General features: G+C 53.0%; 55 protein-coding genes (1 of these 55 only partly in view). 17 read left to right on the top strand and 38 right to left on the bottom strand.

The annotated features are described in order from the left end of the window. Window positions 1-141 precede the first annotated feature (141 nt). Genes DWY25_RS08970 through DWY25_RS08960 form a run of 3 tightly spaced genes read left to right on the top strand, consistent with a single transcriptional unit; the run spans window position 142 to window position 2,053 of the window. Window positions 142-951 carry an endonuclease/exonuclease/phosphatase family protein gene (locus DWY25_RS08970; protein WP_181981765.1) on the top strand — a complete coding sequence of 270 codons (810 nt, stop codon included), beginning with the start codon at window positions 142-144 and terminating at the stop codon, window positions 949-951. Continuing rightward, window positions 948-1,490 carry a chromate transporter gene (locus tag DWY25_RS08965; RefSeq protein ID WP_006058746.1) on the top strand — a complete coding sequence of 181 codons (543 nt, stop codon included), beginning with the start codon at window positions 948-950 and terminating at the stop codon, window positions 1,488-1,490. The genes DWY25_RS08970 and DWY25_RS08965 overlap by 4 nt, the downstream gene beginning before the upstream one ends. Further along, window positions 1,487-2,053 carry a chromate transporter gene (locus tag DWY25_RS08960; RefSeq protein WP_117894949.1) on the top strand — a complete coding sequence of 189 codons (567 nt, stop codon included), beginning with the start codon at window positions 1,487-1,489 and terminating at the stop codon, window positions 2,051-2,053. Before DWY25_RS08965 ends, DWY25_RS08960 begins: the two co-directional genes overlap by 4 nt. Window positions 2,054-2,188: 135 nt before the next feature. Here the strand turns inward: DWY25_RS08960 and DWY25_RS08955 are convergent, their stop codons facing one another. From DWY25_RS08955 to DWY25_RS08925, 5 genes are all read right to left on the bottom strand, one after another. Then, entirely contained in the window at window positions 2,189-3,811 is a 1,623-nt protein-coding gene (locus tag DWY25_RS08955) for an NAD(P)H-dependent oxidoreductase (protein ID WP_117894948.1), read from the bottom strand. Continuing rightward, window positions 3,792-4,361 carry a PadR family transcriptional regulator gene (locus DWY25_RS08950; RefSeq protein ID WP_117894947.1) on the bottom strand — a complete coding sequence of 190 codons (570 nt, stop codon included), beginning with the start codon at window positions 4,359-4,361 and terminating at the stop codon, window positions 3,792-3,794. Before DWY25_RS08950 ends, DWY25_RS08955 begins: the two co-directional genes overlap by 20 nt. A gap of 470 nt (window positions 4,362-4,831) precedes the next feature. Next, the gene (gene aspS / locus DWY25_RS08940; protein ID WP_117894945.1) at window positions 4,832-6,574 is read right to left on the bottom strand and encodes an aspartate--tRNA ligase; all 1,743 of its coding nucleotides are present in this window, start codon (window positions 6,572-6,574) and stop codon (window positions 4,832-4,834) included. Continuing rightward, a complete protein-coding gene (hisS, locus tag DWY25_RS08935) occupies window positions 6,571-7,863 on the bottom strand; it encodes a histidine--tRNA ligase (protein WP_117894944.1) in 1,293 nt (430 codons plus the stop codon). Before hisS ends, aspS begins: the two co-directional genes overlap by 4 nt. A 380-nt stretch (window positions 7,864-8,243) precedes the next feature. Further along, a complete protein-coding gene (locus tag DWY25_RS08925; RefSeq protein WP_147336678.1) occupies window positions 8,244-8,594 on the bottom strand; it encodes a hypothetical protein in 351 nt (116 codons plus the stop codon). A 319-nt stretch (window positions 8,595-8,913) separates the two neighbouring features. On the opposite strand from DWY25_RS08925, the gene DWY25_RS08920 reads away from it, so the two are divergent. Continuing rightward, window positions 8,914-9,384, top strand: coding sequence for an LURP-one-related/scramblase family protein (locus DWY25_RS08920; RefSeq protein ID WP_117894941.1), 471 nt, complete (start codon window positions 8,914-8,916; stop codon window positions 9,382-9,384). Between the two features lie 11 nt (window positions 9,385-9,395). Beyond that, window positions 9,396-9,965: a class I SAM-dependent methyltransferase gene (locus DWY25_RS08915; protein WP_117894940.1), complete on the top strand. Its 570-nt coding sequence runs from the start codon at window positions 9,396-9,398 to the stop codon at window positions 9,963-9,965. A 116-nt stretch (window positions 9,966-10,081) separates the two neighbouring features. On the opposite strand, the gene DWY25_RS08910 is transcribed toward DWY25_RS08915, so the two are convergent. The 4 genes from DWY25_RS08910 to DWY25_RS08895 form a co-directional block, all read right to left on the bottom strand. Then, complete coding sequence (locus DWY25_RS08910) at window positions 10,082-12,283, bottom strand: DUF2207 domain-containing protein (RefSeq protein ID WP_181981764.1); 2,202 nt, start codon at window positions 12,281-12,283, stop codon at window positions 10,082-10,084. Further along, a complete protein-coding gene (locus DWY25_RS08905; RefSeq protein ID WP_117894938.1) occupies window positions 12,280-12,972 on the bottom strand; it encodes an MBL fold metallo-hydrolase in 693 nt (230 codons plus the stop codon). Before DWY25_RS08905 ends, DWY25_RS08910 begins: the two co-directional genes overlap by 4 nt. A gap of 82 nt (window positions 12,973-13,054) precedes the next feature. After that, the gene (locus DWY25_RS08900; protein WP_072685028.1) at window positions 13,055-13,567 is read right to left on the bottom strand and encodes a Gx transporter family protein; all 513 of its coding nucleotides are present in this window, start codon (window positions 13,565-13,567) and stop codon (window positions 13,055-13,057) included. A gap of 1 nt (window position 13,568) precedes the next feature. Then, window positions 13,569-13,910: a NusG domain II-containing protein gene (locus DWY25_RS08895; RefSeq protein WP_006058733.1), complete on the bottom strand. Its 342-nt coding sequence runs from the start codon at window positions 13,908-13,910 to the stop codon at window positions 13,569-13,571. 177 nt (window positions 13,911-14,087) lie between these two features. On the opposite strand from DWY25_RS08895, the gene DWY25_RS08890 reads away from it, so the two are divergent. Beyond that, complete coding sequence (locus DWY25_RS08890) at window positions 14,088-14,696, top strand: nitroreductase family protein (RefSeq protein ID WP_117894937.1); 609 nt, start codon at window positions 14,088-14,090, stop codon at window positions 14,694-14,696. Window positions 14,697-14,866: 170 nt separating this feature from the next. On the opposite strand, the gene DWY25_RS08885 is transcribed toward DWY25_RS08890, so the two are convergent. From DWY25_RS08885 to DWY25_RS08825, 12 genes are all read right to left on the bottom strand, one after another. Next, on the bottom strand, window positions 14,867-15,508 hold the full coding sequence (locus DWY25_RS08885) for a GyrI-like domain-containing protein (RefSeq protein ID WP_117894936.1): 642 nt from the start codon (window positions 15,506-15,508) through the stop codon (window positions 14,867-14,869). Window positions 15,509-15,654: 146 nt separating this feature from the next. After that, entirely contained in the window at window positions 15,655-16,113 is a 459-nt protein-coding gene (locus DWY25_RS08880; protein WP_117894935.1) for a VOC family protein, read from the bottom strand. 20 nt (window positions 16,114-16,133) lie between these two features. Continuing rightward, window positions 16,134-16,565, bottom strand: a complete 432-nt coding sequence (locus DWY25_RS08875) for a VOC family protein (protein WP_117894934.1) — start codon at window positions 16,563-16,565, stop codon at window positions 16,134-16,136. Next, on the bottom strand, window positions 16,558-17,520 hold the full coding sequence (locus tag DWY25_RS08870; RefSeq protein WP_117894933.1) for a hypothetical protein: 963 nt from the start codon (window positions 17,518-17,520) through the stop codon (window positions 16,558-16,560). The genes DWY25_RS08875 and DWY25_RS08870 overlap by 8 nt, the downstream gene beginning before the upstream one ends. Before the next feature lie 31 nt (window positions 17,521-17,551). Then, the gene (locus DWY25_RS08865; protein WP_117894932.1) at window positions 17,552-18,355 is read right to left on the bottom strand and encodes a helix-turn-helix domain-containing protein; all 804 of its coding nucleotides are present in this window, start codon (window positions 18,353-18,355) and stop codon (window positions 17,552-17,554) included. Window positions 18,356-18,736: 381 nt separating this feature from the next. Continuing rightward, a complete protein-coding gene (locus DWY25_RS08855; RefSeq protein WP_006058724.1) occupies window positions 18,737-19,576 on the bottom strand; it encodes a PRD domain-containing protein in 840 nt (279 codons plus the stop codon). A gap of 39 nt (window positions 19,577-19,615) precedes the next feature. Continuing rightward, window positions 19,616-21,088, bottom strand: coding sequence for a glycoside hydrolase family 1 protein (locus DWY25_RS08850; protein WP_117894930.1), 1,473 nt, complete (start codon window positions 21,086-21,088; stop codon window positions 19,616-19,618). A 1-nt stretch (window position 21,089) separates the two neighbouring features. Continuing rightward, window positions 21,090-22,943 (bottom strand): beta-glucoside-specific PTS transporter subunit IIABC, encoded by a 1,854-nt coding sequence (locus tag DWY25_RS08845; RefSeq protein ID WP_117894929.1) that lies wholly within the window; start codon window positions 22,941-22,943, stop codon window positions 21,090-21,092. Between the two features lie 221 nt (window positions 22,944-23,164). Further along, window positions 23,165-25,414 (bottom strand): sensor histidine kinase, encoded by a 2,250-nt coding sequence (locus DWY25_RS17950; protein WP_117894928.1) that lies wholly within the window; start codon window positions 25,412-25,414, stop codon window positions 23,165-23,167. 4 nt (window positions 25,415-25,418) lie between these two features. Next, complete coding sequence (locus DWY25_RS08835; protein WP_117894927.1) at window positions 25,419-26,123, bottom strand: response regulator transcription factor; 705 nt, start codon at window positions 26,121-26,123, stop codon at window positions 25,419-25,421. Window positions 26,124-26,199: 76 nt separating this feature from the next. Next, complete coding sequence (locus DWY25_RS08830; protein ID WP_117894926.1) at window positions 26,200-27,078, bottom strand: glycosyltransferase family 2 protein; 879 nt, start codon at window positions 27,076-27,078, stop codon at window positions 26,200-26,202. Window positions 27,079-27,081: 3 nt separating this feature from the next. After that, a complete protein-coding gene (locus DWY25_RS08825; RefSeq protein WP_117894925.1) occupies window positions 27,082-27,840 on the bottom strand; it encodes a TVP38/TMEM64 family protein in 759 nt (252 codons plus the stop codon). Between the two features lie 221 nt (window positions 27,841-28,061). Between DWY25_RS08825 and DWY25_RS08820 the strand changes: the two genes are divergently transcribed. Then, on the top strand, window positions 28,062-28,667 hold the full coding sequence (locus DWY25_RS08820; RefSeq protein ID WP_117894924.1) for a histidine phosphatase family protein: 606 nt from the start codon (window positions 28,062-28,064) through the stop codon (window positions 28,665-28,667). Window positions 28,668-29,152: 485 nt separating this feature from the next. Further along, the gene (locus tag DWY25_RS08815) at window positions 29,153-31,129 is read left to right on the top strand and encodes an SUMF1/EgtB/PvdO family nonheme iron enzyme (RefSeq protein ID WP_117894923.1); all 1,977 of its coding nucleotides are present in this window, start codon (window positions 29,153-29,155) and stop codon (window positions 31,127-31,129) included. Window positions 31,130-31,374: 245 nt separating this feature from the next. On the opposite strand, the gene DWY25_RS08810 is transcribed toward DWY25_RS08815, so the two are convergent. The 3 genes from DWY25_RS08810 to DWY25_RS08800 all read right to left on the bottom strand — a co-directional run bounded on the left by DWY25_RS08810 (window position 31,375) and on the right by DWY25_RS08800 (window position 33,604). Next, entirely contained in the window at window positions 31,375-32,016 is a 642-nt protein-coding gene (locus tag DWY25_RS08810; RefSeq protein WP_006058713.1) for a lactate utilization protein, read from the bottom strand. 63 nt (window positions 32,017-32,079) lie between these two features. Beyond that, window positions 32,080-32,376 (bottom strand): hypothetical protein, encoded by a 297-nt coding sequence (locus tag DWY25_RS08805; protein WP_072685011.1) that lies wholly within the window; start codon window positions 32,374-32,376, stop codon window positions 32,080-32,082. A 94-nt stretch (window positions 32,377-32,470) separates the two neighbouring features. Continuing rightward, a complete protein-coding gene (locus DWY25_RS08800; RefSeq protein ID WP_117894922.1) occupies window positions 32,471-33,604 on the bottom strand; it encodes a M20/M25/M40 family metallo-hydrolase in 1,134 nt (377 codons plus the stop codon). A gap of 88 nt (window positions 33,605-33,692) precedes the next feature. On the opposite strand from DWY25_RS08800, the gene DWY25_RS08795 reads away from it, so the two are divergent. Both DWY25_RS08795 and DWY25_RS08790 read left to right on the top strand, forming a co-directional pair. Further along, window positions 33,693-35,186, top strand: coding sequence for an NAD(P)H-hydrate dehydratase (locus DWY25_RS08795; RefSeq protein WP_117894921.1), 1,494 nt, complete (start codon window positions 33,693-33,695; stop codon window positions 35,184-35,186). Continuing rightward, window positions 35,186-35,647, top strand: a complete 462-nt coding sequence (locus DWY25_RS08790; protein ID WP_187117670.1) for a GNAT family N-acetyltransferase — start codon at window positions 35,186-35,188, stop codon at window positions 35,645-35,647. Before DWY25_RS08795 ends, DWY25_RS08790 begins: the two co-directional genes overlap by 1 nt. 112 nt (window positions 35,648-35,759) lie before the next feature. On the opposite strand, the gene DWY25_RS08785 is transcribed toward DWY25_RS08790, so the two are convergent. Both DWY25_RS08785 and DWY25_RS08780 read right to left on the bottom strand, forming a co-directional pair. Beyond that, window positions 35,760-37,808, bottom strand: a complete 2,049-nt coding sequence (locus DWY25_RS08785; protein WP_117894919.1) for a S9 family peptidase — start codon at window positions 37,806-37,808, stop codon at window positions 35,760-35,762. A 67-nt stretch (window positions 37,809-37,875) separates the two neighbouring features. Next, window positions 37,876-38,775: a mechanosensitive ion channel family protein gene (locus tag DWY25_RS08780; protein WP_181981762.1), complete on the bottom strand. Its 900-nt coding sequence runs from the start codon at window positions 38,773-38,775 to the stop codon at window positions 37,876-37,878. Between the two features lie 163 nt (window positions 38,776-38,938). On the opposite strand from DWY25_RS08780, the gene DWY25_RS08775 reads away from it, so the two are divergent. The 3 genes from DWY25_RS08775 (at window position 38,939) to DWY25_RS08765 (ending at window position 40,570) form a co-directional block, all read left to right on the top strand. Continuing rightward, entirely contained in the window at window positions 38,939-39,259 is a 321-nt protein-coding gene (locus tag DWY25_RS08775; RefSeq protein ID WP_072685006.1) for a thioredoxin family protein, read from the top strand. A 2-nt stretch (window positions 39,260-39,261) separates the two neighbouring features. Continuing rightward, window positions 39,262-40,176, top strand: coding sequence for a thioredoxin-disulfide reductase (trxB, locus tag DWY25_RS08770; protein ID WP_420809872.1), 915 nt, complete (start codon window positions 39,262-39,264; stop codon window positions 40,174-40,176). A gap of 160 nt (window positions 40,177-40,336) precedes the next feature. Then, window positions 40,337-40,570 carry a hypothetical protein gene (locus DWY25_RS08765; protein ID WP_006058703.1) on the top strand — a complete coding sequence of 78 codons (234 nt, stop codon included), beginning with the start codon at window positions 40,337-40,339 and terminating at the stop codon, window positions 40,568-40,570. A 14-nt stretch (window positions 40,571-40,584) separates the two neighbouring features. On the opposite strand, the gene dhaS is transcribed toward DWY25_RS08765, so the two are convergent. Beyond that, window positions 40,585-41,142 (bottom strand): dihydroxyacetone kinase transcriptional activator DhaS, encoded by a 558-nt coding sequence (gene dhaS, locus DWY25_RS08760; protein WP_117894916.1) that lies wholly within the window; start codon window positions 41,140-41,142, stop codon window positions 40,585-40,587. 287 nt (window positions 41,143-41,429) lie between these two features. On the opposite strand from dhaS, the gene DWY25_RS08755 reads away from it, so the two are divergent. Next, window positions 41,430-42,266: an Abi family protein gene (locus tag DWY25_RS08755; RefSeq protein WP_117894915.1), complete on the top strand. Its 837-nt coding sequence runs from the start codon at window positions 41,430-41,432 to the stop codon at window positions 42,264-42,266. A gap of 343 nt (window positions 42,267-42,609) precedes the next feature. On the opposite strand, the gene kduD is transcribed toward DWY25_RS08755, so the two are convergent. The 11 genes from kduD to DWY25_RS08700 all read right to left on the bottom strand — a co-directional run bounded on the left by kduD (window position 42,610) and on the right by DWY25_RS08700 (window position 54,284). Next, on the bottom strand, window positions 42,610-43,377 hold the full coding sequence (kduD, locus tag DWY25_RS08750; protein ID WP_220412930.1) for a 2-dehydro-3-deoxy-D-gluconate 5-dehydrogenase KduD: 768 nt from the start codon (window positions 43,375-43,377) through the stop codon (window positions 42,610-42,612). 81 nt (window positions 43,378-43,458) lie between these two features. After that, on the bottom strand, window positions 43,459-45,066 hold the full coding sequence (locus DWY25_RS08745; RefSeq protein ID WP_117894913.1) for a mannitol dehydrogenase family protein: 1,608 nt from the start codon (window positions 45,064-45,066) through the stop codon (window positions 43,459-43,461). Then, on the bottom strand, window positions 45,057-46,136 hold the full coding sequence (gene uxuA / locus DWY25_RS08740; RefSeq protein ID WP_006058696.1) for a mannonate dehydratase: 1,080 nt from the start codon (window positions 46,134-46,136) through the stop codon (window positions 45,057-45,059). The genes DWY25_RS08745 and uxuA overlap by 10 nt, the downstream gene beginning before the upstream one ends. A gap of 61 nt (window positions 46,137-46,197) precedes the next feature. Beyond that, window positions 46,198-47,262, bottom strand: coding sequence for an iron-containing alcohol dehydrogenase family protein (locus DWY25_RS08735; protein ID WP_117894912.1), 1,065 nt, complete (start codon window positions 47,260-47,262; stop codon window positions 46,198-46,200). A gap of 3 nt (window positions 47,263-47,265) precedes the next feature. After that, window positions 47,266-47,943, bottom strand: a complete 678-nt coding sequence (locus DWY25_RS08730) for an RpiB/LacA/LacB family sugar-phosphate isomerase (protein ID WP_020224012.1) — start codon at window positions 47,941-47,943, stop codon at window positions 47,266-47,268. A gap of 322 nt (window positions 47,944-48,265) precedes the next feature. After that, window positions 48,266-49,150: a class II fructose-bisphosphate aldolase gene (locus tag DWY25_RS08725; RefSeq protein ID WP_117894911.1), complete on the bottom strand. Its 885-nt coding sequence runs from the start codon at window positions 49,148-49,150 to the stop codon at window positions 48,266-48,268. Window positions 49,151-49,230: 80 nt separating this feature from the next. Continuing rightward, window positions 49,231-50,325, bottom strand: coding sequence for a PTS fructose transporter subunit IIC (locus tag DWY25_RS08720; protein ID WP_117894910.1), 1,095 nt, complete (start codon window positions 50,323-50,325; stop codon window positions 49,231-49,233). Window positions 50,326-50,343: 18 nt separating this feature from the next. Further along, a complete protein-coding gene (locus DWY25_RS08715) occupies window positions 50,344-50,655 on the bottom strand; it encodes a PTS fructose transporter subunit IIB (RefSeq protein WP_117894909.1) in 312 nt (103 codons plus the stop codon). Between the two features lie 141 nt (window positions 50,656-50,796). Further along, window positions 50,797-51,249, bottom strand: a complete 453-nt coding sequence (locus DWY25_RS08710) for a PTS sugar transporter subunit IIA (protein WP_006058689.1) — start codon at window positions 51,247-51,249, stop codon at window positions 50,797-50,799. 37 nt (window positions 51,250-51,286) lie between these two features. Further along, window positions 51,287-53,254 (bottom strand): BglG family transcription antiterminator, encoded by a 1,968-nt coding sequence (locus DWY25_RS08705; RefSeq protein WP_117894908.1) that lies wholly within the window; start codon window positions 53,252-53,254, stop codon window positions 51,287-51,289. Between the two features lie 277 nt (window positions 53,255-53,531). Further along, complete coding sequence (locus DWY25_RS08700) at window positions 53,532-54,284, bottom strand: DeoR/GlpR family DNA-binding transcription regulator (RefSeq protein ID WP_006058686.1); 753 nt, start codon at window positions 54,282-54,284, stop codon at window positions 53,532-53,534. A 73-nt stretch (window positions 54,285-54,357) separates the two neighbouring features. Between DWY25_RS08700 and DWY25_RS08695 the strand changes: the two genes are divergently transcribed. The 3 genes from DWY25_RS08695 to DWY25_RS08685 form a co-directional block, all read left to right on the top strand. Further along, a complete protein-coding gene (locus DWY25_RS08695; protein ID WP_117894907.1) occupies window positions 54,358-55,146 on the top strand; it encodes a 5-deoxy-glucuronate isomerase in 789 nt (262 codons plus the stop codon). A 90-nt stretch (window positions 55,147-55,236) separates the two neighbouring features. Then, the gene (locus DWY25_RS08690) at window positions 55,237-56,292 is read left to right on the top strand and encodes a transaldolase family protein (RefSeq protein WP_117894906.1); all 1,056 of its coding nucleotides are present in this window, start codon (window positions 55,237-55,239) and stop codon (window positions 56,290-56,292) included. A gap of 13 nt (window positions 56,293-56,305) precedes the next feature. Then, window positions 56,306-56,507, top strand: partial view of an iron-containing alcohol dehydrogenase gene (locus tag DWY25_RS08685; protein ID WP_117894905.1) — the start only. 950 nt of this gene lie beyond the right edge of the window; 202 of the gene's 1,152 nt are visible here — the first part of the coding sequence; the start codon lies at window positions 56,306-56,308; its stop codon lies beyond the right edge, outside the window.

Genomic DNA, 56,507 nt, shown 5'->3' with positions numbered 1-56,507 from the left:
CCGGGAAATTTTCTTTGTCTATAAATTTTTTTGGTTAGCGCCTGTGAACTTTCTGTGAAACTCTTTCAGAAACAATCTTTCATCCCTTTTGCTTTGTAAATCCCGGTAAACTTGAGTATAATGAAAAACGGCGGTGATGAAATGACCTGTTTAAAGGTAATGACCTTCAATTTAAAAAATGATATGTTTTTTACACGGAAGAATCTGCGCTGGGACACGCGCCGGCAATACGTCCGCAATCTGATCGCTTCCACCTCGCCCGATATCATCGGCGTCCAGGAATTAAGCGACAGTATGCGCGAACAGCTGCAGGCGCTTTTGCCGCAGTATCAGTTCGTCGGCCAGGCCCGCAACCGCCGGCGGCAGTTCATGAACGAACATTCCGATATTTTATTTCTGAAAGATCGTTTTGAATTATTGGAAGAAAAAACGTTCTGGCTTTCCAAACAGCCGGAAGAAGCCGGCAGCCGGACCTGGACGAGCGTCTTTCCGCGGATCTGCACGATGGCGCAGCTGAAAGATCGGGAAACCGAACAGGTCTTCCGTGTCTTCAATACTCATCTGGATCATCTGTTAGCCTATACCCGGACCGTTGAAATCCGCACGATCATCCGGGAAATGCAGCGGCTTCAGCAGGAAAAAGCTTGTCCGTTGATCCTGATGGGCGATCTGAATACGACGATGTCCAGTCCTTCGCTGCAGCTTCTGATAAAACCGGAAAACCGGCTGAACCTCAAACCGGTCTACGATTCCTCTGCGGCGTTCAATACGCTGCACTACGGCAAGGGCCGGCTAAAAGAAGACCGGCTGCCGATCGACTACATTTATGTCAGTGAGGATTTCGACGTGCGCTCAACGCGGATCATTACCACGTGCTTCAACGGATTGTATCCATCCGATCACTATCCGGTCATCTGCCACCTGGTTAAGAAAGGAATTACAGAATCATGAGGGATTATTTAGAATTATTCGCCACCTTCAGCAAGCTGGGGCTGTTCACCTTCGGCGGCGGCTACGCGATGCTTCCGCTTCTGGAATCGGAAATCGTCGAGAAGAAAAAATGGGCGACCTACGATGAAATCACCAATTATTACGCGGTGGGACAGTGTACGCCGGGGATCATCGCGGTCAACGTTTCCACGTTTATCGGCTATTATCAAAAAGGCGTGCTGGGCGCGTTGGTCTCGACTTTCGGCTTCGTCTTCCCGTCGCTGATCATCATCATCGTGATCGCGGCATTCATTCAGAACTTCGCCAGCCTGGCGATTGTCCAGCATGCTTTGGCAGGCTTGCGCGTCGGCGTCTGCGTCCTGGTGCTGACTTCCGTCTACAAGCTGATCAAAAACGGCGTCAAGGACGGCTTCGGTGTTGCGATGTTTATCTTCGCGTTCGTGCTGTCGCTGTTCACCAACATTTCAGTCGTCTTCATCACGCTGGGGGCCGGCTTATTGGGATTCTTAAAATATAAGCTGGGAGGGAAAAAGGCATGAGTTTACTGATTCAGCTATTCCTTGAATTTTTCAAGATCGGTCTGTTTGCCGTCGGCGGCGGTTTGGCCACCATTCCGTTTTTACATCAGCTGGCGGAAAAATACACCTGGTTTACAGTGGAAACGTTAGTCGATATGATCGCGATTTCGGAATCGACGCCGGGCGCGATGGGCGTCAACATGGCGACCTATACCGGCTTTACCACTGCCGGCATTCCCGGTTCGCTGGTTGCGACGCTGGGGCTGGTGCTGCCGAGCATCGCGATTATTATCGTGATCGCGCACTTCTTAAAACAGTTCAGCGACAGTCCGGTCGTCAAGGCGATCTTCACGGGGCTGAAACCCGCGGTCGCCGCGCTGATTCTGTGCGCCGCGCTGAATCTGGTCAACGTTTCCGTCATCAATCTGAGCGCCTTCCAGGCCTCCGGCAGTCTGATGGATTTGTTTCCGTTAAAAAATATTATTCTGTTCGCTGTATTATTATTCTTAACGACGAAAATCAAAAAGCATCCGATCGTCTGGATCGCCCTGTCGGCGGCAGTCGGCGTCCTGCTTCAGTTCTGATTTGCCCGCTCCCCGCTTTGGGGAGTTTTTTATTGGCCGCAGCGACGTCCGGAAGACAAACTTCATATTCATTTTCCCCGCGCAATTTCAGATCCTTTTGCGATGCGCAAAAGCGCTCAATCAAAAACCCGCAGTCTAACCGCGGGCAATTTTAGCCGGATACGCTTTCTCAAACCAGAGCGTAAACAAGCCCAGAAGTAGCGGGCAGAGCGTGTTGATCAGCGCCGCCAGCTCTGGAACCGCACTGCGCAGGATCGCGTATGTTCCTACCGCGCTCGCGGTGTAAAGCAAGCCCCAGGCCAGCGTCAGGATCAGATTGGTCCGCATGAATACGGGATTCTGATACGCCGCCTCGCCATGATATTTTTCCTTGGAATAATGTGCGCTTAACGGTATCGGCGTCAGGCAGGAAAGCAGCCATAACAAACCGAACGCCAGATAAGAAAGCGGAATAAGCCAGCGCAGATCAGCGCCCTGCAGCGCCGCCAGCGCGAAGGCCGCGACCAGCAAACCGGTAAATCCGTCATAGATCGTCAGCGTCCATTTTTTGCCAGCCAGCGCCAGTCCCGCCGCCGTCACAATCGCAGCGCTGGCGCCCAGCGAAGCGGAAAACGGCAGAAGCATCCACAAGCAGCACCAGGGCAGGATCAACAGAAGCATGTTGGTCCTTTTCTTCGCTTTTTCCAAATCTGAGGGAATGAGATTCCCCGGGCCGCTGAAATAGCGGTCCCAGTCCATCAAAAGAGTCAAATCGCCCCGCGTTTTGTAACGGCCTTCCATCATTGCCTGCTCGCCCCGCAGTTCGCCGCGGGCAATCGCCTGCCAGACCTCTAACGGCGTTTCCACGCGCGTCGTATAGGGCTTCGTTCCCAGCGGACAGAGTTCGCAGGTCTTGCCCAGCGTCAGCTGATAGCCGGTCTGCACGTCCGTATAGAAAATCTCAAATACCCGTTCTTTTCCATCAAACGCCGCCGGATTATACAGCGCCGCCATCTGACGGGTAAACTGCTCAGCCTGGCGGACTTTTGTCTTCTGCGGATCGTTTTGTTCCTCCGGTTTCTGGATATTCCAGCTGGCATTCGCCAGACTGATAAACGTTCCTTCCGGCAGCAGCGGCTCGCTTAAGCGCCGCAGCGTGCTGTCGGACAGCGTTTTGGTCCGGGCGTATTCCTGTCCGGCCTGCGTAACCTGAGCCATATACACCGAGGTCTGCCGGCGCAGCTCGGGATGAGCGAACAGCTCGCCTTGAGGACATAATATTTTGAGACTGTCGCCGAAGGCCAGGTCAAACTGCCGGATCAGCGCTTCGTAATTGTTTTCAACCGTCGTAAAGCCGCAAGTGGAGATCAGGATCGATTTCATCCGGGCATTCTGATCACGCCGGGGATGAACCGGGCGTCCGTCCGCATCCCTTTCCATCCAGGGCAGATTCAGCGGCAGACAGCGGTCAAGCAGCGTTTTCACCGGTCCCGGCATGCCGAAATAGTATAAAGGGAAGCTCCACAGGATCAGATCGGCTGACCGCATTTCTTCCAGCACCTCCGCCATCGCATCCGGGATAACGCATGTGCCCGGCGTCGCAGTCCAGCAGCGGAAGCATCCCTGACACGGGCTTAAGTTCAGCTCATTGATCATCCTTGTTTTAACGATCAGCGGACTTTCCAGCTCTTGCCGCAGCCCCTCAAGAAACGCCTGCGTCAGCTGAAACGTATTGCTGGCAGCACCGCGGGGACTGCTGTTAAGCGTCAGAATTTTCATTTTCAATCTCCTTCAGCCGCGCGATGCAGCGATCAATCCAGTCTTGGCACATCTGCGTATAAGCCCGACCGAAATCAGCGGTCATTTCCCAAACCACCGCGTCCGAAGGCGACTGGGTCAGCGCCTGATACTGTTCGATCAAACCGGCGACAGATTCCATCTCTCTCTGCCGGACTTTGTAGACCTGCGCTAGCTGCTCAAGCATTTCCCGGTTTTCACGGGGCGAACGGCGACCGGAAAAGAAGATCCGCAGCAGTACCTCGCTGCGTGTCGGCATCATTTCCGTATTCAGATCGCTCGCTAACCAGCGGTCCAGTTCAGCTTTGCCCTGAGCCGTAATCGCATACACCCGTTTGTCCGGTTTACCCGTCTGGACTTCAATCCGGGAATGAAGCAGCCCTTCCGCTTCCAGCTGGTTCAGCTCACGGTAGATCTGACTGGTCTGCGCCTGCCAGAAAAACGACAGGGAATCGTTGAACGCTTTCGCCAGCTCATAGCCGGTCATTTCGCCATAATTCAATAATCCAAGCAAGCCTTGTTTCAGCGCCATCCTGTAACCCTCTCTCGTTTATATTCCACTTGTAGAATATCATTCTTTACCTGAAATGTAAAGAATGAGAATGCCGATCGATATGCAGGCAGAATTTTTTAAAGCTCGGAAAGGACAGGCAACTCGCGGAATCACCCGGCTTTCAAGTCGATGTCTTTCACCTTTTGAATCCTTTTTATCAGCCGCTCCTGCTCTGGCCGGACTCCCCATCTGCACGCAAAAAAAGCCTTCGTCGGAAGGCTTTCTTTGTGACCTAAAGGGTTGATATGATTCCCGGTTATAAGCCAGGTGGGTACCCTGTCCAGATTTTTAGGATCCCCTGATAAATCAGAGTTTTCGACACCAAACTGAAACGTCCGGATTCCCATATATCAAGTGTTGGAAATATATGTGTTCCCTTTAGGCATTAGTATTATAGCACGCATTTTTTTAATTATGAATGCTTGACATTTGGAAACTTATAGAAAGTTTTATTTTTCGAGCGCGATGTGCAGTTCTTTCAGCTGTTTTTCATCCACGGTGTTCGGCGCCTCGCTCATCAGATCCGACGCGCTGGCTGTTTTCGGGAACGCTACGACATCGCGGATGTTATCCGTGCCGGCCAGAATCATGACCAGACGTTCCAGGCCGATGCCCACCCCGCCGTGCGGCGGCGTGCCGTAACGGAAGGCGTCAATGAAGAAACCGAATTTTTCGCGGGCTTCCTCCATCGACATGCCGATCGCCTCGAAGACCTTCTCCTGGACATGCTGATCATGAATCCGGATCGAACCGCTCAGCAGCTCATAGCCGTTGAGCACCAGGTCATACGCCCGGGAATAACAGTTTTCCGGATCGCTCATCAGCTTGTCGACATCTTCCAGATTCGGGCTGGTAAACGGATGATGCGCGGCGACATAGCGCTGTTCTTCCTCGCTGTATTCAAACATCGGGAAGTTGGTGACCCACAGGAAATTGTAACGGTTCTCGTCGATCAGATTCAGCTGCCGTCCCAGTTTCACACGCAGCGCGCCCAGCGCCGTCTGAGCCACCTTCGCTTTATCCGCGATCATGAAGATCAGATCGTTGTCCTTTAAGCCCAGCGTTTCGATCAGGGCGTTCTTTTCTTCCGGCTTGAGCACCTTGGCGACAGATCCGCTCAATTCGCCCTGGCTCATTTTCAGCCAGGCCAGCGCCTTCGCCCCATAAATTTTGACAAATTCCTGAAGCTTGTCAATATCCTTGCGGGAGAATCGATCCGCGGCCTGAGCGGCGACGATCGCGCCGACCATCCCCTTCGGCTGTTCCAGGACATTTTTAAAGACCGTGAACTCCGTATCCTTAAACACCGCGTTTAAGTTCTGAATTTCCATGTCAAAGCGGGTATCCGGTTTATCCGAACCATACCGCGCCATGCATTCGTTATACGTTAAGCGCGGGAACGCGTCCAGTTCGACGTTTTTCAGATTGCGGAAGATTTCCTTCATCAGGCCTTCGACAACCGTCCAGACCTGTTCCTCGTCGACAAAACTCATTTCGATATCGATCTGCGTGAATTCCGGCTGGCGGTCGGCGCGCAGATCCTCGTCGCGGAAGCAGCGGGCGATCTGGAAATATTTTTCGATTCCTCCGACCATCAGCAGCTGCTTGTAAATCTGCGGCGACTGCGGCAGGGCAAAAAACTTGCCCTTAAAAATCCGCGACGGTACGAGATAATCGCGGGCGCCTTCCGGCGTCGATTTGCACAGGATCGGCGTTTCAACTTCAATAAAACCGTGATCGGACAAATAATTACGCGTTAACATCGTGACCTTGTGACGCAGGATCAGATTGTTCTGGATCGGCGCGCGGCGCAGATCGAGATAACGGTATTTCAGCCGCGTATCTTCCAGCGCGTCGGTTTCTTCGGCAATGATCATCGGGGTGGTTTCCGCCGTGTTGACGATGTTCACGTTTTCAGCGTAGATTTCAATCTCTCCGGTCGCCATCTTCGGATTTTTATCCTGGCGTTCGACAACCTTGCCCTCGACCTGCAGAATATATTCGTTGCGGACGTCCTTGACCTGTTCGGCCAGTTTTTCATCCACAGTAATCTGAACGATGCCGCTGCGGTCGCGCAGGTCGATAAAGACCAGCGCGCCCAGATTGCGCCGGCGGGCAACCCAGCCGACGACCGTAACGTGTTCTCCGGCGTTGGCTAAACGCAGTTCGCCGTTATTGTGAGTCCGTTTCATGCTTCTTCTTCTCCTTCTGCCTGAAAATAAGCGTCCAGCGTCGCAACCAGCTCATCCTGATCAATCGTAATCTGACGCTGTTGTTCAATAAATTTAACATTGACCTGATGATTGGCGGCTTCGCTTTCACCGGCGATGACCGCGACCCGGGCCTTGCGCCGGTCCACCGATTTAAACTGAGCTTTCAGCGACCGGGGCTGGATGTTGAATTCCGTGTGATAGCCCGCGGCGCGGCATTCCGTCGCCAGCGCCAGCGGCAGCGTTCCGACGTTGCCCAGCGCCATGACGTAGACGTCCAGACTGTCCTCTTCGCCCAGCTCGACCTGTTCCGCTTCCGCCAGGATCATTAAGCGTTCCAGCCCCATCGCAAAGCCGACGCCCGACATTTCCGGACCGCCGAAATATTCGACCAGGCCGTCATAGCGGCCGCCCGCGAAAACAGTTGCCTGCGAACCGGATTCCGGATGCGTGGAAACGACCTCAAACACCGTGTGAGTGTAGTAGTCCAGGCCGCGCACCAGCTTGTCGTCAATTTCATAAGGGATTTCCAACGCGTCCAGGGCGGCGAGCACCTGATCGAAATATGCCTTCGACTCCGGCGTCAGATACTGCTGCAGCGACGGCACGTTCTGCATACTTGGATGTTCGTTGTCAACCTTGCAGTCCAGCAGCCGCAGCGGATTTTGTTCATAGCGGCGCTGGCAGTCCGCGCACAGCTCGCTGACGCTGTCCTTGAAGTGCTCGCGCAGCGCGCCCCGGTAGGCTGCCCGGCTTTCATCGTCGCCCAGCGTGTTGATCAACACCTTGACCTGACTTAAGCCCAGCGCTTTGACGATGCTGTAACCCAGCGCGATCACCTCGGCGTCGATCAGCGGACTTTTCATACCGATGTTTTCGATGCCGAACTGGTTGAACTGGCGGTAACGGCCCTTCTGCGGCCGTTCATAACGGAACATTTCGCCCATGTAGTAGAGCTTGGCCGGCATTTCCAGCCGTCCGTACATCTTGTGCTGCACGAAGCTGCGGACAACCCCGGCCGTGCCTTCCGGTCTGAGCGTCAGCGAATCCTCGCCATGCACAGAGAACGTATACATTTCCTTATTGACCATGTCGGAGCTGTCGTTTTCCCGTTTGAAAACCCGCGTGTCCTCGAAGACCGGCGTGCGGATTTCCTCATACCCGTAAACATCGCAGAGGTTGCGGATCAAATCTTCAACTTTCTGCCACTTGCGCGTCGCTTCCGGAAGTAAATCCTGCGTTCCGCGCGGAGTCTGGTAATTCTCCATCATCAATTCCTCCTTTTTCTATTTTCAAGTTCCTTGCCTTGGGATGCGTTCCACAAAAAAAGCGCCCTGTCTAAGGACGCTTTGACTGCGTGGTACCACCTTAGTTCACGGATTGCTCCATGCCCTCTTTCCGATAACGCCGGAAATTCGTCGGCAGCTACTGTTCGTTCCCTGCCGCTTCTTGCAAGTGTCGGTCGCCGGGGGTGATAAAGGAAGCTTTCAGCCATTGTCTTCCCTCTCTGACTTATCCCGTTCCAGGTTCCTCTTGGTCCTTGAATTTATCCCTAGTTTAGCACGATTTCACGCTTTGCACAAGGGTAAAATCCGCTTTCCCGCGGCTTTGTGGAATCGTGTTCTTTTCATTCTAATGCGGCGTTTGGCGGTCAGTCCTGATGTTCTGATTCGCTTTCCTTTCGGCAGGTATCGTTTGTTTCCTTTTGGATATGAGCCGTTTTTTCCTCGCCTTCTTTATTGCTAAAATATGCGATAACACAAGCGCCGATCAAGATACAAAAAATATATGTCGCCAACAGATCAAGCTGAAAAAAATAATGATTCATTAAAACAAGACAACTCAAGCTAAGCAAAGACTCAAAACCGGCAATCCAGCAGCATTCATGGATAACTGCTTCCTCGGAGTATTTAGCACTGAAATACATTTCTTCAACAAAACAAATAACGAACATCGGGACGGAAAACGTCAGCGCGTACAACAGTACGCGGATCGGATCCAAAAGCAGAAACATCTCCCTTTCATTGATGCACAGTTGAAGCAGCCCCGGCAAGAATAAACCCAAAATTAAAGCCATCAAACTCAAAATGTTTTCCGGACTTTTCAAAACCAAATTTTTAATATCCTGATAAATTTCAAACAACACGATCACCCCTTTGTTTCATTGTATCCTATTCCTTATCTAAAACGCAATTGGGAATGCATAAACCTGTTCTCCCTGCCGCTTACTTCTTTCCTTTTTCTTACAATCACTTTCGATCGCTGGCGTTTTATTTTGTCCTTGTGTATCATAAGCTTACGAATTGAAGGAGGATCAGTTCATGCGTTTATTTATTCGCCAGCGGTTCTTTTCCTGGACCGACAGCTTTGATATCACCGATGAAGAAGGGTATGCCGTTTACAGCGTGCGCGCGGATTTGTTAGCGTTGTCGCACGTCCTGCGGGTGTTTGACGTTGAAGAACAGGAAATCGGTTTAATCCGTGAAAAGTTATTCCACTTCCTGCCGACCTTTGAAGTCGAGCTGGACGGCGATTTGGTCGCGGTCATCCGCAAGGAATTCTCCTTTCTGCATCCGAGCTATCGCATCGACTGCGAAGGCTGGAGCGTAGAAGGCGATTTGTTCGGCTGGGATTATCAGATCTTCCGCGACGGCGAGCTGTGCGGAACGATCAGTAAGGAAGTTATCTCGCTGACCGATACCTACGTCATTGATTTCGACGATCCGCGGGATGAGCTCATGATCGTCATGCTTGTCTTGGCAATCGACGCCGCAAATTGCAGCGAGCATTAAGGAATCCGGCTATGAAAATTGTACTGGGCGCAGGAACAACGCAGTTTGACGGCTGGATCAGCACTCAGCAGGATCAGCTGGATTTATTGAAGCCCGAAACGTTTGAAGCCTTTTTCCAAGGTGAACAGGCGGAAGCGATGCTGGCGGAACATTTGTTTGAACATTTGACGCTGGCTGAAGCCATGATCGCGGCGCAGACGCTTAAACAATATCTCAAACCTGGCGGTTGGATCCGTGCGGCGGTGCCGGACCGGAATTTCCGCAACGAGGAATATCAGAAACTGGTTCAGGTTGGGGGACCGGGACCGCAGGATCATCCGGCGGCCACGCATAAAATCGTCTATGATTACAAGCAGTTCTGCGCCGTCTTCGTGCAGGCGGGCTTTGAGGTTTCGCTTTTGGAGTATTGCGACGAGCGCGGCGATTTCCATTATCGCTACGCCAACGACGCCGATGGTCATATCGGCCGGTCTTATCGTTATGACTCACGCAATGATCATCACCGTCTGGGAATGGTTTCAATCATCCTGGACGCCTACAAGCCGATCATCATTCCCCGCGAGTTGCAGCGCCTGGACTAGGCGCAAATTGAGAAGACAAGCCCGGCCTGGCGCAGTCCCTAGTGTAAAGAAATTTAAAAACAACCGGTGAGAATCGTTCGGGAATACTCCCTCTCCAAACCTCGCCGGTCGTTTTTTTATTCTTCCGCCAGACTGTCCTGCAGCCGGCCGATCAGTTCATCGAGCACTCCGATGCGATCCGGCTGGCCGCTGGCATCAACCACCGTCGGCAGCGAAGGCAGAATTCTTTCATAGAATCGTTTTTCCCACAAAGCTCCCAGTCCCAGCGTCTGCGCGTAAGCGTAGCTTTTAAACGCATAGTCCGGATCGCGGTCCAGCCAGTCGTCCAGTTTGGCATCCGGCATTTGTTTTAAGTCCTTGCCCCATTGCACTGCCTGCTGCCTTAACCGCAGCCCTTCCGGATTCAGCGGCGTCAGCGGCCACAAGATCAGCTGCGTGATCAACAGACAGACATAACCGACACCCAACGGAAATTCCCGCGGCACAAAGCAGGCCAGGACGCTCCCCAGCAGAATCAGCCAGGCAAACCCGAGGATCAGCAGCGGCCAGCGGGACTTCTTCCATCCCTGAGCCACCGCCGCGGTCATGCTGCCCAGCGCTATCGTCACCGCGGTTAAACCCAGGCTCAACATAATCACGATGCCTTCTAACGAGGTTTGCCGAAGCAGAACACCGGTGATCATCACAGGCGGCAGTACGCTCAGTCCGATCAGCAGCCAGCGCAGTCCAGTCAGGCCTTTGTGCTGCCACTGGGCCTTTTCCAACCGGGCCTGGCGGCAAGCCTGCTGGACACAGGAAGCAGAATCGCGGCGAATTTCATCCAGCGTCACGGTATTTCCATCGCCCAGCGCCAACAGCGAACGCAGGAATTGTTTTTCCCACTCCGGCTGGTGAATCAGCGAACGCTTGCGCGTCAGCCGGATTGTCCGTCCCTCCCTTTGTATCTCGATATAATCGCGGGCCGCCCAGTTGACAATCACGGAAGCCAGTGTTTTTGCGCTGACCGGCTTACCGGTTAACAAGGCCGCCTGCAGCGGATTGATGCCGCTCGGCAGTTCGCCGACCGTGCGTTGTTTGGAATGGCGGTTCATGAGCCTGAACAGCCCGGATGCCAGCAGCGTTCCGATGCCAAACATCGTCCAGAAGCCGGTTGGGCCGCCGGCCATTCGCCGCTGAGCGCCGTGCGGAATGTCAATTTCAACACTCACCCGGTCATCCCCGCTTAACCCCGCCGTCGAATAGAGATGCAGCAGGCGGCCGTCCTCGCTGACCTCCAGCGTCACCTTGTTCAGATCGTCGTACGTCCGGGAATTATAAAAATCGGTTCTGAATTCCAGCTCTTGCGGCAGCCGGATCACAACGTCCAGCTCGTCGATCTGCGCGTCGTTCATCGCATCGTCGAAATTCAGATGCCATTGGTCCGCATGCGAGGCCAATTCAATCTGGTAATCCAGCGTCAAGTCCGCCGGCTTATCCTGCGGCAAGCGGATGAAGCCATACTCCGAGGCTTCCAGCGAGGGATCGCTGATCATGACGTCTTTCAAAACCGCGTCGGGATAACTCGGCCAGCCTAAAAACAAATCAAGCATCGGATCCAGTTCGGAACTCTGGCTTGTCCATTCCAGTTCCTGATGCACCCTCAGATCCATCTGCGGCAGTACTTCGACCTCCACATGCCAGCGCGAATACCGCGAAGGCCAGCGATAGGACTGCGCCTGAGCGAAGGTTTCTTCGTCGAAATGAACGATCAGATCCAATGTCGGATAATCCAGGACTTCCGTGGAATCAAAAACAAACGTCTGATCCTGCCACTTGCCTGTTCCATAACGGCACTGACCGCCGCTTTGGCCGCAGTCGAGAATCCAGTTGTCGCGGACAAGCCCGGGATCAAATTGGATTTCGGCATGCATCTGCTCGACAGGCAAATCCAGCGGCGAACGCCCTAAATCCAGTAAAAACGTATCCCGCTGTGCATCATCATCCTGAAAACAGCGAAGCGTATAGTTCAGCTGCAGCTGAACGTCTTGATCGCGGTTGAATTTGACCTGATTCCACTGCGGATCCAGCACGGCCTGACTGCTGAGGATAGCGACGTCCCCGGCCTGGGCCTCGGCATCGTCCGGCAGATCCAGAAAAAGCTCATAAGCCTCGTGCTCCGGCAGTCTTAAGCGAAGGGTTTCCGTCACCGTGATCGTCTTATCCGCATGGACGGCCGCTTCCACAATCCGGGATGTGATCGCGGCGGGTTCTTCCGCATGAACGGGCAGAAATGAAAGGCACAAGCCCAGCGCAATCAGAATTCCAAGGCTTTTTCTCATCGCTGCGGATCCTCCAGCACCTGCGGTCCCTTCCGCAGATCGAGAATCCGGCTTCTCAATTCGGCGCAGGCGGGATCCTGAAGCAGACGGTCGATCACGTCGTTTTCTCCAAAGGTGTGCATCGGGGCGATCCAGCCTAACTGACACACTTTCGCCCATCCTAACAGACCACGGTTATAGCCGTCGTTTAACCGCGGGTCGGTCGGGATCATCGCCAAGTCGAAGGTTCTTCCGGCAACCCGCTCCAATTCACGGTCAAAGCGTCGTTTCAGCACTTCGTTTTCCTGCCGGTCCTGATCGTTTTCTTCCTCCCAATGCCAGTCGTTTAAATCGCCCGCGTGCAGGATCCGCCAGCCGTCGACTTCGATCATAAACGCCACACCCTCGTCGTTAGATTTGAGCGTTTCAATGATCATCCCGTTCAGCTCATAGCGCTGATGCGGCTTCACCTTGATGTGATGCTCGTCCTGCGGTCCAAAAATATCGCGGCTCAGCACATACCAGATCTGATCCGTGCCGTGTTCCAGAATCGCTTTATCGTAATGATCGGCGTGATGATGGCTGGCCAGAAACGTAACCGGTTTGTTCGCCGGCAGCGGCAGCCGGGTCTTCCCGAAATAATCCAGCACGAGCACGCGCTCCGGCAGCTCCAGCAGGAAACTGCTGTGTTCAATCCATGTAATTTTCATGCAAGTACCCCCTACTGTTCTCTATTTTACAGGAAATCGAAGAAAAAAAACAGAATCCGCAGGACTCTGTTTCCAAATCTGTCTAACGCACGACTAAATTTTTATCAATCCGCTTTAACGCCTGGGTCGCGACGATCCCGGTAAAGATTCCAGTCGGAATTGAGGTCACCAGAAGCAGCGGTACGATCGTCATCATCGCCGCGGTTTTATACAGCACCATGACGATCACAACCTGCCCGACGCTGTGGCCGATCGCGCACAGCATCGACGTCGAAATCATCGACATCTTCAACCCTTTTTTGATCACGATCAGCACGATCGAGCTGAGGATAACGCCGCCGGCAGAGATCCAGAACGTCGAGCCGAAGATCGTTCCCCGCAGCAGATTGCCGATCACGACGCGCATCGTATTGACGATGATCATTTCCTTGACGCCGAGAATTTCAATCGTGATCAGGGCGATGATGTTGGCCAGCCCCAGACGCATGCCAAACGGCAGCGACACCGTCAGCATCGTTTCCAGCAGGTTGATCGCGATCGCCATCGCCGCCAGCATCGTGACATACACGAAATGCTTTGTCTTACTCAGCTTCATGTCAGTTATCCTTTAAGGTGACAATCACTTCATTCGGGATACAGACGATCGGGAAATAGTCCTTGACGCTGACCCAGCCGATCGAGGAACAGATATGATTCGGACATTCTTCCTCCGTAATCCGCCATTTGCCGTCCTTGACTTCCAGCTTCATCTTTCCGTAAGATCCGTTAAAATAGTAGTCTTCGTCTTTGTTGACGTTAAATGTATGGATCACCTGATTTTTATACGTGACGATCCCATAGGTTTTGACATTCAGCCGGTTATAGACCTGAACGCCGACATAAATGCCCAGCGCTACAAATAAAATAGCGACTATCAGTTTAATTTCTTTTTTGCTCATCGTTTCACATCCTAATTCAGCTTTTCTATTATAACATGGTTGTTTCTGATTGCAAGTGAAGGTTAGCTGAACATCGTTCTGCCGCAGCCTGGAAACTTATGCCGCTTTCCCCGCGTGCATTTTCTTTGACTTTCGCCTATAATCAAGATAGTAAACTTTACCAAGGAGGAATTTCTTATGACGTTGGACAGCGTGTTAACGCAGGCGCAGAAACGCCGCACGATCCGGCACTTTGATAGCACGCCGGTCGATATGAATGATATCCGGACCGCCTTGAACATCGCGGCGACCGCCCCCAGCGGCGCGGACATGCAGCCGTGGCATTTCTGCGTCATTACCCAGGATGCAAAGAAGCGCGAGCTGCGCGAAGCGTGCGAGCAGGTGGAACGGGAATTTTATGAGAGCCGGATCAGCGAGGTCTGGCGGCAGGATCTGGAAAAACTGAACCTGCAGATTGAAAAACCTTTTCTGAGCGAAGCGCCGTGTTTGATCGTGATCTTTAAGCAGATGAAACATGAGGACAGCCCAGGACACTGGGTTCCCAATTATTACGTGAACGAGTCCGTCGGGATCGCAACCGGCTTTCTGATCCAGGCGCTGAACCAGGCTGGCTATGCGATGCTGACGTACACGCCGGCACCGATTCATTTTCTCACAGAGCTTTGCGGCCGTCCGGAAAATGAAATCGCCGAAATGATTCTCGTGGTCGGCCACGCGCGCAAAGACGCGCCGCTGCCGCAGCTGAAAAAGAAGACCATGGAGGAAATCGCCAGTTTTATCGACTGATCAGACAGTTATGACGGAAACCGCCTTGACCTTTCTCTTGCTAGTAAAATCAGGGCTTTAACTTGGAAGTCATGCCTTATCCAATTGAAAATAAGAAAAAAGCTGGAAGTTGCGTTTCCAGCTTCAGAGCATTGCTTTCAAACATTTAGAATCAGATTCAGTCCGGCGGTTTAACGACCGTCTTTTTTGCGGATCGGATGCCGGATCACCGTCTTCTGTTTCGCCGGATCGCATTTCCGCGGATCCGACAAATAGATTTCATGATGCCGGCGGACTTCGTTGAGTTCATTTTCATATCCCTGCGCTTCGATATACGCATCCATCCTCGCGACGCTGGCGGGTTCGTCGTCATAAGCGCCGATATGCATCATCTGCACGCACAGTCCCTCCTCGATCGTCAGAAACGCCGCAGATGAACAGTCGATCTGTTTCTTCCGCTGCGCCTCCTGCACGGCCCAGTCGAAATCTTCCTGCTTGATGAAATCCGGGACCCGGATCACGCTGATCCAGTGAAAACCGCGCTTCTGCGAATAATCCACACCGGCGAGGCCCGGCTGCCACCAGAAGCCTTCCAGCGGCGGCACGACATATTCGTAAAATCCGGCGATCTGTCGTGTCCCCTTATAGCTCATTTTGAGCGTATAAGCAAGCGCGTACAAGACGCTGACAGCCCGTTGATAAGCGCCTCCTTCCTCGTTGGGATCGCCCTGACCGGACACCGCGAGAAAATTCATCGACGGAACCGTGACAATTTCCGGCTTGTTTTTCGGCATATAGAACATTTTCGCTTCTTTTTTAAAATCATAAGCCATGGTATAACACCTTCCTTTTGATCTCATTGTACCGTGTCAAACCTGACATCAGGATGTCAGGTTGAAAACAAATACCGCGGCGAATGATTTCTTCCCTCAGCCGGAAATGGGGAATACCGGTTTCCTGACGCTGCGCCTGGCAGACTTCAGCGAAGGTAGGCGTTCACCGCTTTGACCGGCACATCCATCCTCTCGGCGATCGCTTCAATTGTCATGCCCTGGTCCAGAAACCGCTGGCAAACGGCTTTCAGCGTCTCCCCGACTTCAATGACATGTCCATCCGGATCCCAAAACCGCACGATCCGCTGGCCCCAGCTCTGTTCCTCAGCAGGATTGATGATCCGCACCGAGGTGAGCGCCGCAAGCTTTGCGGCAAAAGCATCAAACTCCGCTTCTTCAAAATAAAGCTCGGCCGCATTGGCTTCATAAGTGATGTCAAGACCGGTGAACTGCTTCCAGCTTTCTTCTGTCTGCAAGGCCAGACCGCCGCTGAGCACGGCATGAACCTCAAGATCCACCAACGTCCGCAGGCCCAGCACTTCCTTATAAAAGGCCTCCGATCGTTTCAGATCCCGGACGACGAGCATCGTATTTTTTAATTTCATCGCTGATCCTTTACTTTCACTCAAAATTTCAACAAGCCCTGCTCGTCATACTGGAAATCGGGTCCCCAGGCTACTTCCCAGACATAACCGTCAGGATCGCTGAAATACGCATGATAGCCGCCCCAGAAGACCGGCTGCGGTTCTTTCAGGATCGTGGCTCCGGCTTCGCGCGCCAGGGCGATCACCTGATCGACTTCCGCTTTCTTTTCGACATTGTACGCCAGCGTCACGCCGGAAAATCCCGGGCTGATTGCCGGCGGATTGTGCGGATTGACGTCCTGCGCCAACTGCGCCAGCGGATAGAGTTCAAATTTCGTTCCCGGTGTATCAAAGAAACAAACAGCGGGATTGTCTTCCTGGCAATCGGTCTTGTAGCCTAAGCCGTCGCGGTAAAAGCGGAGGGACTTTGCCATATCGCGAACGCCCAGGCAGATACAGGTAATTTTATTCATCTGTGTGGTTTCCTTTCTGAACAGCCGGTTCAATCCGGTCAAACGCCATCAGAAACGCGATATTCTCGATCGCCTTCCAGCCTTTCCATTGTGTGCGCGCCACGCGGAAAGCCTCGGGATACAGCCCCGCCCAGTTCCACGGAATTTCCCACACATCACCCTCAGGACAGGTGTCGATCAAATAATCCAGCTCCGCTTCCACCAGGTCTTTCAGCCGGGGATACGCCGCGTCGTTGCGCGAACGAACGAAGTAGGACGGCCGCGGTTTATATTCCTGCCACTGGGCAGGATCGCGTTCCACCCGCTTTTCAATCAGCGTCAGAATCCGTTCCCGGATTTGATCGTGTGTGTACGCCGTCGCCGGCAGGAAATTAAGCTGCGGCAGCCACCCGCAGAAGGCATCCACGCCCATCTCACCGAAATCCTCCTGCGTAAACAACTGCTCCAAGGCTTTTACAACAATCGCTTCCGCCTTCGCTCTCAGCGCCTTGTCGTCGCAATCGTGTGTCAGGATCTGCCGCGCCAGGCCCAGATTCAAACCAAAGCTCTCCGCGTCGTTGAGCATTGGATCATAGCCCATCCACGGGGCATGCGGAAAATCGTCGTTGGATTGGATCGTGAACGGCCAGCCGTCCTGATACGCCGTGCTTTCCTGGCTCAAATACGCGCACGCTCCTTGATATAGCGGATCGTGCGCGTCCAGCTGCAGCGCTTCGGCCAGTGCCAGCGCGGAACCGGTCTGGTAGGGGGAAGACTGTGGATTCATGCAATCCGGCTCCAGCCCCCAGCCAAAACCGCCGTCCGCGTTTTGATAACCGCGTAACACTTCCGCAGCCTGATTCTGGCTGCCGCCTTCAAACATCGCTTGCCAGCGCGCCCATTCCAGCGGCCGGCCATTGCGCAGAACCCAGCGGCGGATTTGCTGAAACTGAGCCTGCGTCATTCTCTTTTTCATCGGAAACACCTCCGGGGCTATTGTACCGGGATCAGCGTTTGACTGTCTTGGAAAAAAACGACAACCGTTGGGAATTATGATATTTTTTAAAGAAATTCAACAGATGCGCCTGATCGTAAAAGCCATAGTCCACAACCGTGTCCTGAACGTTGAAGTCATGATCCTGCAGACAGGCCTGCCAGATCAGCTGATATCGGATCAAAAGCGAAAGACGCTTGCCGCTGACGCCGTAAAAATCCAGAAATTTCCGTTCCATCCAGCGTTTCTCAAGATCGAGCTCCGCCGCCAGATCCGCGATCGCCAGCACGCCCCTGCGCTGAATGATCAGCTCTGCCGCCCGCATGATGAGCGGCGGTATCGGATCCGCGTGCTGACGCGCAAGCAGAAAGGCTTCCCACTTCGGCCACAGCGCTTCCAGACTTTCCGTTTCATCAAATACCTGCTTCAGCCCTTCCGCCCAGCCGGGAAAATAGAAATCCATCTGATCTTTCGTATTCCGCACGGCCTTTAATGAACCGGTGCAGAAGCTGGCAACGGCCCAGAAATAAAAGCGGATGCCGATCAATCGCACACCGGGCCGGGCGCTGTCGTTGACCGAAGTAAACGTGAAATCGTTGATCCCGCAGAAAAAAATCTCACTTTTCCCGGTTTCATCGACGCACAGAATGATATCCATGCACGTATCGGGAATCACGATCTGATCGCATTGATCGGTATATACCCAGAAACAGCGGATCCACGGCTTCAGCGCCGGACACGCTTCAATCTCCCGGTAGCCCGCGCCCTGATTGGCGGTCAGCGGAAAATAAGCTTCCGCCAAAGTTTCGGCTGACATCGGTTTTCCCCCTCTCTGTTCGCTTGACAAACGTTTCGTTGTTGAATATGCCGTTATTATAGCATAGCCGGACCGGGTAGAAAAACAGCGAAACATTGGGAATCTTCCAGCTGATATTCCCTTGTGATGATCTGAGTAGAGCTTTGCATCACGCTAAAACCAGTGAAGATGGAGGGAAGATTTTTATTCCCCTGTCCGGCTGTTTTGTTATCCGGCTGTTTTGTTATCCAGCTGTTTTGTTATCCGGCTGTTTTGTTATCCGTTTGTTTAAATGCCGCAGAAAATCCATTTGCGGCAACGAAAAAAACAGAGATTCCCGGTTGAATCTGTCCTGCCGGAATTCTCTGTTTTCTTTTTATTCGATTCAATTTTAATCCATGCTCATGCCTGACTGCGGGCGATTCGCGCGATGTGCACGACAAGAAACGTCACTTCTTCATTCGGCAGGATCCGTCCGTATTTATCATACAGGTAACTCTTGATTTTCAGCGCCACGCCCAGCTCTTTCGGATAGCGCGTCTTGATCTGCTCAAATAACAGATCGTCGTCGTTCTGAAGCAGCTTGTCGGTAAAGAAGCGGTCGACAAAGAATTTGATATGCGTGATAAACCGTGCCGTATGGATGCTTTGGGAATCGAGCTCACGGTTGAGCGAATAGCGGACCAGATTGATGAGTTCGCCGATCAGCTTGGCGTTGCGCGCGGCGTCGTAATCCGGATCGCTTCCCGCCTGGGCGTTGGCCAGATGAAATGCGATATTCGCCGCTTCCTGTTCCGGCAGTTCCACGCCTAAGCGCTGGCGCACCTGTTCGACCGCGTGCAGCCCGGCCTCAAATTCCTGGGGATAGAAGCTTTTGATTTCCCAGAAGACACGGTTGGTAATCACCATCCCGGTGCGGATCCGTTCCAAGGCAAAGTTGAGATGATCCGCCAGCACAAACACCAGATTTTCCCCCAGCGGCGTTTTTAAGCGCTGCTGAGCGTCGATCACGATTTCCTGCGCCAGCTCCAGAATCGCTACGGGCAGGCTGTTGACCAACTCGACAATCTGCCGGGAACGGGCGTTGTCGACAGGCAGAAACACCTGATTTTCCTGACGCTGGGCAATCACGTTGCCCGGCTTCTGCCCATAACCGATGCCTTTCCCCAGCAGGATCGATTCCTGATGCGCATCGTCTTCGACCAGCACGACGCTGGAATTCAATACTTTTTTGATCCGCATCCCCGCTCCCCTGCCTTTCTGCTTCGTCCCTGCCAGACGTTATTGTTCTTCAAAATCCAGACTGTTGTTCTGAATGACTTTCTGATACCAGTAGAACGAATCTTTTCTGATTCTATTATACGTGCCGTTGCCCTGATCATCAAGATCTACATAAATGTAGCCGTAGCGCTTGGAGATCTGCTTGGTCGATTCGCTGATCAAATCGATGCACGCCCACGACGTATAACCCATCAACTCGACGCCGTCCTCTTCGATTGCGTCCAGCATGCACTTGAAATGCTTGCGCAGATAGTCGATCCGGTAGGGATCATGCACCTTTCCATCCGCGCTCAGCACGTCTTTCGCGCCCAGTCCGTTCTCTACGACGAACAGCGGCTTGCGGTAACGGTCATACAGATCGACTAAGGAAATCCGCAGTCCGATCGGGTCGATCTGCCACCCCCATTCGCTGGTTTCCAGATGCGGATTCTTGACGGCCAGAATCGTGTTGCCCGGGGTGACGTCCAGTCCGGTTTCATCCGCCGCCACGCAGCTGGACATATAATAGCTGAACGAAACGAAGTCGACCGGGTACTGCTTCATCACTTCATCGTCGCCCGGCTGCTTCACGATGTGGATGTTGTGATTCTTATAGTAGGACAGCAGCGTCGACGGATATTCGCCGAACACCTGCGTGTCGCTGTACGCATAAATGCTGCGCATCCGCTTCTGCGTTTCCAGCACGTCCTCCGGCTTGCAGGAATACGGATAGTAGGTCAGCTTCGTGATCATGCAGCCGACCTGGGAATCCGGAATGATCTCGTGGCAGATCTTGGTTGCCAGCGCCGAGGCGACAAACTGATGATGCATCGCCTGGTAACAGACCTCTTCAAAGTTCTTCCCCGGGAAACGGTCTTCGATCAGACCGCCGGTCGTGAACGGATGGCGGATGATGCTGTCGACCTCGTTGAAGGTCAGCCAGTATTTCACCTTGTGCTTGTAGCGTTCGCAGATCGTCCGGACATACTTTTCAAAGAAGCCGATGACTTCACGGGAATACCAGCCGTCGTAATTGAGCACCAGATTCAGCGGCGGTTCATAGTGCGACATCGTAACCAGCGGTTCAATGTTGTATTTCTTGAGTTCGTCGAACACCTCGTCGTAGAACTGCAGGCCGGCCTCGTTGGGTTGTTCGTCATCGCCGTTAGGATAGATGCGGCTCCAGGCGATCGACATGCGGTAGACCTTAAAGCCCATCTCGGCCATCAACGCGATGTCTTCTTTATAATGATGGTAGAAATCGCTGCCATGCCGTTTCGGATAGTTGACCTCGTCCTCCGGATGGGCCAGCGCTTCCTCAATGTCCCGGGTTGTGATCTGGTTGTGACGGTTATAATCCTTGACGTCGGCATCGAAGTGCGCGCGGGCCGCGTCGGAAACCGACCAGCCCTTGCCGCCTTCCCGCCATCCGCCTTCGATCTGATTGGCAGCGGTCGCCCCGCCCCATAAAAAGCCTTCAGGGAATTTTCGCATATCAGTCTTCCTTTCTCTGCGTCTGCAGGATAACGTCGGTGTTTTCGGCATGACCGGTCTTCACGACGCTGACATTCATGTCCTGGGAATTGGTGACGACCACCGGAGTGATCGGATCCAGCCCGGCGTCCTTGATCGCCTGAATATCAAATGTCAGAAGCAGATCGCCGGTTTTAACACTGTCGCCGGCCTTGACTTTCGGCGAAAACGGCTTGCCTTGCAGATTGACGGTATCCAGGCCGACATGGAACAGAATTTCCGTGCCGTTGGCGGTTGTCATGCCTAAGGAATGCTTCGTTTCAAAGACCATCTGGATCGTGCCGTCAGCCGGAGCGCGCAGCTCGCCGACTTCCGGAATGATCGCAACGCCGTCGCCCAGCGCTTTCTTGGAGAACATTTCATCGCCGACCTGATCCAGCGCGACAACCTGACCGACGATCGGGCACAGCACATTCAGAACGTCATGGCTGCCTTCCAGCGGTTTCACCGGTGCCATCGGAGCTGAAGCCGCCGGGGTTTCTTCTTTCCACAGAATCAGCGTAAAGATAAACGAGGAAACCAACGCCAGCGCGAAGCCCGCGATTGCCCAGACGATATTCATTCCATTGGTACTGTCAATGAACATCGACATACTGGCTGCGCCCGGACCGACGACCGCGAACGCCTTGACTGACAGTAAGCCTAAGAACGCGCCGGTGAGGCCGCCGCCCAGCATGACGCTGTAGAGGACTTTCTTATTCTGCAGCGTCACGCCGTAGAGCGCCGGCTCCGTAATACCCATGAAGGCGGAGATTCCCGCAGAGAAGGCGGTTGATTTCAGCGTTTCATCTTTGGCTTTTAACGCGACCGCGAAGCAGGCGCCGGATTCCCCGATGTTGTGCGCCAGCGACGCCGGCAGATACAGCATTTCATAGCCCAGCTCGCCATAAGTCGCCAGAGCGTACGGCAGCAGCGTCTTGTGCATGCCGGTCGCCACCATTAACGGCAGGATCGCCGACAGAACTGTCAACGCCACAAAGCCGAGCTTATCATACAAGAACAGGATCGCCGCGGTGAAGATCTGGCCGACATTGTAGCCTAACGGACCTAAGAACAACAGGGTGACCGGCACGGTGACGGCCAGTGCGATCATCGGAACAAAGAAGATCCGGATCGGCTTCGGCGAAATCTTGTTCATGAGCCGTTCCATGAACGCCAGGAAGCTGACGCATAGAATCGCCGGGAACACCTGCGCATTATAGGCGATGCTCTGCAGCTGAATGCCGAACAGCGTCGTACCTTCGGCGATCATCGTCGTCACCGCTGGCAGCAGCGTCACGCCGACCGCGGCGATTGCGACCAGCCGGTTGCTTTTCAGCTTGTTGGCGGTCGTCACGGCCACCATCATCGGTAAGAAGTAGAACGTTGCGTCAGAAATCGCGGCAAGAATCTTATACAGCGCGTTCGCGTCGTCCATGACATGCAGCGCGACCAACAGAATCAGGATCGATTTCAGCACGCCCGCGCCGGCGATTGCCGGAACTAACGGCTGGAAGATGCCGATCAGAAAGTCCAGCGCCATTTTGCCGAGCTTCTGTTTCTCCGCCGGGGCTGCCGGGGTTGTCTGATTATTGAAATCAATCATTTTCAACAAGGCGTCGTACACCTCAACGACGTCGTTGCCGATGATGATCTGAAACTGATTGCTGCGGACGACGCCCATGACGCCCGGGACCGCTTTCAGTTTGTCCTCGTCGACTTTTTTCTGATCGTTGAGCGTGAAGCGCAGACGGGTCGAGCAGTGCTCAAGCTGAGCGACGTTTTTTTCTGTGCCGACATATTTCAGAATTTCGGCGGCAGTATGCTTATAATCCATAGATTTCTCCTCCATAATCGCCAGATCGCCGGGCTGTTTCCTGTTCGCTTTCCTCCCTCTGGCCCCAAGGCAGGAAAACAAAAAGGCAGGATCCACCATAAAAGCCACGTCCTCCTTGCGGATTCCGTTTGTTTTATGAGATCCTGCCTGCATTACCAGTTACATGTCCCTTTGTCTTTTGCGAGCATATTATAAGCTGGCTGAAAGCGCTTTGTCAATCCCTAAATTTTATTTTCGTCATTTTTTGAAATGTCGATCAGCGGCGCCTGCGGCATGTCCAGCTTCACGGTTTCCGCCGGTTTCGGTTTGAGATCTTCCAGCGCGCGGCGGTTAAAGATCACGATGACCTTAAAGAAATCGCCGTCCGTCTGAATCGTAAAGTGCGCGTGCTGGCTCTCCGCGAAGCCCTTGGCAATCGCCAGGCCCAGCCCAGAGCCTTCCGAGTTGCGCGATTTGTCCCCGCGCACAAAGCGTTCGACTAAATCGTTCGGATCGAAGTCGATCTCCGTCTGGGAAATATTGCGGATCGACAGCACCACTTCCTCGCCCCGCTCGATCAACGTCAGATAGACGCGCGAGCCGCGGAGTGAATATTTCGTCACGTTGGAAACAAGATTTTCCACGATCCGGTACGTCTTCTGCGAATCGAGCGGCAGCACAATCTTATCGTGACTGTACGAGGTTTTGATCGTCAGCCCGGCTTTCTCAATCGCCGGAGCCAGCTCGAACAACGTCTGCGAGATCAGGGAAACAAGATCGACATCCACGACGTTCAGCTTCAGATCACCGCTGTTCGCCTTGCTGACCTCGAACAAATCCTCAATCAGATGCTTCAGACGCATGGAATTGCGTTCCAGCACCGCCAGATATTCCTGCCGCTTGGCTTCGTCCGGCTCCTGCTTCATTAAGTCAATATAGGAGATTAGGGAGGTCAGCGGGGTTTTCAAGTCGTGGGAAACGTTGGAAATCAGTTCCGTTTTCATCTTCTGGCTCTTAGTTTCTTCCGCGATCGCTGTGTTGAAGCCATAGCGGATATCATCCAGCTCGCTGTGCAGCGGCTCGAAAATGCCTAAATCCTCATGCACTTCCGTTTCCAGATCGCCCCGCGCCATCCGCCGGGTACAGCCCAGCAGCGTCTCATAGTCGCTGCGCAGCCGTTTCAAAGCCCGCATGATGATGAAATACAGGAAGACCGTATAGATAACCGCCGCAAAGAAATCGTCCAGAAGCAGACACAGAACACTGATCAGTGCGACGTTGACGACCATTAAACGGATCAGCCGCGAATGCGCCTTCTCCGAGAAATCGACGGTAAAGCATTCCTTGGTCCATTGCTTCAGCGTTGACCAGCCATGCCGCACGCCATGCCAGAGCCGCCGCCACAGCGTGATCGTCGCCATCTTGCTCCACGTTTGATGCCAGCCGTCCCGCAGCGCAGCGCGGATCCAGTAAATCGCGCAGTACAAGCCGAAGCATTCCAACAGGAACGTGAACTCATAACCGAGAATCTGGAAGACGCCATTTATGTCGTCAACCGACTGGGAATAAAGATCGAGCATGATGCCGCCCAGATTATAGGACATTTCCTCCATCATGGCCAGCGCCACGACGCTGATCAGAATCTGCGCTTCCAGCGGAATCCGGTCGAGCAGCTTCCCAAGCCGGGTGTCGCGCATCTTGCCGCGGGTAAAGTACAACGCGCCTAAAAACAGGATGAAGTACAGCACCATGTTGATCCGCGAGGCCAGCTGCCGGTAGGAATAATATTCGGCGTTGTGGATCAGACTGGTAATCGCGTCGTCGCTTTCCAGCACGTTGGGAATACCGAAGATCAGCGTGATATCCTTCAGCACCGGCTCATGCAGCTCCAGGGAGAAATCCCCGTAATACTGCACATAGTCCGCCAGTACGCTCAGCGGATAAAAATCCGAATAGCCATAACCGCTGTTGGACGTGACGCTCAGCACGCCGTAGCTGTCGTATTCCGCCCGGATCCAAAACTGATAGTTTTTGGATAATTCACTGTCAGTCTGGGCCAACGTGTTGGTTTTGGGTCTGCGCACGGTCGTCTTGGTGGCGTTGTCAATCGCCAGGGCATGCAGGTTGCCCAGCTGCAGGCTGTTTTTAAACTCCTGCTGCAGCGACCAGTCGAGCTGTGATTTCTGTTCGTTGATCTCGCTCTGCGTCCATCCGTCTTCTAAAAGACGCTGCTGCTGATCGGCGCTGATCAACAGATCCGCATAGCCCAGATCGGTATGGTTGACCTCGTTGATCAGATCGCGGATCATCGTGACCGCATAGTCGTTGACCCAGGCACGAACCGTGCGGCTTTGGCCGAACAGCTCGCGGTGAGTTTCCGGCCCGGCGTTCTCGCTGATCGATCCGGCCGATGGGACAAGGATCAGACTCAGGAAACAGATCAGAACCAGAAAACCAGCCAACAGTTTTTCTGAAAATTTGGATTTGTTCATTCCTTTATCCCTTCTCTATTTTGTAGCCGACACCCCACACCACCTTTAAATACCGCGGATTACGGGGATCGATCTCAATTTTTTCACGGATGTTGCGGATGTGCACCATGACCGTATCGGTCGCGATCGCTTCCTCGTTCCACACCCGTTCGTAGATTTCTTCAGCGCTGTAAACGCGTCCCGGATTTTTCATCAACAGCTGCAGAATCCGGAACTCGATCGGCGTCAGGCGCACCGGATTGCCGTCAAGCGACACTTCCTTGGTGTCGTTGTTCAGCTCCAGGCCGCCGACCGTATAGACCCGTTCATCCTCACTCTGATGTTCTTTCAGGCTTAAGAATTTGGCATAGCGGCGCAGCTGGGAATTCACCCGCGCCAACAGCTCCATCGGCGTAAACGGCTTGGTGATATAATCGTCCGCGCCCATGTTCAGGCCGGTGATTTTGTCCATGTCCTCGGACTTCGCCGACAGCACGATCACGGGAAAATCATAGCTCTGCCGCAGCGTCATGATCATCGTCAGCCCGTCCATGACCGGCATCATCAGATCGACGATCGCCAGATGAATCGTCTGACGGGCCAGAACCTCCAGCCCTTCCTTCCCGTTATAGGCACGATGAACGCCGTACCCCTGGTTCTTTAAATAGATTTCGATCGCGTTGCCGATCTCGACTTCGTCTTCGCAGACGAGGATTTGATAGTTTTGCATGGTTTGCTCCCCTCACTGATTCTTCCTTTAGTATAGAATAAACTCATGAAGTTGCAACGGATAAAAAGCTTAAGAATTAGTAAAGATTGCGGTGAACGAGGAATTCTGTGCTGGGCGAGGGTTCAGAAAACGGCAGAATCTGATCCATCAGCGGATCGTCAAAGCGGCCGTGCAGCGCCAGCGCGCTCCCGATCACTAACCGCACCCGCGCCAGCATGACCCGGGCCGGACGTGTCAGCGTCGGATCATAGGCGACGATGCAGCGGGCCTGATCCTGGAACGCTTCCAGCATATCCTTAAGGATATCCGGGCGCAGTGAATAGGTCAGGCTGTTGGGCCGACGGGTATTGTAATGAACCAGAGTATCCGGAACGATCACGGTCTTCTCCGCCCTCAGCAATATCTGGGGAATCAGCTGGACGTCCTCAAACACCCGGCCTTCCCAGAACTGCAGACCGTCGAACAGCGACCGCCGGATCAGCTTGCCCCAGGCGTAGTTGCGCACCTGGCGGTCCTTCATCAGCATTTTCATCAGCGTCCGCTTGTGCGGAATCTGAACACGTCGGACGTGGCGGCGGGTTGTGATCCGGCCTTCATAAACGTTGCCGCAGATCACGACGTCGGCCTGATACCGGGCCTGCGCCGCGACCAGCGTTTCCAGCGTGCGCCGCTTCATCCAGTCGTCGCTGTCCAGAAACAAAATGAATTCGCCCTTCGCAGCCTTTAGCGCCGCGTTGCGGGCTGCCGCTACGCCGCGGTTTTCCTGATGGATGACTGTGATCAGCTCGGGATGGATCTTCGCGTAGAAGTCCAGCCGCGATCCGGTGCGGTCCGTGGATCCGTCATCGACGGCGATCACTTCAAAGTCGTGATAGGTTTGTTCCAACAGGGAACGGATGCAGGTATAGATTTCTTTCTCGCTGTTATAAGCGGGGATTAAGACGCTGACTTTCATGATTTATCCCTCGGACGGCACAAAGGCCGTCTTCTCTTTCTTGGTTTTCGTCTGTTCGTTTCGTTGATGCTCCAGCGCTTTTTGCTGGCGTTTTTTCATCACCGCGCGGTAGAGCAGCAGCCCTGCGCCGCTGAAGGCGATCGTAATCGCATAAATCCAGAAGGCCGATGCGAAATCCTGCTGGATCAGCTTGTCCCCGGCAAGCGTCGAGGTGATGACCGACGGAATCCGCGCGACGGTGGTGATCAACAGGAAGTGTGAGAACTTAACGGGGGTTAACCCGGCAAAATAGGTGATGATATCCTTCGGCGTGCCGGGAATTAAGAAGATCAGGAAGATCAAATTGTCCAGCTTCTGTTCATCCTTCAAAAACGAAAGCTTATCGAGCTTTTCCTTCGGCACCAGGCATTCGACTAAGCTGGAGCCGTAGCGGCGTACGAGCCAGAAGATCAGCGCCGTGCCGACCGCCGCGCCGATCAGGCACAGGATCAAGCCTTCGATCGGGCCGTAAGCGACACCTGCGCCGGTTTCAATGATTTCTCCCGGCAATAACGCGACTAACACCTGCAGCGCCATCATGCCCGCCAGCACGGCCCGGCCCAGCCAGCCGAACTGTTCCAGCCAGACTTTAAACTGCGCCGGATCTGAAGCCACGCTTTGAAATAAAACGAACAACACCGCCGTCATGACGATGGTAAAGGTAATGATCGCGCCGATTGAGAACCAACGCACACGTTTCTGCCACTTTGTTTTCTGTTCCATCTTGAGGGTCCTCCTGATTACTGGTTTTATTCTACCCGTTAAACATGAAGATCCCCTTCTGGAAATTCAAAAGAAATTCTTAAGCCTTGCTGAAGAAGCGATGAAGGTCAAAAAATTATGTTTTTATCAGCGATTCTCCCTTCTCCGCTGGCATTTCCCGCCAGGTCTGGCTATAATGGATTTCCTGACATCTCGAAAAAGCAGGGAAAGCGAGGTCTTGTATGAAAATCATTTATACGCTGCAGCATCCGCAATCCGAGCATCATCTCAACGGCAGGGTCGGCTCGTGGACGGATTGGGATTTAACCGAACTGGGCGTCGCACAGGCGCAGCGCATCGCCTTCCATTTGAAAGAAGAACTCAAGGGCAAGCCGGTCCGGCTTCTTTCCTCGGATCTCAAGCGTGCCTGGCACACGGCGCAGATCGTCGGACAAGCACTGAATATCACACCGGAAAAAGAAATCCGGCTGCGGGAGCGGAACCTGGGCGAAGCTGTCGGCCATTCCGTGGCCTGGCTGAAAGAAAATTTGCTGCAGTCGGAAATCACGATCGACGACCGGCTGTTCCCATCCGCCCAGACCCGCCGCGAACAATACGTCCAGCTCAAGCCCTTGCTGGAAGAGCTGCTGACAGAGGAGGAGGAAATCCTGCTTCTTGTTTCACACGGCGATACGCTGGGCATCCTCCATGCCCTGTGGCTGGGACTGGCAGCGGAAGCGCTGAATTCGATTCAGCTGGCCGGCTCCGCCGGCGGCGTTTCGGAACTTTGGCTGCGCGGGGGCAAGCGGATCGTGCGCCGGCTCAGCGATCTGTCTTTTCTGCAATAACCGGCCGTCTTGGGATAAAGCCAATAAAAAAGCCATGCATTTTTTCTGTTTCAGGATAATCTGCATGGCTTTTTTATATTTTTTGACGATTACTGCTGAAGTCCTGTAAATTATATTTCTTCACAATCCACTCAGGTCTGTCCGTAACTTGATAAACACTCCGTCAAACTGACGCTCAAAAAGTTTTTGTTCTCCGGTTTATAGCTCAAAAGGCAAGATCAGTTCAAGGAAAGTCCGTAAGCCTGTGAAAATCAAGGACGTCTTCGAGCATTTAAAAGTTCACCGAGCTTTCTCCTTCTATTCTTCTGCCTGTTTAACGTTAGCATTTGCCACAGTTTTGCCAACTTTTCACCCTCGAACTGCCAACGGAGGCCACGCTACAATAAGCATGAACTGAATGCTCCATTGCTTCTTAAAAGGATGTCTGGATCAATCGGATCGCTCGGTTCAGATGTTCGCTTATCCCAATTCATACAGGAGGAACGATGATGAAATTATCACACAAAACCATGGGCGTTTTTATGGTGGCGCTCGCAGCTCTTCTCTTACTTTCCAGCATTCCCGTGGATGCCAGACCAATAAATACATCGGAAAACATTGATTTCACCGAAACAGAACAACCGGAGCTTAACGAAGAAACCAAAAACCTGATTTTACTCTGCCAGAAAGCACCGACAGAAGAGAATTATTTAAATCTTCGCGATCAGGTTATTAAAGACTACAATGTTGTGCTTGACCGGAAGAAAGCGAAACTTGCCGAGCTGAAAGCGGAAACAGTTGGGAAACCTGGCGGTGAAGCAAAGGTTGCAGAGATGGAGGAAATTGTCCAGGAAATGCTTGTAACCTACTGGAGCCGCATTAACAGCAGCATGCTTCGCTTTACTGATACGCGGCTTCTGAAATGGAAAATTGCCGAGGCTCCGCAGTATGAATATATCCCCGTTATGGGAGCCGGTGAAAGCATTTATATTAAGCGCACACCTGTCACAAATCAAGAATATGCGGAATTTATCGAAGCCACGGGAATACAGCCTCCCGTCAACTGGACGAATGGGACCTATCCACAAGGCGAACCTGCTTATCCTGTTAACTATGTGTCCTACAAGGACGCGCAGGCTTATTGTGCCTGGCTGACAGAGATGGATGGCGTTAATACCTACCGGCTCCCCAGTGAAAGCGAATGGGAACTGGCCGCAGGCCACATGCCGAAAGACGCTGATTTTAACTGCGGTGTTAATGGGGAGAGAACCCCGGTGAACAAGTATGAAGGTATAACAAGAGGCGCTCATGGCGCGATTGATTTCTGGGGCAACGTTTGGGAATGGACTTCAACAATAAGAGCTAACTCTGATGGAATCTTCAGGTTGGGCACCAAAGGCGGCTCCTGGCTTTCTGAGCGAACAGAATGCCGTACCGAGTATCGAAAGGAAAGCCGGGAAGCTGACTTGGGTTATGAGGATGTGGGTTTCCGCGTGATTCAGGTCCTTAACGGAAAAGAACCGGAGCAACAGGTAGAACTTGCAACGCTACCCTCTCCCGTTGTGTCGGCAGTCTCTACCTCTGCTGACAGTATTACGCTGACTTGGCAGCGTGTTGACGGAGCGGTCGAATACCAGATTTATGAATATTTTGATCAAACGGGGCTGATTCAAATGCTCGAAACAGTCGAAGAAACGATCATTACGATCGATCAATTGGATCCAGGCAGTATCCACAGCTATATTGTCCAGCCCATTTCTTATGTCGCCATCGCCGATAATATTTCTAAAGCATACAGCGTCAAAGCAATCTGCGGCAGTAATGACGCCAGCTTCCCTGTTAATGCTATGGAAAAAATGAACATAGATGGGCTGAATTTCTGGCTGTATACCCCGGACGACACCGCAGAAAAGAAGCCGTTGATCGTTTATCTCCATGGTATTACTGGAAAAGGTGACGATCTCGATACGCTGCTGACTTCACAAGGCTTTGTTCAATGGCTGGCAGACGGAACATTGGGTGAAATTCCCGCTTATGTCCTGATTCCACAACTTGCGGCAGATCATAAGGACTGGATTGCCGCAAAAGAGAATGTTGTTTCCGTCATTCAGAAAATAGTATCAACGTATCCGATCGACAGCGGCAATATCAATCTGACCGGCTTCAGCATGGGCGGTGCCGGAGTATGGAATATTGCCATCGCTTACCCCGAGCTGTTCCATCGAATCGCGCCCTTGAGCGGAGGCGTGCGGGCCGGCAAAACGACACTTTCAGCTTTGAGCGATATGCCGATTTGGACGTTTGTCGGCACAGCTGACGAAGTCGTTAATCCCCAGTCCACGCTCGATTTTATGGAAAAGTTGAGCCAGTATAATTCCCAGGCTGTAATCACACAACTGGAAGGCGCTGAGCATACCGACGTTCCCGCGCTTGCTTATCTAAGTGAAGAAATCGGCTTGCTCGATTGGCTGATTGAAAAATAAGCGAATGCTGAGTTCATTCTTAAGATGATTACAAAACAATCATTATCTTTTTAACACAATTAAAAACGCTTCTCTATAAAACAAAGCGAAGAACTGAAAAGTCTGAAAAACAAGACTTCGCAGCTCCTCGCTTGAAAAACTGAATTGAAACGGTGCAAACGCGCCGTTTTTATTATCATTGCAATAAAAACCTGAAACTACTTTTCTGTAGAATTCGCCCGTGTACAGCAGGTGGGTCAAGCCGATCAGAATCCGATTTCATCAGCGATCATGATGATTGTAAAACGGCCCGGCGTCTTCCGGCCATGGTTGATAATGCCGACCGAATTGCAGACCGACTGCTGGATCTGGCAATCCATGCACTTTCCCGTTTCGACGCACGGCGCTTTGTGATGCACGCGCATCGCGTTGAGCGGCGCGATCTGACGCAGCCGCTTCATCGCGTCGTCCAGCGTATCGACAACCTTGTTTACCCCGGCGACCACGATGACCTTGCGCGGTCCGTAGCTGATCGCCGCGACACGGTTGCCGGACGAATCGATATTGACCAGCTGGCCCTGCCGCGTGATCGCGTTGCTGCTGGTCAGAAAGACATCCGCCAACAAGGCCTGACGGTAGATTTCCTCAACCTCGGAAAACGGCAGTCCCTCCTGGTAGCGGTCAAAAAAGTGATAATCGCCGTTGCGCAGGATATTGATCATATCCATCGCTTTGAGCGTTTCCGATCCGCCGACGCCGACGCTGGCGCCCTTGGGGATCAGCTCGAGCACTTTGTCGCGGGCTTCCTCCACATTTTCGGCATAATAGGTGATATACCCCTTTTCCGCTAACAGATCGACCATTTCATGGGCGACGGCCACTGCTCTGCGCTTACGATACTTATCCATACGACTCTCCTCTTTTCTATTTTTTTGACAAAAAAGACCGCGGCGAAAGCGCGGCCCTTTTCATTACTGATTGACTTCTGAATACTTCCGGCGTTCCGGACTCAAGTTGTCGCAATAATAACGCACGGTCAGCGCGCCGCCAATCTTGGTTTTGACTTTCGGCAATTCCATAAACCGGTCGCCTTCCAGCATGATTTCAATCATCGCTTTGCAGCAGGCCGTCAGATTGTTCACTTTCGGCTCCACTTCCGTCATCAGCTCTTTGGCGTTGATATCAATATACAGCCACTGGATGTTATGGGCATCCCATTTTTTCTGATTGATAATGTCGATATAATCTTGTACTGTTTTCTTTTCCATTAGAAAGGTACCCCCTAATCGATTTTATTATAGCATTGAACATCAATTAAATAAAGTCGAATCACGGAATCAAGCCGTTTTTTCAGAATTCAAATCAAAGAAAATAATCCAGAACAAATTCCATCATGACGCCCAGCCCCGGAAGCAGCGACGCCTTTTCGATTTTTTCTTCGCGGGTATGCGCGCCCTCGCCCAGATAGCCGCCGAAGCATAACGAGTTAATACCCAGTGAAAACGGAATGTTGCAGTCGGTCGATCCGGAATGTCCCTCCGGCCGCACGCCGATCCGTCGTTCGATCAAATCCTCGACCTTTTTCTCAATCGCCCGCTGTTTCTCCTGGTCGATTTCGCCCATGCACGGCCGTTCGCCTAAAATCTCGACATTGACTTCCACGCCCATCTTCCGGTAAGCGTCGATCAGACTGTCGAACATGCCGCGCAGCTGATCCAGATGCTCGCGCACATCGGAGCGGAATTCAAACAACATCGAAGCCTGCTGGGCGATCGTGTTGACGGAAGTGCCGCCTTCAATCGTGCCGACATTATAGGTGGTCTTGCCGCCCTGCGGCACTTTGACAGAATACAGCGCGTCGATCAGGGAAGCCAGCACGCGGATCGCGTTGCGGTTGCCGAAAGCGCCGTAGGAATGACCGCCCTCCGTTTTCACCTCGACGCGGTAGCGGACGGAACCGACCGCCTTGTTGACGTAACCTTTATAGGAGCCGTCAAACGAGTAAACCTCGCTCAGCTTATCCGTGTAATCCTGCATAAGCCGGCGGCAGCCCTTAAGGTTGCCCAGACCTTCCTCACCAGCGTTCAGCACGATCAAAACGCCTTGCTTCGGCGGACACTTCTGCTCGAGCAGATACCGGGTGATGACCATCAAAAGCGCGACGTTCGCCGTGTCGTCCCCGACTCCCGGCGCTTTCAGCCAGCCGTCTTCCTCCACCAGCTCAAAGCCGGTTTCATCCGGGAACACCGTGTCCAGGTGCGCCATAAACGCGACGGCCTTGCCGGCCTGAACATCGCCCAGCGTAACGATGACATTGCTTGCCTCATCGATTTTCACATCTTCCGCACCGACATCGCGAAACCACTTCGCGCAGTACTCGGCGCGGGCCTGTTCATGATTACTGAAGGCCGGGATCGCCACCAGCGTGCGGATCAGTTCCACAACCTCATCCTGATGATCGCTGACATACTGTTCCAAAGCTTCATTCCAAATCAAAGAAATACCCCCTTTTTCAGGTTTCATTATACCATTCTTTTCGGCGGCGGAACAATTTATGTTAGAATAGTGCCAGGAGGTGATCCCCGTGATCCTCGAGAAGAATCAAATCGCCGCGGCGGAAGCGGCCAGCGGCAAAACTGAAACACAGCTGATGGAGCTGGCGGGCAAACGTTGCGCCGACACACTGCTGCACGAATATCCGGAAAATGACTCGTTTCTGATCCTGTGCGGAAGCGGCAACAACGGCGGCGACGGGTTTGTGATCGCCCGGCATTGCTTAGCGGCCAACCGGCAGGTGGCAATCATTCTGATGCTGGACGACATCCGTACCCCGGCAGCGATTGAAGCCCGGCAGAAGCTGCCGGATTCCTGCCTGATCTATGGCTATCAGGAATTAAGCGAAACCCAGTTTCAGACGATGGCGCAGCGCTACGACGTGATCGTTGACTGCGTGTTCGGATTTAATTTTCATGCCCCGCTGCCGGATTTTTTGCGCAGCGCTTTCCGCTGGATCAACCAGCAGCGCCTGCCCGTTGTCAGCATCGACCTGAACAGCGGCTTGGAAGCGGATCACAGTCTGGGGGATCCCGATGCTCTGCACAGCGAGCTGACGCTGGCATTGGGGGCGTTGAAGCCGGTTCACTTATTCAGCCGGGAACATCAGAAGCTGGACCGGCTGATTCCGATTGGGCTGGGGTTCGCAGAGCCGGAGGCATCGCGCTGGATCCAGATGGACGCGCTGCAGGTCACGCGCCTGCTGCCGCGGCTGCACGACAATGATTATAAAAACACGACGGGCCGGTTAACCGTGATCGCCGGCAGTCCCTGGATGGCCGGCGCAGCCCAGTTCAATCTGGAAGCGGCCCAGGCAATGGGCTGCGGCATGCTTCACGCGCTTGTCGATCCCGCCGTTTATCCGATCCTGCAGGCCGCCTGTCCGCACATCGTTTATCATCCCAACACGCTTTCGGAAGCGGATCTGACCGCTCTGCTTAATCAATCCGACGCCGTGGCGATCGGCAGCGGCTGCGATCATCTGGCAAATCTGGAAACGGTATTGGAAAGAGTGCTGCACTGCAGTTCCGTGCCGGTAATTCTGGACGCCGCCGCACTGCGCTGTCTGGCACGTCACCCGGAGTGGCTCAACACCCCTCACGGCGATTGGATTCTCACGCCGCATGTTGGGGAGTTCAGCGCGCTGTGCGGCCGCAGCGTCGAGGAAATTCAGGCGGACCGGATCCGCTGCGCCGAGGAATACGCGCTCGCTCATCAGGTGACGCTGGTCTTAAAAGGCGCGGACACGCTGATCATTTCGCCGGAAGGTCTGCGCTGCGTCAACAAGACCGGCAACCCAAGCCTGGCCAAAGCCGGCAGCGGCGATCTGCTGACCGGCATGATCGCCGCTCTCGCTGCGCGCGGCTTGACACCGATGGAAGCCGCCTGCTGCGGTGTCTGGCTGCATGGCAAAGCCGCGGATAAAGCGATTGAAAAGACCTCGCTGTACGGCGTTCATCACAAGGAAATTCTGGCCGGTCTGGACGCCTTCTTATTCGATCATCAGAAGGAGTTATGGCGGTAATGGAAATCCGTCCCGTCACCCGCGCTGATTTACCGGCGATCCGCGACTTGTTTCTCCGCAGCGTCCAGGAAGTCGCCATCCGGGATTACACCCCCAGCCAATGCGCCGCCTGGACAGCGGGCGCTGAAAAACCCGGCTGGACCGAGCGGTTTTTAATCACCTGGACGATCGGTGCGTTCTGTGAAGATCAGCTGGCAGGCTTTGCGAATCTGGAAAGTCCGACTCAATTGGATTGTTTCTACGTCCACCCCGACTTTCAGCGTCAAGGCGTCGGCACCGCTTTGTTGAACGCTATTGTAGCTCAGGCCCGCAGCCAGGGCGCGGTCTTCCTGCAAAGTGATATTTCATTGACCGCCGAACCGTTTTTCCGCCGGCAAGGTTGGAAAGCTGTGCGCCGCAATCAGGTCTGCCGGGGCGATCAGGTGCTGATCAACACGACGATGCGAAAGACGTGGGGTTAACCCCAGACGGACCACAATGTTTTATCCCTATCGATTTCGTTTCATTTTGACTTTAATTTAACCTAAACAAACGGACGACTGTGATAAGCCGTCCGTTTTTGATCTTTCTGTATTATAATTCTGTTTCGTTTTCCGTTTCTTCTTCCGGTTCCAGCACGCTGAGATGATCGGTGTACTGATCGAACCACTGCGTGATTTCCTTCAACCGGCGGATCCGGTGAATCGGCTTGCCGGAACGGCTCAGCTCATGATTTTCACCATGGAACAGGCAGATCCGGGCGTCAACGTTATGCAGCTTCAGCGCCTGGAACATTTGTAAGCCTTCCGCCATCCAGCAGCGGTAATCCTGATCGGAATGGATGAACAACGTCGGCGTCACTGCCTTGTCCGCGTATTTTAACGGTGAGAAGCCCCACATTTTTTCCGGATTTTCCCATGGCGTCGAGTCCATCTGGCTCATGTTGTGATAGTAGCCGATATCGGTTGTCAGCGACTTGGAGAACCAGTTGGAAATGGAGCGCTGGCTGGCAGCACACGCGAAGCGATCGGTATGACCGATAATCCAGTTGGTCATAAATCCGCCGTAGCTGCCGCCGGTGACCGCGACGCGATGTTTATCGATCATCGGATAGGTCTTCAGCACAAGATCCGTGAACGTCATGATATCAGAATAGTCGACTGTTCCATACTTGCCGCGCAGATCCATAAACTCATTGCCGCGGCCGTCGGAACCGCGCGGGTTGCAGAAGAACACAAAGTAGCCCTGGGAAGCCCAGTACTGCATCTCATGCATGAAGACTTCGCCATACGCCGCTTTCGGTCCGCCGTGGATATCCAGCACCGCCGGATAGGTTTTCACCGGATCAAAATCGATTGGTTTCAGCACCCAGCCGTCAATCCGCACGCCGTCGTTGGTGAAGCTGACCTTCTCCGGCTGAGCGACATAGGACTCCGCAAGCACGGCGTCGTTGACATGGGTCAATTGGACTTCCGCGCCGTCTTTCAATTCGTACAGCTCCTGCAGCCGCATTTTGCGCATTGCACTCATCACGATCCGGCCGTTCTGCACGTCGAAGAAATCGACGGAGCCTTCCGCCGTCGTTAACGCCCGGCGCTGCCCCTGACGATCAAATACCGTCAGTTCGGAATGGTTATCCCACGTCAATAACGTCCAGATCTCGCCGTTCACGATCTTCCAGCCGCGGCCGCCATACAGCTTGGCGTCGCTGCCGACAGAGCTGCCCCACGACAGATCCTCGCCGTTCAGCAGCGTCATCGCACCGCTGGCAATATCAATTGTATACAGCTTCGCATTCTCGCTGGATCCCCAGGTTTGATAGTCGGTTGCCGTGACGGCCAGCTGGTTATCGTTGAGCCAGCCGAGATGGCCGAAGCTCCATTTCCCCGACGGCACCAACGTCCTCCGCTCACCGCTGGCCCGGTCAATTAAATACAAGACTGAAGTCTGGCTGTTGACGGAATCGAATTCAGGACCAGCGATCGCGATCTTCGTGTGATCCGGGCTGATTTCCAAATGCCGCACATCCATGTATTTCGGCGATAAGATCTGAGCCTCGTCCGTGCCCGGTTTTACCAGCACGGCCCAGGTTCTTTTTTTATTGATAAAGCCACGGCCGTTAAACCAATACGGCAGCTCGTCTAAAACCTCGTAATCCTTTTCTTCTTCCCGCTGCGCCAGCGCCTTGTCGAGCGCCTTGCCTTCCAGCCCCTCTACCTGCAGCTCGTTGAGATCCTTCAAAACCAGCGCGGCCAGGGTTTCCCCGTCGACCGGTTTTAAGGCCGTGACCTTCCACGGCAGCGTAAACGCCTTCCGTGCTTCCCCGCCGTTGAGATTGAGGCGGTAATAGGTCGTCTGCGTCTTCCCCTGCTTCGCCGCTTTTTCATCCTCGCCGGTCCGATCGGCTGGAAACAGGATATGTTCCGCGTCTTCAAACAAAAAATTACGTTCTTTGTGGCCTGACGTCAAAGCAATACTGCGTTTCTGATCAAAGTCCCAGCACCTCAGATCGTGCTCATACCCGGTGCCTTCCGCGTTGCTTTGGCTCTGCACATAAACGCAGCGCCGCCCATCCGCGGATAACGTCGCTTCCGACAAATACTGGTATTCTTTAAACGTATCAATTTGAATTGGTTTTGCCATTTTATTCTCCCCCTGCCCCTGAAAATGGAGCTCATTGCCCTTATTTTACCGCTGCCAGAACGCAACGTCAATTTGGTTGTGACGAATCTTCCGCTTCCATTTTCAAATGCACATCCTGCTGCGGATACGGAATGCCGATCCCGGCCTCGTCCAGCGCTTCCTTGACCGCCAGACGCAGACCCCGCTCAACCTCCCAATGCCGTAAGGGCTGCGTGCGGCAGATGACCGTGATGTTGACGGAGGAATCCGCCAGCTCCGTAATTCCCTGAACCTTCGGTTCCTCGACGATGATCTCCTTGACCTGCTTGGCATACGTCTTGACCGCCTGATCGAGAATTTCCATCACCTGACGGCTGTCCGCTTCATACGGCGTGCTGACCGTAACCTTCGCCAGCGAATCCATCCGGGAATAATTGATCACCCGGCCGATCGAGCCGTTGGGAATGATAATTTGCTGCCCGGCGAAATTTTTCAAATAGGTCACGCGCATCGCCGTCGCCGTCACGGTGCCTTCAATATCGTCCAGCTTAACATAATCGCCGACCGAAAACTGCTTTTCAAACATCATGAAAAACCCGGTGACCACATCCTTGATTAAGCTTTGCGCGCCGATGCCTAATGCCAGCGAGCCGATCCCGGCGGATAACAACAAATTGTTGATCGCGTTGCCGAAGCCCAGCTGCGCCAGGATCATCAAAGCGCAGATGCCGTAGACGATATAACGGAAGGTGCTGCGCGTCATCGTCATCATTGTCTGCACGCGGCGCGCCTGCATTTCCGGCATTTCCTCGGATTTTTTGATCTGCCGGGCGGTTAATTGAGAAATCAGATTCAATACCAGCTTCCCGCCGACGATGATCAGCAGTATGCCGACGGCTTTCCAGAACAACAGCCCGCTGTTCTCAGCGAGCGTGCTTAGAAAACCGTTGAAATAATCCGTGATTGTTTTTCCTAGAATTCCAGTCATGAACATCCCCCTGTCTTGTGCTTAAGTTTAACGAAAATCGACGTCTTATTCAATCCTTCTTCATGGAATTGAAAGATTTCCCGGAGTTTGCAGGCAAATTCCTTGTTTTCCCGCGTTTTTCACGGCTATAATGAAACCAGAATAACATAAAGGAGGATTCGTTATGGCAACGGTAATTACAAAGGATAATTTTGATCAGGAGGTCGTTCATTCCGACCTGCCGGTCATGCTCGATTTCCAGGCGCCCTGGTGCATGTACTGCCGGCGTTTAGCCCCGGTCATCGCCAAGCTGGAAAAAGAATTGGAAGGCCGGGTGCGGATCGGGACCGTCGATATTGATCAACAGCCGGAGCTGGAAGAAAAATTCGACGTCAACACGATTCCGTCGCTGATCCTGTTCAAGCAGGGCGTCCAGGGTTCAACGCTGGTCAATCCGCCGTCGCGCGGCGCGATCATGAGCTGGCTGGAAGAACAGGGGATCTGATGATGGAACACGTACAAGTCGTTATTTTAGGCGGCGGCCCCGCCGGATACACGGCGGCGCTGTATTGCGCCCGGGCTGGTTTCCGCACTGTAATTCTGGAAAAATTGTCGGCCGGCGGCCAGATGGCGACCACCGCGCAGATCGACAATTACCCGGGGTTTGACGAAGGCGTCGATGGTTTTGAGCTGGGCATGAAAATGCAGGCGCAGGCGGAACGGTTCGGCGCAGAAACTTATTTGGAAGAAGTGCTTTCCGTGGATTTAACCGCAGTCCCCAAGAAGATTGTGACCGACAGCCGCGAGCTGACGGCGGACGCCGTGATTCTGGCGACCGGTGCATCGGCGCGGAAATTGGGCGTGCCGGAAGAGGATTCACTGGTGGGGCGCGGCGTAGCGTACTGCGCGACGTGCGATGGCATGTTTTATAAGGGCAAGACGGTCGCGGTGATCGGCGGCGGCAACACCGCGGCGGCGGACGCTTTGTTCCTTTCGCGGATTTGCGAAAAGGTGATCCTGATTCACCGGCGCGACACGCTGCGGGCCGACCGGGTTTACCTCAATCCGCTGCAAAGCTGCGATAATCTGGAATTCATCTGGAACAGCACGGTGGACGCCATTCTGCACGATCAGAAGGTCACCGGTCTGCGGCTGCGCGATAAATTCAGCGGCGAGCTGCAGGAAATCGCATGCGACGGCGTCTTCGTCGCGGTCGGTCAGCTGCCCAACACCGCTTTGTTTGAAGGTCAGCTGGATCTGGATCATGGATACATCGCCGCGGATGAAACGACGAGAACCTCGCTGCCGGGTGTCTTCGCGATCGGTGACGTGCGCACCAAAGCGCTGCGGCAGGTCATCACCGCCGCCAGCGACGGCGCAGTCGCCAGCCATTTTGTCGAGGAATACCTCGCTTCTCTGTAAGCTTCCATTCTTCCTTGGATGACAGATTTCATGACCGCGGGTTTCCGCGGTCTTTTTGGCGGGCTGAAATTTGTCTGAAATTACGACACAACGGGCAAACTGCTTATAGGCAAATCCCGATCGTTCCCGTATGATAATTTCAGAAAGCAAGGGATAGGAAATGTCATTGGACGCAAAGCTGAAGCAATCACTTTTGGAAACCGCCGCCCGCCATCGGCTGCGCCGCGGCAAATCCGGACGGCAGACCGCCCGCAATCTCGTCGATCTGACCTGCACGCTGAAAAAAAAGGATCTGCCGGAATATGACAGATCGCTGATCAGTGAAGAATGCTTCAATCAATTGAAAAAAACGAGTATTGAAGACACGACAGCCTGGCTGATCCATCGGATCTAGCCTTTTTCTTTGGCTTAGAACTGCCCCTGCAGTCGCAGACTCGCCATTTTCTCGCTGTCGTTGGCTAGTTTTCGGATCCGCAGCGATAAGGATTCCGGGCTTTCCTTCATTCCGCCCCGGACCCAGTCGCGGATAATCCCGCACATTCCATAGCTGTAAAACCGGGAATACAGCCGCACATCCGCCTCCTGCAGCCGCAGACTTCCGTCCAGACGGCGGATCGCTTCCTCAAACAGCGTACAGGTAATCTGGAACAGATAATCCTCAAAACACTGCGGCGAAGCGCTGATCGTATTTTCATAGAAGATCTGATTTTCGCGCATCATGGTCAGCAGTTTTTCCATGTGCTGATGCCAGTTGTCAAAGGTAACGTCGCTGGCCAGATAAACAAACCCTTCCTGATAATAAATCCAGTCCAGCAATTCGTATTTATCCTGGAAATGATAATAGAACGTCTGACGATTGAGTCCGCATTGTTCCGTGATATCCCGCACAGAAATTTTGTTAAAGTCCTTGTGATGGCACAATTCTTTCAAGCCTTCCGCGATCGCTTTTTTCGTCAGATCCGCCATATCCTGCCTCCCGGATCCGCACTTGCCAGACTTCCGGCCGCAAATCCTGTTTCTACGTTAGCTTTATTGTAAGCTATTTTGATCAAAAGGGAAAGAATGAAGCTTGTCCGCTTCTGATAAATGTGATTTTGATCCCAGCTCGGTCATTTTACGAAGCGCTGCAGCCTCTGATGTCGGTAAGAGAGTGTTAGGATTAAAAACCACTGAATACTCTCTATTTAAAATTAATATTGGTATTAATTATCACATCTACTATAATTAAATAAGCATTAGGAAGAAGGGGCGAAATGGATAAAAGTAATTTCCAGCAATATAAGCAAGCGAAAACTATTTCCGAGCAATTACAATATTTAAATGAACAAAAAAGAGTTCAATTTAATGAGATGAATAAAGAAATCGCAGGAAACAAGCTGCTAGAATATAATTACATTAACGTAATTACTCCGTTTAAACATCAATTCGCTAAATTAAATAGCAAGAAAGAAGTTGAAAAAGTAAACGGAAAACATGTATACGAGAGAGATATAGAATTTCAGGAGTACTATAATTTCTTTATCAATGAAAGAAAGTCTTATCCTATTATCATTACAAACATATTAGATTTTGAAATACATTTTAAAACCAGCGTCGCTTATAATGTTCTTACAAACTATGAAATCCAAGATTCAAACCAGTTGGAATTATTTCTTGATAAATTAAACTTAAAATTTGCTTTTTTAACGTCGAAATATAAAAAAAATAGAATTGAACACATGAGCAATCGCATAAATGCTCTAAAAAAAGATATTTTTAAATATGCTGATGTTTATTGCTTTTTTGATAGAATGAGTTTAGGAGATATGCTAACCGTCTTTACCTGTCTTGACAATTCAATGCAAAACAGAATTTTTCAAGATTTAAAAAAGTTTCAAATGACATTTAATGTTGATAAAGTCCCTGATTTTATTGATAAAGTGTTTTGTCTAGTATCCATTAGAAACTGTGTAATGCATTGCAATAGTCTGGAAATATTAATCAGATTCTATAATCCTAAAACACATGAGCTAAGAAAAATATCAGACAGGAAAAAATATTTGAACATGATAAAAAATCTAAACATAGAAAAAACTCACGATCAATCGTGAGTTTTCTTCCGCACCGAGTGCCATTTACAATGTTATTATATGCTATAGGACGGTGAATATCAATTAAAAGTTTCAAATGAAAATCCTAAAGTCTGCTTTCACCGAAATCGAAAAGTGAGCTTTAGTAAAAATTCACCCCAGTGCCGCTAAGGGATTTTGTTACCGAAGCCAAACTGTTCCGAGATCTTCTTGGTGTTTACAATCCCTGTTCCCGGCATAAAGTCAAATGTCCATCCAATTCAAGATTCATGAAGCTCTAAGGGCAAGAGCTTAAACAAGGAAAAGACCGGCTTCCCGCAGGGAAAAACCGGCCTTGGATTCGATCTTCGATTCGATAACTTCTTTAGCGTGCCAGCCAGCCGCCGTCGACAGGAATCGTCGCGCCGCAGATATAGTCGGAAGCTTCGCTTGCCAAAAAGACCACCGGTCCCTGCAGCACGGACGGATCGCCCCAGTAACCGATCGGCAGACGGTCGAGCACTTCTTTGTTGCGGACCGGATCGTCCTGCATCGCCTGCGTCAGCGGCGTCTTCATGTAGCCCGGCGCGATGGCGTTGACGTTGATATCCTTGCTTGACAGTTCGTTGGCCATTTCCTTCGTCAGCCCCATGATCGCCGATTTGCTGGCGGTGTAAGCCGGCACAAGGATGCCGCCGGTGAAGGAAAGCATGCTTGCGATATTGATGATTTTACCGCGGGTTCCCTGCTTCACCATCTGGTTGGCCGCACTCTGCGAAAGCAAAAATACCTGTTTCAGATTTAAATTCAGCGTGTAATCCCAATCCGCTTCGGCGTATTCCAGAAACGGCGCGCGGCGGTTGACGCCGGCGTTGTTCAGCAGAATATCCAGATGCCCGTAGACATTAACGACTTCCGCGACGATCTCGTCGGTCAACGCTTTAGTCGGTTTCGATAAATCCGCCTTCATGTAATGATAATGGCGTCCAAGCTTTTCGATCGCTTCCCGGATATTCGTATCGTCGCCATGGCCGATGTTGAAAATATCCGCGCCGTTTTCCGCCAGCCCGACGCACATCGCATAACCCAGCCCCCGGTTGGCCCCGGTGACTAACGCGACCTTGCCCGCCAGCATTCCTTCTTTATAAATCATATTCATCCTCCTCACTCAGTTACTCTAACAATAGCACAAAAACCCTATTTTGTATCGGTCATTTATCTTTTCACAAGCGTTTCAATCTAACTGTTCATGCAAGGTTTGCCGCACAGCGCCCGGGCCTTGCAGCATTGCAGTCAACAGAGCTTCCACCCGTTCGATAAGACCTGCGGCTTCCAGATCCAGTCCGAAAATCGGGGAATTCTTTAAAATAGCGCGCACGCCGGTCAACGGCGGGCAGGTCTGCCCCAGCGTTATGCCTTCCAGCAGCGGCTGCAGCGTGTCCAGCAATGGATCCGGACTTAACGGCATCGGCTGCCCCTGATCATCAATCCCCAACAGATAACGCAGCCATCCGGCATAGACGAGCGGGATCGCCTTTAAATCGGAAAGCGGGCGGCCTTCCTTCAAATACGCCTTGACAGTTTCGCCAAACCGCACGCCCAGCTTCTGCGAGGTATCGGTCGCGATCCGCTGCGGCGTATCCGGCATAAAGGGATTCGGGATGCGCAGCGTCAGCACTTCGTCAAGAAATTGTTCCGGAGCCAGAATTCCCGGGTTCGTCACGACCGGCAACCCTTCCACCCGGCCGATCCGTTCCGCCAGCCGCTTTAAATCCGGATCCTGCATTTCCGCACTGATCTTGGTGAAGCCGAGCAGACAGCCGAACACCGCCAGACCGGTATGCACCGGATTCAGACAGGTCGAAACCTTCATCCGCTCCACCCGCTCCACCGTCTGCCGGTCCGCGAACATCACGCCGGCTTTTTCCAGCGGCGGACGGCCGTTGGGGAAGCGGTCCTCAACGACGAGATACTCGCATTCCTCCGCGTTGACAAACGGCGCGATGTAGGTATGCCTGGCCGTTATGATGGGGCTGACATCCTCCACTCCGTCCTGCTTCAATAACGCTTCAATCGCCGGATCCGGCCGCGGCGTGATCTTGTCGATCATCGTCCACGGGAAACTGACCTGGCCTTCATCCTGCACATAGTCCAGAAAACCTGCTTCCATCTTGCCCGCGCGCGTCCAGCCTTCAGCCATCGTCACCATCGCCTGTTTCAGCTTTTCACCGTTGTGCGAACAGTTGTCCATACTGACCAGCGCGATCGGCAGCGCCCCGTTTTGATACCGTGCGGAAAGCAGCGCGGCAACCTTGCCGATATAGCTGAGCGCCGCCTGCGGCCCCCGTTCAAATTCAGCGGCGATCTCCGGCAGAATCTGCCCTTTTTCATCGCGGACACGATACCCTTTTTCCGTGATCGTAAAGCTGGCCAGCTGCAGGCTCGGCTGGATGAATAAGTTTCTTAGCGTCGTGAAATCCGCACTGGCCGGATCGAGCTTCAGGGCGGCGGCCAGACTGCCGATCACCGTTTTTTCCACGCTGCCCGAAGCTTTCAGGGTGACCAGAATATTCAAATCGTCATGGGGATTGAGCATCCCGTCGACAATTTCATCATCATACCCTTCCGCCGCGATCAGGCCTTCCGAAACTTCCCCGGCTTCGATCAGCTTCTGCATCAGCCACGTCTGATACGCGCGGAAGATATTCCCGGCACCAAAATGAATCCAGCGCGGCGTTGCCAGCGTCGCCTGGCGCATCCGCCCGCGATCGTATTGCGGCAGCGTGTAGCCATGATCCAGCCAGCCTTGCCGGTCTTTCAGTCCTTCGTCGGTTAATCGCATACGCGGCCCTCGCTTTTGACAATCGCTTCCCACAGACCGTTGAGATAAGCCGCACCCAGCGCCCGGTCATACAGACCATAGCCCGGCATCGCTTTCTCGCCCCAGATCATCCGGCCATGATCCGGACGGATCGGGCCGTCGAAACCGATATCGAACAGCGCTTTCATAATTTCATACATATCAAAGCTGCCGTCGCTGGACAGATGCGCACTTTCCTCAAAATCATCCGGCGTATTAAACTTCAGGTTGCGGACATGCGCGAAGTGAATCCGGCCTTTTAACGAGCGGATCATGTGCGGCAGATCATTCTCCAGGTTTGTTCCATAAGAACCGGAACAAAACGTCACGCCGTTGTGCGGATTGTCGACCATCTTCATCATCCGCTGAAGATTGCGCTCGTTGATAATAATCCGCGGCAGCCCGAAGACGCTCCAGGCCGGATCATCCGGATGGATCGCCATGTTGATATCATACCGGTCGCAGACCGGCATAATCGCTTCCAGGAAAATCCGCAGATTTTCAAACAGCTGCTGCTCATCGACGCTGCGGTACAGCTCAAACAATTCCTTGATCCGGTCCATCCGTTCCGGTTCCCATCCCGGCAGGATAAAACCGTTGGTGTCCGCACCGATCGAAGCGAACATCTTTTCCGGATTCAATTCGTCCACCGCTTTCTGCGTGTACGCCAGCACCGTCGAACCGTCCGGACGCTTGCGGGCCAGCTCGGTCCGCGTCCAGTCGAAAACCGGCATAAAATTATAACAGACCATGTGGATGTCCGCTTTACCCAGGTTTTCCAGCGTCTGAATATAATGATCGATCATTTCGTCGCGCTGCGCCGTTCCCGCCTTGATCGCATCGTGAACGTTGACGCTTTCAATCCCGCTGACGCGCAGTCCGGAAGCCTCGACCTCGTCTTTCATCGCCGCGATCCGCTCAGGCGTCCAGATTTCGCCCGGCAGCGTGTCATACAGCGTCGTGATGACGCCGCGGACGCCCGGAATCTGACGGATTTGTTCGAGTGTTACGGAATCGTAGCCGGTTCCATACCAGCGTAGTGTCATTTCCATAGGTTTTATTTCCTCCTTTACCTAAAAGAAAAGGGACGGCTTGTCCCTTTGTTCAGACTGTTTAGCCTGCGTAGTTTTCAAGATCGTCGATCGCCTTGCGGATCAGCGCCTGGGTGACCGGATACGGAACGTGGTTAAGTTCCTGATTCTTTTCCGCCATTTCCAGCACATCGCTTAACGGATCGTCCTTGCTCAGCTCTAAGTCCGCCAGACAGACCGGCAGCCCGATCTGCCGATGGAAGGCGTAGGCTTTTTGAAGCATTTCCTGCTGACCGTCCATCATCAGCTGCACCAGCGTGCCGTAGGATACAACCTCGCCATGCAGATGGTTCTTCTCGATATGCTCGCGCACCGTCAGCCCGTAGAACAGAGCGTGCGCCAGCGCGGAGTTGTAATCGGGATGGACAAGCAGCGAAACGCTGCCGGTGGAGATCAGGATATTCTGGATGATCTGTTCCAAATCGTCACTGACTTCCTGATTTTTCGCTGCGCGCAGTGCGCTGGCGCCATGGGCGATCACCGGTTCAAAGCACATCGCGCTGATCGTACGGCCCAGTTCGCTGGCATAATCCAACTGATCGTTGCGGGCAGAGAACGTACATTCCACATGCTTCGCCATCGTATCGCCGATGCCGGCCCATAAATACTGAATCGGCGCTTCGGCAATGACCGAAGTCGGGATCAGGCAGTGCACCGGCGCGGCCTTCAGCTTTGGAATATCCTTGAATGAACCGTCGGCGTTATACATGATGCTGATCTTGGTTACCGCCGCGCAAGTGGAGGCGATCGTCGCGATCGTGACGACCGGTTTTCCCAATTGATCGCCGGCCAGCTTCACCGTGTCCAGACATTTGCCGCCGCCGATGCCCACCAGCACATCCGCGCGTCGCACATCCGGATCCTCTGTCAGCCTGGCGACGTTCTCGTAGGTTGCTTCCTGTCCGTAACAGACTTCCCTGACGACGTCCAGCGAACCCAGCGCCGGAGTTAACAGCGCCTGACAGGCGGCATAGGCTTTCGCGCCATGAATCAGCGCTACCTTGCGTCCGTAAGCGGAAACGACGCGTTCCAGATCATTCAGTGCGTCCGGGCCGATCGTATAGCGCGGAAGGGTCACGTTTTTCATATTTTATTTGCCTAAGACTTCACGCACATAAGCTTCCAGCTCGGCGTTCTGGCAGCCGGCAAAGAAGCAGTCCTGGAACCGCTGCGTCAGCGCTTCCTTGACCATGTTCTGATCAAGCGCCTTCAAGCCTTCCAGAACCGGCTTGCCCACTGCGGCCTTCACTTCGTTTAACAGCGCGGCATTGCGGTTCTGCGATTCCTTGCGGCCCGGCTCATTCGGATAGCCCATGCCCTTCGGAGAACCGAATGCTTTTTCAAAAATCGTGTGGATGTTCAGCTCGCCGCCCCAACCGAAGCCTTTCGCATAAGGGATCGACAGCGCGTTGCCGTTGTTGATCTGCAAGAACAGGTAAGCGTCCGACGGTTCGATGCAATAGCCGCAGACAACGCCCGGATATGCGTTCAGCGACATCAGCGCGCCCTGACCGGTGCCGCAGCCGGTAACGACAAAGTCCACCGCACCGCTGTTGAGCAGCAGGCAGGCCTGAATGCCCAGATGCAGATAGGTCAGACGTGGATTTTCTTCCGTATACGCTTCCGGAACATCCTTGTCCAGCAGCGGTTTTGCCATCGCGGTGTTATAAACGGTGTGGCCCATCGGTTCGACGACATCTTTCAGCTGTTCCAGAATAATCGTATTCTTCGGAGCCTGGCTGAATTCATTCATTAATGCAATTTTCATGTGTTTGTTTCTCCTTTTCTTCTTTTTAACAGGAACATCGTTTTCCTGTTCCTGTCTATAAAAGTATCATAAACGATTCGCTCCGGATTATCAATCCTCGTCATTTTAATGTGGTAAATTGTCGTTTATCCGCCCTGCCTGAAAAAACCGAAGACAAAATAAGTATGAAAAGCTTGTCGCGACAGATGTTGCTCTGCCTTTTAAGCCAACGTTTTCGAGCGGTCGGGCTATGCTGCAGAGTTTCCCTGATTTCTCGATTGGAAGCGGTGAAAACAAAGCGGACTTCCGGGTACCGGATGTCCGCTGTTAAAAATGGGAGGATTTATTCGTTGCCGGTCGAAACCGATTCGCCGTAGAAATACTGGTTGTTGGAGCCGATGACGCGGATATAGTCCTTGACAAACTGCTTCACCGCGGCTTCCGCCGTCATGCACAATTCCAGGTAGTCCGCGTTCGGTTTGACTTCCAGGTTTTCCAGCATCGCGTTTTTCGCGGCATGGAAAGCGTCGGTGCAGACGTTGATCTTGTTGATGCCGCCGGCGACGGCCTTGCGGATGTTTTCTTCGCCGCTGCCGCTGCCGCCGTGCAGAACTAACGGCATATCCAGCGCTTTTTTCAGCTCGGCCAGACGTTCAAAGTTCAGCTCCGGCACATAGCCCTTCGGATAATCCCCATGCGCTGTGCCAATCGCTACCGCCAAAGCGTCGCAGCCGGTGTCTTCCACAAACTTCTTCGCTTCTTCGACGTTGGTATACAGGTCGACTTTACTGTTGTCGCCGTCTGCCGCCTGGCCGACATGGCCCAGCTCCGCTTCAACGCAGATCCCGTGCGGATGCGCCAGCGCGCAGACAACCGAGGTCCGCTTGACGTTTTCTTCATAAGGATAGGAAGAAGCGTCGATCATCAGACTGGTGAAGCCGTTGTGGATGGCCGTAACCATATCTTCCAGCTTTCCGCCGTGATCCAGGTTTAACGCAACCGGAATGCTGGCGCGTTCAGCCAGTTCCTTGACCAGCGGAACGATCTCCGTCAGATGCGCATGCTTGCCGATCTGACCCGGACCCATCTGGACGATAATCGGGGAATGTTCTTCCTCGGCGGCGCTGATCACCGCGCGGGCCATTTCCATATTGATGCTGTTGACTGCCATCACCGCGTAATTATGCTTGTGCGCGTGCTGCAGAATATCCTTCATCGAAACTAACATAGATCTCCTTCTTTCTTTCCTTAATATAATTACAAATGGCTTAGAGACTGAGCGTTAAGCTTAGAGACTGAGCGTTAAGCTTACAGATTGATGTCCAGGTCGACGATTTCTTCTTCCTCTTCCTGGCCTTCCTCGCTCGGCTTCTTGATTGCCGAGTAAATGACGCCGGTCGCAACCGAGCCGACAACTAAGGCGATCACCGCCCACAGCCAGTTGGTCATCATCGGGAAGACGAAGATTCCGCCGTGGCCGGCAACCGATTCAACGCCCATCGCCACAGCAATGCCGCCGGCTAACGCTGAACCGATCATGGAAGCTGGAATGAAACGGGCCGGATCCGCTGCCGCAAAAGGCAGAACGCCTTCAGTAATGAAGCACAGGCCCATTGGGAATGCGGTTTTCGCGGTTTCTTTTTCAGTAGCCGAGAATTTTTTCGGTGTTAACAGTGTGGAAACGAAGACGCCGCACGGTGGCGTCATGCCGCCGATGATCTTGGCCGACATTGGTCCGTAGATACCGTCAGCACCCAGCGCATTGGCTGCCATGGAAGCTGTCTTGTTGACCGGGCCGCCCATATCGAAGCCCATGCCTGCGCCGATAACTGCGCCGATGATGAACTTGGAGCCGCCGTTGAGGCTCATGATCCAGCCCTGCAGAGCGTTCATGGCAATCGCCATTGGTTTCGCCACGATCGCGAAGAAGGCCACGCCGCAGACAAAGGTTGCGATAACTGGAATAATCATAACCGGCATCAGACCGACCATCCACTTCGGAAGTTTCCAGGTCTTCATCCACTGGATGAAATAGCCGATCACAAACGCCATCAGCAGACCGCCTAAGAAGCCCGCTTTCGACTGGTTAGCCGCATAGCCGATAATGAAGCCCGGCACGATGCCCGGACGTTCAGCGATCGAGTAGCAGACGCCGGCCGTCATGACCGCAACGCCGAAGCTCATCGCGTAGTCAGATAATTTGGAAATCATCCACCAGAACTGTTTCCAGTCGAAGCAGTTCAGGTTGCTGAAGATGGTTGCGCCCGCTTCCGGCGCATAGTTGCCGACTTCCCATCCGCCGAAGCCTTTCGCTAAGGCGCCCAGGATACCGCCGGCCACGATCATCGGAATCATGTACGAGATGCCGGTCATCATGTGTTTTTTAAAGTTCAACTTTTTCATGGATTCATCTACCCCTTTTTATTTTTGGATTTTCTTTTCGATCGTGGCGATCAAGCTTTTTGGATTCTTCATCGCGACGCTGATCGGAATGTCAACGGTCGGCTTGCCGGCAAAACGTTCCATTCCGCCGACAGCGATATCATGGGCGACGATGACAACGTCGGCCGCGGCGATATCTTCCGCTGTCAGTTTGTTCTGTGCGCCGATCGTCCCCTGCGTTTCGATCTTGCACTGATGGCCTGCGGCCTCCGCTGCGTTCTGGATTTTCTCCGCAACGATATAGGTATGCGCGATGCCTGCGGTACAAGCTGTAATTCCTACAATCTTCATTTGGGTTCACCTCCCATCCTTTGTATTCTTTGGCATGATCATAATTTATCATGTTGCAAGCGCTTTAGTTTAACAACTGAGGGAACTTTATTACGGTAATTTTTTGATTAAGTAACGATTAAATTGCGGTAATTTTGGTTATCAGTTGAGGAACAAATCGATCAGTTCTTGCTTTGTTGTAACTTTCTGCAGCTTCTCCACGCGCTCGTCGTTGCCCAGCTTGCCGGCCAGCTCCGCCAGCAGCATCATGTGGTTGGACGCGAAATCAGCGTCGTCGCTGACGCAGAACAGGAAGACCAGATTGATCGGCTCGTCGTCGTAGCTTTCCCATTCAATCTCATTCTCGCAGCGGCCGATGGCGATCCCGATCTTTTTGACGGCATGACTTTTGCCATGAGGAATCGCGATGTGATTGCCCATCCCGGTAATCCCTTCCGCTTCCCGGACGTAAATGTCCTTGACGAACTGCTCGACGTCCTCAATGTAGCCTGCCTCCAGCAGATGCGCGCTCAAATCGCGCAGCACTTCGTCTTTCGTCGTGCTTTTCAAATGCAGGTCGATGATGTTTTCATCCAGAATATCCGCTAATGCCATACGTTTTCTCTCCTTATCGTAGCTTTGCTTGTTAAAATTACTTGATTAAATACTTGTAAAAATCAACGTTGGTCTGGAAATTACGCAGGACGTTGACCTGGTCGTCGGTTCCGACCAGCTTGATGTACTGCTTATAAAAAGCCTGGGTACGGCGGATCTCAAAGTCGTTGGTCATTTTGACGACTAACAGGAAGATCACGTCGACTTGTTCGCTGTCCCACAAAATGGGCTTTTCCAGCGTGGCGATGACGACCCGGGCCTCGTTGATCTCATTTTGATCGCCATGAGGAATCGCGACGCCGTTGCCGATCGAGGTCGGCGTAAACGCTTCGCGGTCCAGCACCGTCTTCACATATTTGCGCGTGACATAGCCCTTGCGGACCAGGCGGTCGCACAGAAACTTCAACAATGCCGGTTTGTCGTCGATTTCCAGATGCGTAAAGATCAGATCCGGCTCGAACAGCTGGTGGCAGTCGGCGTCAAACTGAGCTTCGCTGACCTTGTTGAGGATCGTGTTGCGGATCCAGTGGTTGATCTTCTGAATCGAAGCGTCGGACAGAAAATCATCGATTTCCACAATCCGCGGATCGTGAAGACCCAGTTCCCGCGTCGTCAGGATCAGATCGACATCTTCGACCTTTTCAATCTTGAAATCGTGAACGCTGACCACCTTCACTGAATGAATCAGACTGAACGAGCGGCAGATCTTATCGCACAGCATCTGATTGATGCCCATGCCCGAGGCGCTGACCAGCATCGTCCGCACCGGATTCTCGTTGCGTTCCAAGGCGGATTGGATATACAGCACGATGTAGCCCAGCTCATCCTCGCTTACCTTGAGATCGAAATATTCCTCAAACAGAACGGAAATCAGCCAGGCTACCCGGAACGTCTTTTTGTATTCCGTCTTGATATAACTGGTCAGTCCGTTGGTATGTCCGCGCTCATAGCGCAGCCGGAACAGCGTCGGCCGCATGTGAATCAGCAGCCCGTGCACCAGCGCTTCGTCATGCGTCAGATCGACATTGAGGACATTGCTGACAACGGAGATGATCTTGCGGACAAATTCCTGCAACTTGTTGTCATACTCCCGCAGCACCTCGCCGCTGTCGGCGCTGTAGCCGCTGTCGATCAGCTTTGAGCATAAAATCTGAATCGATAAAAACGCTTTTTCTTCGGTCGGCAGCGTCATGTTGAAATGCGCCCCCAGCTTTTTGAAAATCGCTTCGGCAAAGCTGTATTCGTTGTATTTCTGAAGCATTTCCAGCTCCTCGTCCGAGAACTTCAGCTTGCGGCCGTTTTTCTGCTGATTCTGATAAATGGCCAGCGACGCGTAAACGAGCACCTCGTTGAACGATTCCTCGGCAAACTCAAAGCTCCATTCCTTCTCTGTTTCCATAATTCCGCGCCGGATCGCTTCAAGATCCAGCCCCGGCATGAAGAACAAAATGCTTTCCTCCACGTTGGTCTCGGTATCGAATTTCAGAATGAAATGCTTCAATGCCAGCCGGTAGGACACCTCGTTGTAGGCCAGCTCCAATCCCTTGTTGCGCACGACGTTCAGCTCGATGTTGAACAGCTTCAGCCAGCTGCGGCAGTCGTTGATCACCTTGAGCGTCGTCGGAACGCTGAGATAGAGCTGGGAGGCCAGCTGTTTGGTCGTCAGCGTGTTGTTTTTCGTGCTTTTTAAGATCAGCTTCAGCGCCGTCGCGGTGCGGATCTGATCGTTCTGCAGCACGTCCATGTTCGCCGAGTTGTTGATCAGCGAATTGATTTTCAGCCGCTGCTGCGGGTCGGCGTCCAGCCAGATCCCGATCCTGGGCTTCTTGCAGATTTCACCCAGCTGGTTGTCCAGCAGCATGTTGTTGATGACTTCCACTTTCGTGCGGATCGTTTTTTCTGACAGTCCAATTTCTTCCGCCAGCTGGCCCGTGGTCACCATTTCTTTATTCAGCAGCGCCTTTAAGATCAGCTGGGTGTAGTAATTAGACTTTTGATCATTCATTTTGTCACCGCCCTTCCCTCGTCAATAAAATAGCATACTTTCCAAGCCCGGCTGAAAGAAAAACGGGAACAGAAATCCGGTAATTTTTTGCTTGTTGTTTCGTGAGTCCCTGAAAAAGCGGGTAAATTCCCTTTTATAAAAGCTTTTTTCATGTTTTATGTGCAAAATCAAAAGTTACTCAACTTAACCAAGACCTTATCAAATCCTGATTGACAACCTATCGGTCAGCCACTATGATAAACATGTCCAGGCAAGAGAAAAGCCCGGTTTTCCGGACTTAATCGATCAGCTGGATTTTGAGATTCTTGAAATACTGCCGGTACTTCTCATTCGGTTCTTCATCGGTGATAATTCCGGTAATGCCTTCAAGATCGAAAAACTTATTAAACGCCACCGTGCCGAATTTCGAGTGATCGGCGACAATCCAGACCTCCGCGGAATTCTGGATCACATGCCGCTTGATCACGCCTTCGTTAAAATCGGTATTCGTCAGCCCCTTGGAAATCGACAGGCCGACCGTGGAAACGAACGCTTTATTATAGTAGTACGGATAGAACGAGGTATCGGAGAAGAACGTCTGGGTTTCCCTCCGCAGCTTCCCGCCCAGGCAGATGCCCGTCAGGTTCTCCGCTTCCGTCAGCGCGTTCATAACATGCAGGCTGTGGGAGATCACCGTGACCTCCTGCTGATGAAGATAGGGGATCATCGTATAGGCGGTGGAGCCTGAATCCACAAAAATCACGTCGCCGTCCTGCACCTGCCGCGCCGCCAGCTGGCCGATCCGGGCCTTGGCCGCCGCGTTGGTGCGCAGCCGGGAAGACAGCGTCGGCAAGGTCGCCGCGCTGATTTTCTCCGGTTTAGCCAGAACGCCGCCGTACACCTTGGTGATCACATTGCGGTCTTCCAGCTCCTTCAAATCCCGCCGCAGCGTCTGCACGGAGATATTGAACAGCTGCTGAAGCTCCTCATTGCTCACCGAGCGGTTTTTGCGGATGTAGGCTTCCATCTCCTGCAAACGATTGTATTTCATGTTTCCCCCGACCTTTCAACTTTCTTCATTATAGACAAGTTGAATCCCTGTGACAAGCAGAAAGGAGTTCACAATGTTAAGAAAAAATGAGAATCTGCATTCCGGTTTTAATCAAATCTGCGACGGTGAAAAAGATCAGATGTTCATGAACATCCAGCTGTTGATCGGACGGCAGGGAGAATCCTGGCCGGTCCAGTCCGAAGATCAGGAAACGGCGCTGCTGCTGTTAAGCGGCAAGGTTACCTTCCATTATGCGGATCAGACCGTCACCGCCCAGCGTCAGAACTGCTTCCGCGACGACGCGACCTGTCTGCATGTCTGCCGGAACACGCCGGTGACGCTGGTCTTCGAGGAAGACGGCGAGGTGTTGGTCCAGCAGAAGGAAAACCCGCGGATTTTCCCGGCCGTGCTGTACGACAAATCCAACATCGACAAACAGTTCTTCGGCGAGGGCAAGCTGGCGGCGACGACCAGGCGCCAGGTCACGACGATCCTGGATTACGAGCGCACGCCGTATTCCAACATGGTGCTGGGAGAAATCACCAACTTTCCGGGTATTTGGAGCAGCTATCCGCCGCATCATCATCCCCAGCCGGAGGTCTACTTCTACAAATTTGATCATCCGCAGGGCTTCGGCAGCTGCTTCATGGGTGAGGACGTCTATAAAATCACGCACAACAGCGTCGCGATGATCCCGGGCGGTCTGACCCATCCGCAAAACGCCGCGCCGGGCTACGCGATGTTTTATGTCTGGATGATTCCGCATCTGGAAGGCAATCCGTGGATCAAGACACGCACCTTTGACCCCGCTCATGAATGGGTCAACGATCCGGACGCTGAATTCTTCCAGCTGGACAAATAAAGCATTTCCTCCAGCGGCAGATTCCTTCCAGCAATTTTGTCCGGACTGATATCCGCCGCCCCAGCCCATTATAAAAAAGGAGAAACAGGAATGAATAAACTTTATGAAATGGTCACCCGCTTCCCGCAGACGGAAGTGTGGAATGACTCCTGCAGCTGCAAGGAACTGCAGTACGCGATCGACAACGGCGCCAGCGGCGCGACGACCAATCCGGTCATCGTCGGCAACGTCTTAAAGAAGGAACTGCCTGAATGGGAAGAGACCATCAGAGATATCATCAGCACCCATCCGGCTTCCACCGAGGATGACGTCGCCTGGGATGTGATCAAGGCGTTAGGCGCCAAGGCCAGCCGGCTGCTTTTACCGATGTTTGAGGAAAGCCATGGCCAGAAAGGCCGGATTTCGTTCCAGACCAACGCCAAGTTCTACCGCAGCAAGGACAAGATGGTCGAGCAAGCCTGCGAGCTGGCAGCCACCGTACCCAATTCCCAGATCAAAGCTCCGACCTCCCAGGCCGGCATTGAAGCGTTTGAGGAATTAACCTACCGCGGCGTCAGCATCAACGCGACGGTTTCGTTCACCTGCGCCCAGGCGATCGCAGTCGCCGAAGCGGTAGAGCGCGGCTTGGCGCGGCGGGAAGCGGAAGGCTTGTCCACAGCGGAAATGCATCCGGTCTGCACGATCATGGCCGGCCGGACCGACGATTACTTAAAAGCCTGGGTCAAGCAGCACGACGTGATGATCAGCGCGGAAGCGTTGGACATGGCGGGCGTGGCGGTCGTTAAGAACGCTTACCGTTTATACAAGGAACGCGGTTACCGGACAAAGCTGCTGGTCGCGGCCTTCCGCAATCAGCACCATTGGGAAGAATTCATCGGCGGAGATATCGTCCTCACGATCACCAGCGACTGGCAGCGCAAGTACAACGGCAGCGACGTCGTGATCCAAAACAACATCGACACGCCGGTCGCTGACGAGCTGCTCGACGAACTGATGAAGCTGGACGAATTCAAAAAAGCCTATTTTGAAGAGGGGCTGAAGCCGGAAGCGTTCGAGCATTACGGCGCGTTCCTGGCGACGATGAACCAGTTTCTGGGCGGCTATGACGATTTAGTCAGACTCATCCGCAGCTACATGATTAAATAAGGAGGAAACAACCATGGCTAATCCCTTTTTAACACCTGCTAAAATTATCAGCGGCAAAGACGCGCTGGAAGCCGCCGGTCCTGCTCTGGCCGCGTTAGGCAAGAAAGCGCTGATCGTCACCGATTCAATGATGATCAAGCTCGGCAACCTGGATAAAGTATTGAAGGTACTGAACCAGCACCACATCGCGTATTCCATTGACGCTGAAATCAACA

The organism is Holdemania filiformis (assembly GCF_003459085.1).
GTDB classification, from domain to species: domain Bacteria; phylum Bacillota_I; class Bacilli_A; order Erysipelotrichales; family Erysipelotrichaceae; genus Holdemania; species Holdemania filiformis.
Note: the sequence above shows the minus strand (reverse complement) of the source record. Positions and strands in the feature narration are given on the sequence as shown.

Bases quoted from the DNA above. Each gene is read 5' to 3' on its own strand.
- DWY25_RS08970 (WP_181981765.1), top strand. From the start codon at position 142: ATGACCTGTTTAAAGGTAATGACCTTCAATTTAAAAAATGATATGTTT.
- DWY25_RS08965 (WP_006058746.1), top strand. From the start codon at position 948: ATGAGGGATTATTTAGAATTATTCGCCACCTTCAGCAAGCTGGGGCTG.
- DWY25_RS08960 (WP_117894949.1), top strand. From the start codon at position 1,487: ATGAGTTTACTGATTCAGCTATTCCTTGAATTTTTCAAGATCGGTCTG.
- DWY25_RS08955 (WP_117894948.1), bottom strand. From the start codon at position 3,811: ATGAAAATTCTGACGCTTAACAGCAGTCCCCGCGGTGCTGCCAGCAAT.
- DWY25_RS08950 (WP_117894947.1), bottom strand. From the start codon at position 4,361: ATGGCGCTGAAACAAGGCTTGCTTGGATTATTGAATTATGGCGAAATG.
- aspS (WP_117894945.1), bottom strand. From the start codon at position 6,574: ATGAAACGGACTCACAATAACGGCGAACTGCGTTTAGCCAACGCCGGA.
- hisS (WP_117894944.1), bottom strand. From the start codon at position 7,863: ATGATGGAGAATTACCAGACTCCGCGCGGAACGCAGGATTTACTTCCG.
- DWY25_RS08920 (WP_117894941.1), top strand. From the start codon at position 8,914: ATGCGTTTATTTATTCGCCAGCGGTTCTTTTCCTGGACCGACAGCTTT.
- DWY25_RS08915 (WP_117894940.1), top strand. From the start codon at position 9,396: ATGAAAATTGTACTGGGCGCAGGAACAACGCAGTTTGACGGCTGGATC.
- DWY25_RS08910 (WP_181981764.1), bottom strand. From the start codon at position 12,283: ATGAGAAAAAGCCTTGGAATTCTGATTGCGCTGGGCTTGTGCCTTTCA.
- DWY25_RS08905 (WP_117894938.1), bottom strand. From the start codon at position 12,972: ATGAAAATTACATGGATTGAACACAGCAGTTTCCTGCTGGAGCTGCCG.
- DWY25_RS08900 (WP_072685028.1), bottom strand. From the start codon at position 13,567: ATGAAGCTGAGTAAGACAAAGCATTTCGTGTATGTCACGATGCTGGCG.
- DWY25_RS08895 (WP_006058733.1), bottom strand. From the start codon at position 13,910: ATGAGCAAAAAAGAAATTAAACTGATAGTCGCTATTTTATTTGTAGCG.
- DWY25_RS08890 (WP_117894937.1), top strand. From the start codon at position 14,088: ATGACGTTGGACAGCGTGTTAACGCAGGCGCAGAAACGCCGCACGATC.
- DWY25_RS08885 (WP_117894936.1), bottom strand. From the start codon at position 15,508: ATGGCTTATGATTTTAAAAAAGAAGCGAAAATGTTCTATATGCCGAAA.
- DWY25_RS08880 (WP_117894935.1), bottom strand. From the start codon at position 16,113: ATGAAATTAAAAAATACGATGCTCGTCGTCCGGGATCTGAAACGATCG.
- DWY25_RS08875 (WP_117894934.1), bottom strand. From the start codon at position 16,565: ATGAATAAAATTACCTGTATCTGCCTGGGCGTTCGCGATATGGCAAAG.
- DWY25_RS08870 (WP_117894933.1), bottom strand. From the start codon at position 17,520: ATGAAAAAGAGAATGACGCAGGCTCAGTTTCAGCAAATCCGCCGCTGG.
- DWY25_RS08865 (WP_117894932.1), bottom strand. From the start codon at position 18,355: ATGTCAGCCGAAACTTTGGCGGAAGCTTATTTTCCGCTGACCGCCAAT.
- DWY25_RS08855 (WP_006058724.1), bottom strand. From the start codon at position 19,576: ATGCGGATCAAAAAAGTATTGAATTCCAGCGTCGTGCTGGTCGAAGAC.
- DWY25_RS08850 (WP_117894930.1), bottom strand. From the start codon at position 21,088: ATGCGAAAATTCCCTGAAGGCTTTTTATGGGGCGGGGCGACCGCTGCC.
- DWY25_RS08845 (WP_117894929.1), bottom strand. From the start codon at position 22,943: ATGGATTATAAGCATACTGCCGCCGAAATTCTGAAATATGTCGGCACA.
- DWY25_RS17950 (WP_117894928.1), bottom strand. From the start codon at position 25,414: ATGAACAAATCCAAATTTTCAGAAAAACTGTTGGCTGGTTTTCTGGTT.
- DWY25_RS08835 (WP_117894927.1), bottom strand. From the start codon at position 26,123: ATGCAAAACTATCAAATCCTCGTCTGCGAAGACGAAGTCGAGATCGGC.
- DWY25_RS08830 (WP_117894926.1), bottom strand. From the start codon at position 27,078: ATGAAAGTCAGCGTCTTAATCCCCGCTTATAACAGCGAGAAAGAAATC.
- DWY25_RS08825 (WP_117894925.1), bottom strand. From the start codon at position 27,840: ATGGAACAGAAAACAAAGTGGCAGAAACGTGTGCGTTGGTTCTCAATC.
- DWY25_RS08820 (WP_117894924.1), top strand. From the start codon at position 28,062: ATGAAAATCATTTATACGCTGCAGCATCCGCAATCCGAGCATCATCTC.
- DWY25_RS08815 (WP_117894923.1), top strand. From the start codon at position 29,153: ATGATGAAATTATCACACAAAACCATGGGCGTTTTTATGGTGGCGCTC.
- DWY25_RS08810 (WP_006058713.1), bottom strand. From the start codon at position 32,016: ATGGATAAGTATCGTAAGCGCAGAGCAGTGGCCGTCGCCCATGAAATG.
- DWY25_RS08805 (WP_072685011.1), bottom strand. From the start codon at position 32,376: ATGGAAAAGAAAACAGTACAAGATTATATCGACATTATCAATCAGAAA.
- DWY25_RS08790 (WP_187117670.1), top strand. From the start codon at position 35,186: ATGGAAATCCGTCCCGTCACCCGCGCTGATTTACCGGCGATCCGCGAC.
- DWY25_RS08785 (WP_117894919.1), bottom strand. From the start codon at position 37,808: ATGGCAAAACCAATTCAAATTGATACGTTTAAAGAATACCAGTATTTG.
- DWY25_RS08780 (WP_181981762.1), bottom strand. From the start codon at position 38,775: ATGACTGGAATTCTAGGAAAAACAATCACGGATTATTTCAACGGTTTT.
- DWY25_RS08775 (WP_072685006.1), top strand. From the start codon at position 38,939: ATGGCAACGGTAATTACAAAGGATAATTTTGATCAGGAGGTCGTTCAT.
- trxB (WP_420809872.1), top strand. From the start codon at position 39,262: ATGGAACACGTACAAGTCGTTATTTTAGGCGGCGGCCCCGCCGGATAC.
- DWY25_RS08765 (WP_006058703.1), top strand. From the start codon at position 40,337: ATGTCATTGGACGCAAAGCTGAAGCAATCACTTTTGGAAACCGCCGCC.
- dhaS (WP_117894916.1), bottom strand. From the start codon at position 41,142: ATGGCGGATCTGACGAAAAAAGCGATCGCGGAAGGCTTGAAAGAATTG.
- DWY25_RS08755 (WP_117894915.1), top strand. From the start codon at position 41,430: ATGGATAAAAGTAATTTCCAGCAATATAAGCAAGCGAAAACTATTTCC.
- kduD (WP_220412930.1), bottom strand. From the start codon at position 43,377: ATGATTTATAAAGAAGGAATGCTGGCGGGCAAGGTCGCGTTAGTCACC.
- DWY25_RS08745 (WP_117894913.1), bottom strand. From the start codon at position 45,066: ATGCGATTAACCGACGAAGGACTGAAAGACCGGCAAGGCTGGCTGGAT.
- uxuA (WP_006058696.1), bottom strand. From the start codon at position 46,136: ATGGAAATGACACTACGCTGGTATGGAACCGGCTACGATTCCGTAACA.
- DWY25_RS08735 (WP_117894912.1), bottom strand. From the start codon at position 47,262: ATGAAAAACGTGACCCTTCCGCGCTATACGATCGGCCCGGACGCACTG.
- DWY25_RS08730 (WP_020224012.1), bottom strand. From the start codon at position 47,943: ATGAAAATTGCATTAATGAATGAATTCAGCCAGGCTCCGAAGAATACG.
- DWY25_RS08725 (WP_117894911.1), bottom strand. From the start codon at position 49,150: ATGTTAGTTTCGATGAAGGATATTCTGCAGCACGCGCACAAGCATAAT.
- DWY25_RS08720 (WP_117894910.1), bottom strand. From the start codon at position 50,325: ATGAAAAAGTTGAACTTTAAAAAACACATGATGACCGGCATCTCGTAC.
- DWY25_RS08715 (WP_117894909.1), bottom strand. From the start codon at position 50,655: ATGAAGATTGTAGGAATTACAGCTTGTACCGCAGGCATCGCGCATACC.
- DWY25_RS08710 (WP_006058689.1), bottom strand. From the start codon at position 51,249: ATGGCATTAGCGGATATTCTGGATGAAAACATCATCGACCTGCATTTG.
- DWY25_RS08705 (WP_117894908.1), bottom strand. From the start codon at position 53,254: ATGAATGATCAAAAGTCTAATTACTACACCCAGCTGATCTTAAAGGCG.
- DWY25_RS08700 (WP_006058686.1), bottom strand. From the start codon at position 54,284: ATGAAATACAATCGTTTGCAGGAGATGGAAGCCTACATCCGCAAAAAC.
- DWY25_RS08695 (WP_117894907.1), top strand. From the start codon at position 54,358: ATGTTAAGAAAAAATGAGAATCTGCATTCCGGTTTTAATCAAATCTGC.
- DWY25_RS08690 (WP_117894906.1), top strand. From the start codon at position 55,237: ATGAATAAACTTTATGAAATGGTCACCCGCTTCCCGCAGACGGAAGTG.